Genomic DNA, 56091 nt, shown 5'->3' with positions numbered 1-56091 from the left:
ATCTGGATCGGTCATAGCGTGGGCTCACAACTGCCGGGCCTGGCCTCCATGCCTTTGCCTATCAACGGCCTGCTGTCCGTGGGCGGCGGCAGCGGTTACTGGCGCGATAACGCTGCGCCAACCAAGCGCCGGATCAGACTGTTCTGGTGGGGTGTTGCACCCTTGATTACCGCTTTGTATGGCGCTTTTCCTGGACGCAAACTGGGCATTGTGGGTGACTTGCCGGCAGGCGTGATCTGGCAATGGCGTCGCTGGTGCTTGAACCCGCGCTACGCCATGGGGGTGGAGGGGCAATGGGCAGCCGAAGCTTATGCGGCTGCACGCTATCCCTTGCATGCACTTTATTTTGAAGACGACGAAATGATGTCGCTGGCCAGTGTGCAGTCGCTGGTGGACTGGTACAAAAGTGCGCCTAGCACGCTGGAGCGCGTAGACCCGAGCTGTGTGCCATCCGGACGCATAGGCCATCTGGGGTATTTCAAGGAAGAGATGCGTGAGCTACTGTGGCGGCCCCTGTTGCCTTTGCTGCAAAGCTGGCGTGATGGTGATCGTGGGCCAGGCAAACCCTTGTTCGGGCCGCATGAGTCACCTGTTTGACGGCTTTCATTCCTGACCTTGGGCAACACTGAGAATCATGAGCACAGACCTCCATCCCTTTGATCGTGCCGTAGCCCTGACCGCGACGGGAGTGCCCCATCAGTATCTCGGCGAGACCTCGCCCGAGTACTGGAATATGGTCGGCCCTTATGGCGGGATCACTGCGGCTAGTCTGGTGCGGGCCATTGAGGAGCACCCGCAGTGCCTGGGCGAGCCGCTGTCCATAAACGTTAACTATGCAGCGGCCGTGGGGCAGGGAGCTTTTGAGATTGAAGCCAGACCGGTGCGTACCAACCGCTCGACCCAGCACTGGCTGCTGACCATCACACAGCCCGATGGCGAAGGCCAGCCGCAGATCGTTACCACGGCGACGGCCGTAACGGCGCTACGTCGTCAGACCTGGAGCACTAGCGATATGCCCATGCCTGAAGTCAAGCCCGCTGCAGAGCTGCAGCGTGTGCCGCCTTTGTTCAAGGCATCTGAATGGCTGACTCGCTACGAAATGCGTTTTGCGGATGGAATTTTGCCCATGACGGAAGATGGCGCTGAGCGCGACTCTTTGACCCGCCTGTGGGTGAGAGACAATCCGCCGCGTCCGCTGGATTTCGCATCGCTGGCTGCGGTCTCCGATGTGTTTTTTCCGCGGGTATGGCTGCGTCGTGCCAAGCGCGTGCCAGCGGGCACGGTTTCCATTACGGTTTACTTCCATGCTGGGCGTGAGGAGCTTGCCGAAGTGGGTGATGCGCTACTGCTGGCGCAGGCGCGCGGGCAGGAGTTTCGCAACGGATTTTTTGACCAGACAGCCCAGCTGTGGAGCCCGTCCGGGCGGATGCTGGCGACCAGCCACCAGATTGTTTACTACAAAGAATAGAGTGCTAAGAACGTGTTAACGATCTCCTCGCGCCGCGACAGCGGCTTTGCGGGGTGGGGATGCAAGGCGCAACACCGCAGCAATAGCCATGCTATTGCGAGGATTTGCAACGCCGCAGACCGCCCGCAAAGTCGCTGTCCCGAAGGGTTGGGACTCAATCGGGCGATTTCTGCGCGCTGGGCCTTGCTTGCACCCCGGTGCAAGCGGCGGACCATCGCTTCGAACTCATCCCGATTGAAACCCAACGCGGCTGCGTAGAGATCGTCAACACGTTCTAAAACAGCGATCTGTTCACCATTCACAAGGCAAGACCATGAGCGATATTCAGGACATCCTGGTGCACACCGAAGACGGTGTATGCACCATCACCTTCAACCGCGCAGCGAAGAAGAACTCTTTCACCGAAGCCATGTACGCCCAGATGGCCGATGCATTGGTCGTAGCCAAAACGGATGCTGCTGTGCGCGTGGTGGTGTTTCAGGGCGACATTGCTATCTTCAGCGCAGGCAATGACATTGCGGATTTTCTCAAGCAAATCGAGGCCCCTGGCGGCATGGGGGCTGAGGCACCTGTGTGGCGATTTTTGCAGGAGATCTCGGCCTTTCCCAAGCCTGTGATTGCGGCGGTCTGCGGCCCGGCGGTGGGCATTGGTACGACGCTGCTGCTGCACTGCGACCTGGTCTATGCCGGTGACAACGCCGCGTTTTCTCTGCCTTTCATCAACCTGGGCGTTTGCCCCGAAGCCGCATCCAGTCTGTTGCTGCCTCAGATGCTGGGCTACCACCGTGCTGCCGAGGCCCTGCTGCTGGGCGAGCCCTTCATGGCAGAAGCTGCGCTGGAAGTAGGCTTGGTCAACCGTGTTGTGCCCCCCAACGAGTGCAATGCCGTGGCTCAGGCCCAGGCCAAAAAGCTGGCACGCAAGCCTCTGTCTTCGCTGATTGAGACCAAGCGACTTATGAAGGGCGGTCAGGCCAAGGCGGTGAGCGAGCGCATTGTCGAAGAAGGCGCGGTTTTTGCTCGCATGCTCGGTGAACCCGCAGCTAAGGAAGCGTTGACTGCGTTCATGGAGAAGCGTCATCCCGACTTCAGCAAGTGCTGAAGCCGCAACAGCAAGGTGATGCCGCGATGAATGGAGTGTTGATCTCTCGCTGCATCCTGAGCACCGCATTGCTGAACTGAAAATCGCCCGTTATCGGGCGATTTTTTTTGATTTATTTACGCTGAGCGAGGCCTATGTCTTCCACCTATTCCAAGGCATCACTAAACGCTGGAAATGCATCGGAGGTGCACTTTGAGCCTGAATTCATCGCCGGGCTGCGTGAGGTCTTTGAAAAAAGCGTGGCTTTCAATAAAACCATCGGTTTGAAGATTACGGGGATCACGCCTGAGCTGGTGCACGGGCAGCTTGCCATGCGGCCTGATCTGATCGGGCACTCTGCCTATCAACGCATTCATGGCGGAGTCATCAGTGCCGGACTGGACTCCATGGGCGGGCTGGCTGTGATGGCGGCTATTGCAGCCAAGCACATGACCGATACGCCAGTCCAAAGATTGCAGCGCTTTTCCCGGCTGGGCACCATCGATTTGCGTGTGGATTATTTGAGGCCGGGCATCGGCAATGCATTCAGGCTCACAGCCAGAGTGGTGCGGTTGGGGTCGAGGGTGGCGAATACGCAAATGGAATTTCTGTCGGAGCAGGGTGAATTGCTGTCGACGGGAACCGCTGCATATATTGTTTCTTGAAATTATTCAAAAAAGAGAGCTGCTTGCGTTTGCCAGGAGTGGAATTGAGGTCAATAAATGTGCAAGTGAACGCTTGCCCGGGTGCTGCTAGATCTTTCATTGTGTGAGATCAAGCAATGCATGCAAGTAACTGAAACTTGAGAAAGCTTTGCTTACTTTTATTGCGAGATGGCGATAAATGTTGCCACTTCTGCTGAATAGGATAGCTCCTTTCTGACAAGGAGATTCCTGCCATGGCTGTGCAAAACCCATTTTTCGGCAAGCGCGATAGCGATAGTTTTTCTTCACGCAGCTCTGTAACGGGGCTCTCTACACCCAACAATGGCATGGCTTCGGGCACAGGCTCGTTGAACAACTCTGGTCTGGGAGCAGCGTCGCCCAGCACGGTGCGTGCACCTGTGGCTCCGGTAGCGCCCGTCGCTGAAGACACCGGCGGCAGCAAGCTCACGGTAGGCCCCAATATCAAGCTCAAGGGCGTTGAGATCACAGATTGCGACACCCTGGTGGTTGAAGGAACGGTCGAAGCGACCATGAACTCCCGCGTGATCCGGATTGCTGAGCAAGGTGCTTTTTATGGCACGGCTGAAATTGATATTGCAGAGATACACGGCAAGTTTGACGGTACTCTGACCGTGCGCGAGAAGCTGGTGATCTACGGCTCTGGCAAGGTCAGCGGCAAAATTCGCTACGGCAAGGTGGTCATCGAAGAAGGGGGCGAGCTGACAGGTCAGATTGAAGCTGGAACCAGCTCGGGCAAAGCATCGGGCTCTTCGTGGAGCAAGAGCAGTGCAGCCAGCTCTGCGGTGAGCAGCACAGAGGCCGCTGCAGTCGCCTGAGTTTTCCAGCACAGCCCATAAAAAAAGCGACCTTGATAGGTCGCTTTTTTATGTCTGCATCCAGCGTGACTTAACTGTTGCTGGCGGCAGCCTTAGCCTGAATTTTTTCGCGCCAGGCACGGGTCTGCTCGGTGTCAGGCAGGGATTGGGGTTTGCCGGATGCATCGATGGCCACATAGGTCAGGCGCGCTTCCGTCACCTTCACATACTTGCCCTGATCAGAAAAGCGCTCGGCAAACACTTCCACATCCACCGCCACCGAAGTACGGCCCACATGCTGCACGCCCGCGTAGAAGGACAGAATGTCGCCCACGCGCACGGGTTGCTTGAAGATGAATTCATTGACGGCCACCGTCACCATGCGGGTGTGGCTGATGCGCTGAGGCAGTACCGAGCCGGCCAGATCCACCTGCGCCATGACCCAGCCGCCAAAGATATCCCCGTTGGCGTTGACGTCGGCAGGCATGGGCACGACTTTGAGCACCAGCTCCTTATCGGCGGGCAGAGCAACAGTGGGAAGGTCGGGTGAGCGGGGTGGCATGGCAATCAACAATAAAAATAGAAAAGTAGAGCTATTTTCTCTTAAACCTAGGGTTTCTACTATGTAGGTGAAAGAATGTCATTGATGACGGTTTGGGCAAGCAGCTCAAGGATAGCCGGGGCAGGGCGCTTGTGCTGGGTTGAGAGTTATAAGTTTTTTCACGGCAGACATTCGCTCAGGTGCGCTCCTGGGGCTGAGGCAGCGTAAAAATGCCGGGGCAGGCAGAATCCTCGGGTACACCTCTTCATGTCATCGAAATAGAAGCGCTCTTCCGTGGTCCAGGCTGCCAGGAGGGCGACAACATGCCCACATGCGTTCACGGTTATCTGCAACTCCAGAAGAGGCTGCTGTAGCGGCCAACCAGTCCGACGGCGCCACGCTGCGCCGCCTTTTTCCCTATATCTGGCAATACAAATGGCATGCACTGGCGGCGCTGCTGTTCATGATCTGCGCCAAGCTGGCCAATGTGGGTGTGCCGATCTTGCTCAAGCATCTGGTCGATGCGCTGGATATCAAGTCCGGCGATGCCCGCGCCGCACTGGTGGTGCCCGTGGGCTTGCTGCTGGCCTATGGTCTGCTGCGCTTTTCCACCACCATGTTCACCGAGTTGCGCGACCTGGTTTTTTCCAAGGCCACGCAGGGCGCCTCTCGCTCGATAGCGCTGACCACGTTTGAGCATCTGCATGAACTGAGCCTGCGCTTTCACCTGGAGCGCCAGACCGGAGGCATGACCCGCGACATAGAGCGTGGCGTGCGCAGCACCGAATCACTGATCTCGTACTCGCTGTATTCCATCTTGCCCACCTTGATCGAGATGGCGCTGGTGCTGGGCATTCTGGCGGTGAAGTTTGATGTGTGGTTTGCCATCATCACGCTGGCTGCGCTGGCCTTGTACATCACGTTCACCGTCACCGTGACCGAATGGCGTACACGCTTTCGGCGCGAGGCCAATGTGCAGGAGTCTGCAGCCCACACCAAGGCCATTGATTCGCTGCTGAACTACGAAACCGTCAAGTACTTCAACAACGAAAAATTCGAGTCCGCACGATACGACGAAAACCTGGAAAACCTGCGTCGTGTGCGCCTCAAGAGCCAGACCACGCTGTCCATGCTCAACTGCGGCCAGCAACTCATCATTGGTTCGGCCTTGGTGGCGATTCTGTGGCGTGCCACGCAGGGCGTGGTTGATGGGCGCCTCACGCTGGGTGATCTGGTCATGATCAACGCCTTCATGATTCAGCTCTATATTCCGCTGAATTTTCTGGGCGTGATCTACCGCGAGATCAAGCAAAGCCTGACCGATTTGAACCGCATGTTCACGCTCATGGACAAAGAGCGTGAAGTGGCGGATTCACCCGACGCGCAGCCACTGCAGATCAGCAACCCGCCACCCGAAGTTCGGTTTGAGAATGTGCAGTTTGCCTATGACCCGGAGCGCCCCATTCTCAAGAATGTGAGCTTTACCATTCCCGCAGGCAAGACCGTGGCTGTGGTCGGCCCATCGGGCTCGGGCAAGAGCACATTGGCGCGTTTGCTGTTTCGCTTTTATGACGTGCAAAGCGGCCATGTGCGTATTGCGGGCCAAGACATTCGCGATGTCACGCAAAGCAGCGTGCGCCAGGCTGTAGGCATCGTGCCGCAGGACACCGTGCTGTTTAACGATACGGTGGAATACAACATTGCCTATGGTCATCCGGGGGCCAGCCATGAGCAGGTCGTTGCCGCTGCCAAGGCCGCGCGCATTCACGATTTCATTGCTGCAACGCCGCAGGGCTACGAGACCCGTGTGGGCGAGCGTGGCCTCAAGCTTTCGGGCGGTGAAAAGCAGCGTGTGGCAATTGCACGCACCTTGCTCAAGAACCCGCCGATTCTGATCTTTGACGAAGCCACTTCGGCCCTGGACAGTGCCAATGAGCGCGCCATCCAGAACGAGCTGCGCAGCGCTGCACAAGGCAAGACTTCGCTGGTGATTGCACACCGCCTGTCCACCGTGGTGGACGCTCATGAAATTCTGGTCATGGACAGCGGCAGCATCATCGAGTGCGGCACGCACGAAGAATTGCTGGCAGCCGGCGGGCGCTACGCCAGCATGTGGAATATGCAACTCAACCAAGGTGAGTCAGCGGAGATCTCTGTCTGAATACCGCAGACTTTCGCTAAAAATTTCACAGGCCACCTACGGGTGGCATTTTTTTCGACTACGTAGATTTATGTATACATACAACTAGGTGTTTACCCTTTTTATTGCTAGTAAATAGCGGTTTGTTGGTTTTTATGTATACATTTCATTAATCTTCTAAGTGCTAAAAGATGCCACGAGAAATGTCCCCAACCATTGCCCCCGTTCCTGCAGAGCAAGAAAACCAATCTCAGGTCGTGAAGGCGCAGCTACAGCTGCGCGAGATGATTCTTGCGGGAGAAATAGCGGCAGGCGAGCGTATTTCCGAGCCCGCATTGGCCGAGCGTCTGGGCATTTCCCGCACTCCGGTGCGCGCAGCACTGATGCGCCTGGAACAGGAAGGAATGCTCGAAGCCACAGCCGGTGGTCGCGGCTACAAGGTGCGCGTGCTGTCTGAAGCCGATGTGTCCGATGCCATAGAGCTGCGCGGCACACTGGAAGGACTAGCGGCGCGCATGGCTGCCGAGCGCGGAGTGGAGCAGGCGCTGCTGAGCCGTGCCACGCGTTGCCTGGATGCGATTGACCGCGTGCTGGATGCCCAGAACTGGGGCGACGAAGCGTTCTCCGGCTATGTGACTTTGAATTCCGAATTTCACGACATCTTGCTGGAGATGTCGGGCAGCAGCTTCATGCAGCGCGAACTGGAGCGAGTCAAACGTCTGCCATTTGCATCGCCATCGGGTTTTGTCGTGGCCGGCTCCGACTCCCCTCGTGCGCTGCGCAGTCTGATCCTGGCTCAGGAGCAGCACCGCGAAGTGATTGACGCCATCGAGCACCGCGAAGGCGCGCGTGCCGAGGCCCTGATGAAAGAACACTCTCGCATTGCAAGGCGCAATCTGCGCGAAGCCATGCGCTCGCCCGAAACCACGCGCGTTCCCGGCGCGAGGCTGATTCGAGCCAGCCGGTAGAGACCTGCGCGCAAGTGATGCAGCAGCACCGCAAGCGCCGGCCATAGATCAATAAAGACATGGAGATTCCACGATGAGCACCCGAACCCAAACCCCTATCTATCCACGCAATACCTGGTACGTCGCAGCCACTGCAGCCGAAGTCACGGACAAGCCGCTGGGAAGACAGATCTGTGGCGAGCGCATGGTTTTCTACCGCGCGCTGGAAAACAGGATTGCGGCGGTAGAGGACTTCTGCCCGCACCGTGGTGCCCCTTTGTCTTTGGGCCGAGTGTGCGAAGGCAAGCTGGTCTGCGGCTACCACGGTCTGGAGATGGGCTGCGACGGCAAGACCATTGCCATGCCCGGCCAGCGCGTGCGTGGCTTTCCCGCGATCAAGAGCTACCCCGTGGAAGAGCGCTACGGCTTTATCTGGGTCTGGCCGGGTGACAAGGATGCGGCCGATGCAGCGCTGATCCCGAATCTGCAATGGCATGACAACCCCGAGTGGGCCTATGACGGCGGGCTGTTCCACATCAAGGCCGACTACCGCCTGATGATCGACAACCTCATGGACCTGACCCATGAGACCTATGTGCACTCGACCAGCATTGGCCAGACCGAGATTGACGAGACGCCTTGCAAGACCGAAGTCATAGGCGACAGTGAGGTAGTCACCAGCCGCTTCATGGAAAACATCGAGGCGCCTCCGTTTTGGAAAATGGCGCTGCGCAGCAACGCTCTGGCCGACGACGTGCCGGTGGACCGCTGGCAGATCTGCCGTTTCACGCCGCCCAGCCATGTGCTGATCGAAGTGGGTGTGGCCCATGCCGGAAAGGGCGGCTATGACGCGGCGGACGAGCACAAGGTCTACAGCATGGTGGTGGACTTCATCACGCCCGAGACCGATGGCAGCATGTGGTACTTCTGGGGCATGGCACGCAAGTTCAACCCCGGCGATGCATCGGTGACCGAAGCCATCAAGCAGGGCCAGCACAAGATCTTCAGTGAAGACCTGGAGATGCTGGAGCTGCAGCAACGCAATCTGGCCGACTATCCAGAGCGCCAGCTGCTCAAGCTCAATATCGACGCCGGTGGTGTGCAGTCGCGCAAGATCATTGACAAGCTGATTGGCCTGGAGCAACAAGGCCAGCAAGTGATCGCCACAGAGATCTTGCCGGCCTGACAGAGCCGCTCATGGTGCATGTGCTGCACCTGTGGTGCGCGCATGGCCGAGGGCGTGCCGACTCTGATTGAGCCCGCAGGCGTCACTGACCTGCGGGACTGATCCCATAATTTTTCAACTCCTATCCATGCAGCAAGTACTGCGCGGAGGGAGGGATGCGCCTTGCCGAACAGAAAGCAAACGGAGACAAAATGAAACCCCACCAAGGAACGGAGCCTGCGAGCCATACGCAGGCTCGGCTGCATGACCTGCGTGCCGAAATCGATCAACGCCCCATGACGTTTTATCAATGGTCGGTCGTTGGCGTGTGCATGGCGCTCAATATGATCGACGGCTTTGACGTGCTGGTCATGGCATTCACGGCATCAGCCGTGTCTGCGCACTGGAAGCTCAGTGGCTCGGAGCTTGGATTTTTGCTCAGTGCAGGCTTGTTCGGCATGGCTGCAGGTTCGCTGCTCTTGGCCCCCTGGGCTGACAAGCTGGGGCGTCGTCCGCTGATTCTGGCCTGCCTAGCCATTTCGGGTGTGGGCATGATCGCTTCCGCCTGGAGCCAGACCCCTGCTCAACTGGGCTTTCTGCGTGCCATTACCGGCCTGGGCGTGGGCGGCATTCTGGCGTGCAGCAATGTGATTGCCAGCGAATACGCATCGCTGCGCTGGCGCAGTCTGGCAGTCACGCTGCAGTCCACCGGATATGCGCTGGGTGCCAGCATTGGCGGCAGCATTGCCGTGTGGCTGCTGGGTCATCAGGGCTGGCGCTCGGTGTTCATGTTTGGCGGACTCTGCACGCTGGCGGTGATGGTGGTGTGCTGGTTTGCTTTGCCAGAGTCGCTGGACTTTTTGCAAGGCCGTCGCCCCAAGTCGGCCCTGCAGCGTCTGAATGTCTTGCTGCGACGCCTGGGCATGGATGAGCTGAAGTCTTTGCCCGAGCGCAAGAGCCAGTCGGCGGCTGCCAAGCGTGGCCCGTTGCAGCTTTTCTCGGCGGATTTACGTCGCCCCACCTTGCTGGTCTGGCTGTCGTTCTTCATCGTGATGTTTGGTTTTTACTTCGTCATGAGCTGGACGCCCAAGCTGCTGGCTGCAACTGGCCTGACGGCAGAGCAAGGCGTCACCACGGGCGTGCTGCTGAGCCTGGGCGGCATTCTGGGTGCCATGGTGCTGGGTCTGCTGGCTTCGCGCTTTGCCATTCACAAGGCCCTGGCCGTCTTCATGCTCATCACGGCCGCACTGCTGTGCGTGCTGGTGGCTGGCTCCAAGCAGCTGTGGCTGTCGTACAGCCTGGCGTTTTGCATAGGCATGTTCTCCAACGGCTGTGTGGCGGGCCTGTATGCCATTGCTCCCATGGTCTATGGCAGCGATGTGCGGGCCACAGGCGTGGGCTGGGGCATTGGCATTGGCCGCATTGGAGCCATCGTCTCGCCGTTGGTGGCTGGCAGCTTGCTGGATGCCGCCTGGTCGCCCAGCCAGCTTTATGTGGGCTATGGCGTTGCGTTTGTGCTGGCGGCTGTGGTGGTCAGCCTGCACCGCATTGCTCCACCGACCTCTCGGGCATAAGAGCATGGCCTGCGGGTCAGGTATCTGGAGCCTGGATTTTTCTGAAGACAAGAGATTCGCATGACTGAAAACTCCACCATGACTGTGCAGATCGCACGCAAGCAAACCGAAGCGCAGGATATCTGCAGTCTGGAGCTGCGTGCGCTGCCGGGTCAGACGCTGCCTGCCTTCAGCGCCGGTGCCCATATTGATCTGCATTTGCCCGGCGGTCTGGTGCGCCAGTATTCGTTGAGCAATGACAGCGCCGAGCAAGACCGCTATGTCATTGCCGTGCTGCGCGAGGCCGCTTCACGTGGTGGCTCTGCCGCTGTGCATGAGCAATTGCAAGTCGGGCAGCAAATCACCATCAGCACGCCTCGCAACCACTTTGCATTGGAGGCCGGTGCGCAAAAGCACTTGTTGCTGGCAGGCGGGATCGGCATCACGCCCATTCTTGCCATGGGTAGACAGCTGGCGCGCGAGCAAGCCGAGTTTGAGCTGCATTACTGCGCACGCAGCCGCGAGCGCATGGCTTTTGTGGAGGAGATGGCTGCCACCCCTTGGTCGTCACAATTGGCGCTGCATGTGGATGATGCGCAGGGCGGCTCAACACTCGATTTGCAGGCGCTCTTGCAGCCTGTGCGACCCGGTGTCCACCTTTATGTATGTGGCCCCAAGGGCTTTATGGATGCTGTGCTTGGCGCGGCGCGTGCTGCCGGCTGGCCAGAGGCTCAGCTGCATTACGAGTTCTTTGCGGGCGAGGTGGAGCACCGCGAAGATGACGAGAGCTTTGAGGTTGAAGTTGCCAGCACGGGCCAGGTCGTGCGGGTGCAGCCAGATCAAACCGTGGTGAAGGCGCTGGAGAGCATTGGTGTCTGCGTGCAGATGTCTTGCGAGCAAGGCGTTTGCGGCACCTGCCTGACCGGGGTGCTCTCGGGTCAGCCCGATCATCGCGACATGTATTTGACCGAGGAAGAGCAGGCGGCTCATAACCAGTTCTTGCCCTGCTGCTCGCGCTCCAAGTCAGCCCGGCTGGTGCTGGATTTGTGATGCCGGTGCGCTTGCGCCTTGTCCATGCAAACGCATGACGGGCGTGACAGGCCCAAAATACGCTTTTTTGCCCTGTGAGTGCATGGGCGAAGCCTTGCACTGTGTATGCCATGAAGCCTGTCCTGCTCGTTTTGAATCTCCAGGTTCCCGCCCATCTGCAACAGATGGCGCAGACCTTTCCCGACTTTGATGTGATCTACGAGCCCGAGGTCGATCGGGCCGACGCGGCGATTGCCGAGCACGGCGCACGTGTGCAATGCGTGTGTACCGTGGGAGCGACGGGCCTGACGGCAGCGCAGATGCAGCGCATGCCCAAGCTGTCTCTGGTCTGCGCCATGGGTGCGGGTTATGAAAACATTGATGTGGCCTACGCCAAGGCGCATGGCATTGCCGTGGGCAATGGTGCGGGCACCAACGACGAGTGCGTGGCCGACCACGCCATGGGCCTGCTGATCGCTGCGGTGCGCGGCATCGTCAAGCAGGACAAGGCGACGCGCGCGGGCGTCTGGCGCTCAGCCATGCCACTGCCGGCCAATGTCTCGGGCAAGCGTCTGGGCATTGTGGGACTGGGCACCATCGGCGCAAAAATTGCCAAGCGGGCTGCGGCGTTTGACATGCCTATCGGCTATCACAACCGCAAGCCTCGCGAGGGTGTGACACACCAGTATTTTGACGATCTGCTGGCGCTGGCTGCCTGGGCCGATGTGCTGCTGGTGGCCACGCCCGGTGGCGCGGGAACCAAGCATCTGGTCAACGCCGAGGTGTTGAAGGCCTTGGGCGACAAGGGCGTGCTGGTGAATATTGCGCGCGGCTCCGTAGTTGATACCCAGGCGCTGGCTGCCGCCTTGCGCGCCGGTGAACTGGCGGGCGCCGGGCTCGATGTGTACGAAAGCGAGCCACTGCCGCCGCAGGAGCTGATTGATCTTGACTCGGTGGTGCTGACACCCCATGTGGGCGGCTGGTCGCCCGAGGCCGTGCAGAACTCGGTGGATCGGTTTATTGCCAATATGCGCAATCATCTGGACGGCAAGCCGCTGGTGTCGCCCATCTGAAGGAAAGCAATGCATGCTATTGAATTGAAAGCTGTCTGCGCTTGATGCTTAAAGATTTCAGATAACTTCTTTATTGAAATCATTTTGCAATAAGCGCTATCAGCTTCGATATAGATAGCAATGAAAAATCCCCGCGCAGATCGCTCTGGCGGGGATTTTGACTATCTGCGCAGCCATAAAACTGGCGCGGCACAGCTCAGGGGCGCCGAGCAAGAGCCGCCTCGCAGCGAAGGCGCCGTCCCCCTCCCGAAGAGAGAGGGGGAAGCCGCGCAGCGGCTCAGGGGGAGCTTACTTCTGGCTAGCAGCAATGGCCTTCTCGGCTTTGTCCACCAGTTGCGCGCCGATCTGGTTCTTCCACTTGTCGTAGACGGGGCGGGTGGCCTTCACAAAGGCTTCACGCTCGGCTGCGTTAGGGGTGGTGACGGTCACGCCCAGGTTGCCCAGTTCCTTGAGCAAAGGCTTGTCCGCTTCGACCAGACCCTTGCGGGCAATGGCGATTTCTTCCTTGGCAGCATCCAGTGCGGCTTGCTTGACGATGGCCTGGTCGGCGGGTGTCCAGCTGTTCCACACGTCCTTGTTGACGACGAAGATCAGCGGGTCGTTCATGTAGCCCCACATGGTCATGTGCTTCTGGCCCACGGACTGCAGCTTGGCGGCCATGTACACGCTAATGGGGTTCTCCTGGCCGTCCACGGCACCGCTGGCCATGGCGGGCTGGGCATCGGCCCAGCTCATCTGCGTGGGGTTGGCGCCCAGGGCGGTGAAGGTGTCCAGGAACAGGGGCGAGCCCACGACGCGAATTTTCATGCCCTTGAGGTCGGCAGGCGTCTTGATGGCGTGCTTGGAGTTGGAGATTTCGCGGTAGCCGTTTTCACCCCAGGCCAGAGGAACAACGCCGGCTTTTTCCAGGGTCTTGAAGATGTCCTGACCCACTTCACCTTGCACTACGGCATCCACGGCCTTGAAGTTGGGGAACATGAAGGGCATGGAGAACAGGTTCAGCGACTTGACCTGGGGCGACCAGTTGATGGTCGAGCCCACGGCCATGTCGATCACACCCTGGCGCAGCGCGGAGAACTCACGCGTCTGGTCACCTTGGACCAGCGAGGTGCCGGGGTAGAGCTTGATGTTAATGCGGCCCTGGGTGCGCTCGCGCACCTTGTCGGCCCACAGCTCGCCACCCTTGCCCCAGGGGAAGGCCGTGCCCAGCACCAGGGACATGCGGTACTCGCTCTTGTACTTGGTCTGTGCCATGGCCATGGGCGATGCAAAGGCCAGTGCGGCAGCAGTGGCCACGGCGGATGAGAGGAAGGTACGAAGTTTCATGAAATGTCTCCTTTTAGAAAGTCGTTGGTTCATTGAATGAACCTTGAATAAGCCTGATTCAAGTCAGCAGACACCGCGCAAGGGCCACCCCGTCGCGCTGGTGTCGACCCCTCCCAATGAGGGAGGGGAAGCGGCAAAGCCGCTCAGGGGCTAGTAGCCCAGTTTCTCGGGCAGCCAGGTTGCAATGGACGGGAACAGAACCACCAGCAGCATGGCCACGCACATGGCCAGTACCAGCCAGATGACCCAGCGCGTGGTGTGCTCCATGCGCACGCGGGCAATCTTGCTAGCCACCATCAGGTTCACAGCCATGGGCGGCGTGAACTGACCCACCGCCACGGTGAGCGTGAGCACCACGCCAAACCAGACCACATCCCAGTTGAAGTGGTTCATCAGAGGCAGCATCAGCGGCACAAAGATCAGCAGGATGGAGATGCCGTCCAGGAACATGCCCATGACCAGCAGCAGCACGATGAGCAGCGCCAGAATGCCGCGCTCGCCCAGGCCGGAGTTGACGATGGCCGCGGCCACGGGGTCGATGACGCCCAGGGTGGACAGCGAGAAGGCAAAAATGTCTGCCAGCGAGACCACGATCAGGATGACGGCAGACAGCTCACCCGCTTCGCGCAAGATGGTGAACAGGTCACGCACCTTGATCGTGCGGTGCACCACCATGCCCACGAACAGGCCATAAAACACTGCGACTACGGCGGCTTCGGTCGGAGTAAACAGGCCCGCGCGCATGCCGCCCAGAATCACTACGGGAGCAGCCAGGCCCCAGGAGGCCTCCTTGAGGCTTTTCCAGAAAGGCGGGCGGGGCATGGAAGCTTCGAGCTGGCCCATTTTGTGGCGGCGAGCCAGCCATACCGAAGGAATGATCAGAGCCAGACCGGCCAGAATGCCGGGGAACATGCCGGCGGCAAACAGCGCAGGCACGGAGGCTCCGGGAACCAGTACGGAGTAGACGATGAAGGCGACCGAGGGCGGGATCAGAATATCGGTGGCCGCTGCACCCGCGACCACGCTGGCCGAGTAGGCTGACGGATAGCCGGCGCGGTTCATGGCGGCAATCATCACGCCGCCCACAGCGGCGGCTGTGGCGGGGCCGGAGCCGGAGATGCCGCCCATGAACATGGCCACGCAAATGGCCACCAGCGGCAGCATGCCGGGGCCACGGCCCACGATGGAGATGGCAAAGTTGACCAGCCGCAGGGCCACGCCAGAGCGGTCAAAAATCGAGCCCACCAGCACGAACATGGGGATGGCCAGCAGCGGATATTTGCCAAGGCCCGCATAGAAGTTCTGCGGCACGGCCAGCAGGCCAAACCACTGGGCCTCGCCATTGGCCAGCGCAATCGCGGCAGCGCCGGCAAGACCCAGGGCTGCGCCAATGGGCACGCCAATGAACATCAGGCCCAGAAAGGCTACGAACAACAAGGTGGCGATCATGCTGCCTCCTCGTCCTGAGTCTGGAGTGGCTCGTCGGCGAACACTCCTGGCTTGCCCTGGCGGACAAACAGGCCAAGGGCGCGCACGGTCACGAGGGTGGAGACCACGGGCAGCCAGATGGAATACCACCATTGCGGCAGCCCGATGCCGGGAGAGGTTTCCTCATAGCGATAGTCATCCCAGACCACGCGCACGCTGAGCACGGCGATCAGTGCAAACAGCACTGCCACCATCAACGAGCCAAAGCGGGCCAGCGCTTTGCGTCTGGCGGCCGAGCCACTGCCGCAGAAAAACTCGATACGAATATGCTGGTCGCGAGCGACGGCAGAAGAGCCTGCCACCAGGGCCAGAACGATCATCAGAAAGACGGAGATCTCTTCGGTCCAGGCAAAGGAGGAGTTGGTGAAGTAGCGCACCAGCACATTGGCGAAGGTGATCAGGGCGAGAGCCGCCATGATGATCACCGTTAGCCAGTCTTCGATGCGCAGGGAGCGAGGCTCAGCCGGGTGCGTGCCGGAGTCGGCTGCACCATCGGTCTCGGGAGGAGTGGAGGACATGAACGCGGGAAGTCAGAAAAACACACATGGGTCAGGGCCGTTCGCGAGGATGGCGTGATCTGCGCGCACGCAAGGTGAACGCCCTTATGCAGTCCCTCGACCTTCGCGGTGTTGTGCACCGAGATGGGATGGAGCGAGTAAACACACCGGATAGATGTGAGCAAATATTATCAAGCTATCTATGTCGCAGGGCTTACGTCGGGCAGCAGGCATTACCCTAAAGAGCTAGATATTTCACGTGTCCGGATGACCTGTGTTGTACGGCTGTGGTACGCGGCAGCGGATAATGCCAGTCTATGGAAACCAAATGGCTTGAAGATTTCGTCAGCCTTGCTGAAACCCGCAGTTTCAGCCGCTCAGCCCAGTTGCGCCACGTTACGCAGCCGGCATTCTCGCGCCGTATCCAGGCGCTGGAGGCTTGGGCGGGAACTGATCTGGTCGACAGAAGCTCTTACCCGACGCGACTGACGCCAGCAGGCAAGACCATGTACGAGCAGGCGCTCGAGATACTGCAGTCACTGCAGAGCACCCGGACCATGCTGCGTGCGCACGTCAGTGCAGGTAAGGGTATGGTGGGCTTTGCCGTGCCGCATACCCTGGCATTCACTTTTTTCCCGAACTGGGTGTCTGCCGTGCACGAAAAGTTCGGTCCCTTTCGCAGCCGGCTGTTTGCACTCAATGTGCATGATGCCGTGATGCGCCTGGTTGAAGGTGGTTGTGATCTTCTGATTGCCTACTATCACTCATCTCAGCCTTTTCAGCTGGACACTGCGCGCTATGAAATGGTGAGTCTGGGACATGAGGTGCTGGCGCCTTACTCCAAGCCGGACGAAAACGGCAACCCCATCTTTTCTCTGCCGGGCCAACAGGGGCAGCCGCTGCCGTACCTGGGCTATGCAGCGGGAGCGTATCTGGGTCGGGTGACGGAGCTGATTCTCAAGGAGTCGGCCGAGGCCGTGCATCTGGAGCGGGTTTACGAGACTGATATGGCAGAAGGTCTGAAAGCCATGGCTTTGGAAGGCCATGGCGTGGCTTTTCTTCCCTATAGCGCTGTGCGGGGCGAGCTGGAGGCCGGGCGACTGGTGCGAGCCGTACCTGAAGGCATGAAAGCCTTTCAAATGGATATGGAAGTGCGTGCCTATCGCGAAAAGCCCACAGGTGATGCACCTCAAGGGGGGGCTGCAGCGTTGTGGAACTTCCTCAAGGAGCAAGGAGAGACGGCAGCCGTGGACACCAAGGCAGCCTGAGATTTCTGTGTGGTATTTGCAAAAGGGCCTGAGGGCCCTTTTTTATTGGCGCTGGATAAGGTGAGGGTTTTGACTTTTTTCTAAGTAATTACCCTTGTGTTATGCATAGGGTAAATGCTGAATATGCGAGTTGCGCATAAGGCTTTTTGCCATCGGCATTGGATTGATCCCTATCGAAAGCATTAGAGTTCGCAGCTTGTCCTATGACTGACTCTTGTGCATGAATGCGCAAAGGCGCGAATAGTGTGTGCTTGCGTGCTCTCATTTTCTAGGGAAAAGTCCTAGAAATGTTTGCATTGAGCGGACTTGCATCGCTGCACAATGGGGGCATTACATTTGTTGACGTCGCTTGTCTACCCTCATAAAGGGTGAGACGTTGACAGGAGTGACAAGCGTTTTTGGTCCTTACCGATAGGAGATCCATATGAAAAAGCATTTGTTGGCCATCGCCGTTACCGCACTGGCTACGGGTACTGTGTTTGCACAGGCCAATGACACTCTGGCCAAGATCAAGTCTTCGGGCAGCGTCACGTTGGGCGTGCGTGAATCGTCCGGCCTGGGCTACACGCTGGGCAATGGTAAATATGTGGGTTTCCATACCGAAATGGGTGAGAACATCCTCAAGGACATTCAAAAGCAGCTGGGCCTGGCCAAGCTGGACGTCAAGTACCAGCCGCTGACCTCGCAAAACCGTATTCCCCTGGTGCAAAACGGCACTGTGGACATCGAGTGCGGCTCGACCACTAATAACACGGCTCGTCAGAAGGATGCAGCCTTCGCCTTCACCACTTATGTGGAAGAAGTGCGTATCGCTACGCGCACCAACTCTGGCATCAATGGCATCAAGGACCTGAACGGCAAGACGATCGTGACCACGACGGGTACAACGTCGGTGCAGACCCTGCGCAAGAACAAGCGCGCCGATGGCCTGACTTTCAAGGAAGTCATGGGCAAGGATCATGCCGACAGCTTCCTGATGCTGGAAACCGGCCGTGCCGATGCCTTCATCATGGATGGCTCCATTCTGGCGGCCAACATCTCCAAGTCCAAGTCTCCCAAGGACTACCACATCGTGGGTGAAGTGCTGTCGGTGGAACCCATCGCCTGCATGATGCGCAAGGATGATCCAGCCTTCAAGAAGGCTGTGGACGATTCCATCGTGCGTCAGATCAAGGACGGCTCGCTGGCCAAGCTCTACGACAAGTGGTTCATGCAGCCCATTCCTCCCAACAACGTGAAGGTGGGTCTGCCTCTGTCGGCTGCCACCAAGGATGCGTGGGCCAACCCCAATGACAAGCCCATGGAAGCCTACGAAATCAAGTAATCCCGATCTATAGGTGTACCGCCCCTTCTGCCAAGCGGTTAGAAGGGGCTTTTTTGTTGAGAGGGTGAATGCAAGCGTTTGCCCCCATAAACCAAGAATGAAAGAGGTGCTCGTATGAGTTGGGATTGGCAGGTGTTCTGTCAGGACACCATTACCCAAGAGGTCGGGCAGAGTTGTTTTGGCAAGAACGGTGACATCACCTATCTGGACTGGATGATGTCGGCCTGGGGCTGGACGGTGTCGGTGGCTTTGCTGTCACTGCTGATCGCTCTGATCCTGGGCGCAGTAATAGGCACTTTGCGCACCTTGCCTGATCGTCCATGGATCGTGCGTCTGGGCAATGCCTGGGTTGAGTTGTTCAGAAATATTCCGTTGCTGGTCCAGGTGTTCATCTGGTATCACGTGATTCCGGCCATGATCCCATCTATGAAGTCCTTGCCGGGCTTTGTGCTGGTGGTGTTTGCCATTGGATTTTTTACTTCGGCGCGTATTGCCGAGCAGGTGCGCTCCGGTATCCAGGCGCTGCCGCGTGGTCAGCGCCATGCAGGCATGGCCATGGGCTTTACGACCTTCCAGACTTATCGCTATGTGCTGCTGCCCATGGCGTTTCGCATCATCATTCCGCCGCTGACCAGCGAGGCCATGAACGTCTTCAAGAACTCGTCCGTGGCGTTTGCCGTATCGGTGGCAGAGCTGACCATGTTTGCCATGCAGGCGCAGGAAGAAACGGCGCGCGGCGTCGAAATCTATCTGGCAGTCACGGGTCTGTATGTGATTTCTGCCTTCATCATCAACCGCATCATGGCCTCTATCGAGAAGCGTTCTCGCGTGCCCGGCCTGATTGCAGCCAGCGGTGGAGGCCACTGATATGAATCTCAACCTCGACTGGTCGTTTTTCTCGTGGGATCTGTACACCAACTTTGTGGCCAAGGGTCTGATGTTCAGCCTGATGTTGACGGTGATTGCCACGCTGGGCGGCATCCTCTTTGGCACCTTGCTGGCGCTGATGCGTCTGTCGGGCAAGAAGTGGCTGGATCTGCCTGCCACTATCTATGTCAATGGCATGCGCTCCATTCCTCTGGTGATGGTGATTCTGTGGTTCTTTCTGCTGATGCCCATGATCATCGGCAAGCCCATCGGTGCGGAGACTTCGGCCATCATCACCTTTGTGGCGTTTGAAGCGGCCTACTTCTCCGAAATCATGCGCGCCGGCATTCAGTCCATTCCGCGTGGTCAGGTGTTCGCCGGTCAGGCTCTGGGCATGACCTATGGTCAGAACATGCGCCTGGTAGTGCTGCCTCAGGCATTCCGCAACATGCTGCCTGTGCTGCTGACGCAGACCATCATCCTGTTTCAGGACACGTCGCTGGTCTATGCCATTGGCGCCTACGACATGCTCAAGGGCTTCGAGATCGCGGGCAAGAACTACGGTCGCCCCATCGAGTCCTATCTGGCGGCTGCCATGACTTATTTTGTGATCTGCTTTGCGCTGTCCTGGCTCGTCAAGCGTTTGCATAAAAAAATAGCCATCATCCGTTAAGCCGGCTCCCCTCAAGGAATTGCAATGATTGAACTCAAGAACGTTTCCAAGTGGTACGGCAGCTTTCAGGTGCTGTCTGATTGCTCCACCAATATCAATAAGGGGGAGGTGGTAGTGGTTTGTGGCCCTTCGGGCTCTGGCAAGTCCACGCTGATCAAGACCATCAATGCGCTGGAGCCCTTCCAGAAGGGCGAGATCTTTGTGGACGGCACGGCCGTACACGATCCCAAGACCGACCTGCCCAAGCTGCGCAGCCGCGTGGGCATGGTGTTCCAGCACTTTGAACTGTTTCCCCATCTGTCGGTCACGGAGAACCTGACCATCGCGCAGATGAAGGTGCTGGGCCGCAATGCGACCGATGCCAAGGCGCGTGGCCTCAAGATGCTGGACCGCGTGGGCCTGACTGCGCACAAGGACAAGTTCCCCGGCCAGCTCTCCGGAGGTCAGCAGCAGCGCGTGGCCATTGCGCGTGCGCTGTCCATGGACCCCATCGTCATGCTGTTTGACGAACCCACTTCGGCTCTCGACCCCGAAATGGTGGGTGAAGTGCTGGACGTCATGATGGGTCTGGCCCACGAGGGCATGACCATGATGTGCGTGACCCACGAAATGGGTTTTGCGCGCAAGGTGGCCAGCCGTGTGATCTTCATGGATGTGGGCGGCAAGATTCTGGAGGACTGCAGCAAGGACGAGTTCTTCGGACATCCCGAAAATCGCCAGCCGCGTACCAAGGAATTCCTCAACAAGATTCTGCAGCACTGATGCTGTAGGTCATCAAGCCAAAGGCGTTCGAAAGAGCGCCTTTTTTATGCGATAAAACTGACGCGCTCCAAGTCAGAGATGCCAAGCAAGAGCCGCCTCGCAGCGAAGGCATCGTCCCCCTCCGGGGGAAGGTGCGAAGCGCCTCAGGGGGAGTCAAAGATCTTCAGGGGGAATCCTTCATCAGCGTGCTTTGCCCAAACAGGCTTTGAACCAGCTCCACCACCAGCTCGGCTGTCTGATTGCGCAGATCCAGAGCCGGGTTGAGTTCCACGATATCCAGCGATCCAAGACAGCCTGTGTCCGCAATCATTTCCATGCACAGCTGGGCCTCGCGGTAGGTGGGGCCACCGCGTACCGGGGTGCCAGTTCCGGGGGCGATATCGGGGTCAAGAAAGTCCACATCAAAGCTCAGGTGCAGGTGCATGCCATCGCCGCCAGAGCCGAGCAATGTGGCTAGTGCACGGCGCATGACTTCGCGCATGCCCAGCTCATCGATGGCGCGCATGTCGTAAACCTTCAGCCCTAGCTGGCGAATCATGTGTTTTTCACTTTCATCCACACTGCGCAGGCCGATCTGACAGAAAGATGAGGCAGGCAGGGCAGGTGTCGCGCCGGAGAGCAAAGCCAGCTCCACCGGCCCCCGCCCGCACAGGCTTGAGACCGGCATGCCGTGCAGATTGCCTGAGGGAGAACTCTCGGGTGTATTGCAGTCCGAGTGCGCATCCAGCCAGAGCACACGCAGCTGCTTGCCCGTGGCACGGCAATGACGGGCCACGGCGCTGATGGAGCCTGTCGCTAGGGTGTGATCGCCGCCCAACAGGATGGGCAGTCGCTTTTGTTCCAGTACCTGCAGCACTGCGTCATGCGCAATCTGGTTCCAGTTCAGGCATTCGGCCAGATTGCGCAAACCTTGTTCATCGCGTGCGCCGCGCGGGTTGGCGGGACCGGAGAGGTTGCCCAGGTCGCTGACCTGCACGCCAAGCTTTTCAAGCGCGGGGGCCAACTGGGCAACGCGCAGGGCATCGGGCCCCATGGCGGCGCCAAGGCGTGACGCGCCGACATCGGTGGGCAGGCCGATCAGTGTGGCCTGAATGGGGACTTGTGCAGTGCAGGGCATAGGTGTCCTGTTCAGGCAGTTTTGCGGGCCGTCAACTGCAGGACTTGTGCGCTCTGCGCTTGTTTCACCATGGCAAACAGGTCCTTGGGGTTGTCCAGCGTGGGCACCAGTTCAATCTGCGAAAGCAAGCCTGCACTGCGTGCAAGGCTGTGCATGGTGCGCAGGGCAGAGTAGTCCTCCAGGGCAAAGCCCACGGAATCGAACAGTGTGATTTGCCGGGCAGAAGTGCGGCCGGGGGCGAGCTTTTGCACCACGCACCATAGCTCGGTGACGGCAAAACCGCTGGACATTTGCTGCAACTCACCCTCAATGCGGGTCTGCGGCTCGTATTCGACAAACACCTGGGAACGCTGCAAGGCACTGGCATCGAGCTCGGTCTTGCCGGGGCAGTCACCTCCCACCGCATTGATGTGCATGCCCGGCTCCAGCCAGTGCCCGTGAAGAATCGTGGCGCGTCGCTTGTCAGCGGTGACCGTGGTAACGATGTCCGTGCCGGCGACGGCATCTTGAGGGCTGCTGCATATAGTGGCTGTGGCGCAAAACTGGGGCAGAAATGGCTGGAGATTGCGCAGCAGCTTTTGCGATGCTGCGGGGTCGATATCGAACAGGCGCAGCTCGCGCACGCCCAGCATCTCCATGAAGGCCAGTGCCTGAAATTCGCTTTGTGAGCCATTGCCGATCAGTGCCATGCTGCGATTGCCTGAGCGTGCCAGATGGCGTGCGGCCATGGCTGAGGTGGCGGCGGTGCGCAGGGCCGTGGTCAGCGTCAGCTCGCTGACAAAGCGCGGCATGCCGGTGGCGACATCGGCTAGGGCGCCAAAGGCCATGACCGTAGGCAGCCCCTGCTGCGGATTGTGCGGATGACCATTGACGTATTTGAAGGCGTAGTCCTGCGTATCGGCCACCGGCATCAGCTCGATGACTCCGCTGCTGGAGTGGGCGGCGGTGCGGGCGCTTTTGTCAAAGTCCTGCCAGCGGGCAAAGTCGGCCTCTACGGCCTCGGCCAGCAGGCGCAGCATCTGGGGGGCACCGATGCGAGCCACCAGCCGGGCCGCATCGCTGGCGCTGAGAAAATCGGTCTGTAGCCGGGATGCAGACTGGAGTTGAGGAGCAGACATGGGGTTTCCTCCTTGGCCTCATTCTTGAGGATTTCAGTGCTGAGTGCCAGCCTGGAAAGCCTGTAGACATGTCGGCTGCCGCGCTGCATAGCCATGGCGAAGCTGAGGAGCATGGCCTTGGGCGCCGGGGAAGATGGGACAATATCGGCCATGACTCAGACCATCACGATTACCCGTCCCGATGACTGGCACTTGCACGTGCGCGATGGCGATGCCATGCGTTGCGTGGTGCCGCACACCGCCCGCCAGATGGGCCGCGCCATCATCATGCCCAACCTCAAGCCGCCCGTGACCACGGCCGAGATGGCTGCTGACTATCGCGCGCGCATTCTGTCGGCCGTGCCGGCAGGATCGAAGTTTCAGCCCCTGATGACGCTGTACCTGACGGACAATCTGGGCCCCGACGAAATCGTGCGTGCCAAGGCTGCTGGCGTGGTGGCTTGCAAGCTCTACCCCGCAGGTGCCACGACCAACTCCGACCATGGCGTGACCGATCTGCGCAAGATCTACCCCACACTCGAAGCCATGCAACGCGAAGGCCTGGTGCTGCTGGTGCACGGTGAAGTGACTGACCAGAGCATCGACCTGTTTGACCGCGAAGCGGTGTTTATCGAGCAGCAGCTCAAGCCGCTGCGCAAGGACTTCCCCGAGCTGAAGATCGTCATGGAACACGTGACGACCAAGGAGGCCGCTGAATACGTGGCAGCAGCCGACGACTTCCTGGCTGCAACCATCACGCCCCAGCATCTGCTGTTCAACCGCAACGCCATCTTCCTGGGCGGCGTGCGCCCGCACTTCTACTGCTTGCCAGTTCTGAAGCGCGAAACCCACCGCCTGGCCCTGGTGCAAGCGGCCACCAGCGGCAGCCATAAGTTCTTCCTGGGCACGGACAGCGCACCGCACGCGGCACACCTGAAGGAAGCGGCCACCGGTTGCGCCGGCTGCTACAGCGCTCATGCGGCCATCGAGATGTATGCCGAAGTGTTTGACGGCGCGGGCGCGCTGGACAAGCTCGAAGCCTTTGCCGCGTTCAACGGCGCAGACTTCTATGGCCTGCCCCGCAACACCGACACCATCACCCTGGTCAAGGAAAGCTGGACGCCGCCCGTGAGCTTTGAGTACGGCGAAGGGGCCCAGCTCAAGCCACTGCGCTTTGGCGAAGCTCTCCCCTGGAAGATGCTGGATTAAAAATAGGAGCTGTCAGCGCTTGTATTTGCTTGGTTGGCGAATACTTTGTGTCTGAAACCTAGAAGGGAGCGGCGCAAGCAGCTCCTTTTTTTATGGCTCTGAAGGCGCTGATTTTGGGCGGAAGAAAAGCGCTTTCAGGCTCCCCCTCTGATGTGGGCTATTTGTGAGCAGAGGTAAGCCGTGTGTGGCAATACCGCACTTTCTTCCTAAGATGCCGCCATCATTGACCCTTTACAGGCTCATGCTCGTGCGAGCGATGTCTATGCAGATCTCCTTGCCGCAGCACTCAGGAACAACAATATGCAATACCGCCCTCAAGCTCTGGCAGCCAGCCTGATGTTTGCTGCTGCCTCGGCCATGGCCCAGGCTCCCGCTCCTGCGCCTGCCGCAGCACCCGCTGCGAAGACGTTTCCACTTCAGGGCGAATACGCTCAGATCGAAACCCGCAATACCCAAGCCATGGTGGGCTTGCTCTCCGGTGGCACCGCCGAAGACCAGCTTATGGTGGTGGACACCTTGCTCCAGCGGCCCGAAAAATTTCAGCCGCCCGTGCTTTTTGCCGTGTCTCAGTACCTGTTTCAAGCGGGCAAGAAGGATGTCGGAGCCTTCTTGTTTTATGCCGCCCAGTTGCGGGCACGCATGGATGCCAACCTCAGCACAGACCAGAGTGCAGGGCAGGCGGTGGGTATCTTGAGCCAGCGCTATGGCGCGCAGATCAACCAGTACATGCTGCAGGACCTGGACAAGGCCCAGCAGGTGATGGCGCAGGTGCAAGCCTGGGATCTCAAAACGCCCTACGACTATGACCGCCGCTGGATCAGCCTGCATGGCATGGGCGCGTTTCTGGCATCTTCCAGCCCTGATCGTGCTGCCAAGCCGTTGATGGTGGCCGAGGATCAGCGCCAGGCCGTGATCGCCAAGACGCGCAAAGACTACTTTGACGGCTTTCGTGAATCTCTGGACGAGCTGCGCGCCAGCGCTGCGGCCAAGCGATAGGGCTGGATGCAAGCGCTTTTTTTGTTTCGTAACCCTAAAGAGGAGTCATAGTGATAGTTAGAAAAATCGGAGCAGTGATTGCCCTGAGCAGCCTATTGGCCACAGGCGCAAGCGCCAAGGAGCTGGATGAAACTACAGCCAAGGTCCTTGAAGTGGCCGCCATTTTTACCGAGTTTGGCGTGGCCTGTGGCGATGTGTCTGAAAGCGAGGCCAAAGCCAGCAAAGCCAAACAGCGTGAAGCGATGCTGGCGCAAGGCATTGATGCGCGCAGCTATGACAAGGCCTATGAAGCAGCAGGCGCAGACTTCCGCAAAAAGTGGGCAGCCATGTCGAGCGCGGATCAGAAAAAAAGCTGTGCGGATATGAAGAAGAATAGCCAGGAGGCTGCTGCTCAGGGCAAGTTTAAATAAGCGGCGCAGGCTCGTTCGAGGCAGCGCCTGGCATGGGCCATGGTTTTCGGAGTCAATGCGTGGAGAATGTTCTTTGTTATCCACCGTTGAGGAAACTGCATGCCCACTGATGCCCAGCCCCGGATTGCCTTGCTGATTGATGCGGACAATGCGCCCGCTGAAATGATTGATGAGATCTTGACGGAGCTGTCTACTTTCGGTCTCATCAATATCCGCCGTGCCTATGGCAACTGGACCAAGCCCGGTCTGCATGGCTGGCAAAGCAAGCTGCTGGAAAACGCGCTGCGCCCCATGCAGCAGTTTGACTACTCCAAAGGCAAGAATGCGACCGACATGGCCATGACGGTCGATGCCATGGAACTGCTCTACACCGAAAAGCCCGATGCCTTTGGCATTGTTTCTTCGGATGCCGACTTCACGCCCCTGGTCATGCATTTGCGTGCCAAGGGCGCTGCTGTATATGGCTTTGGTGCGGCCCAGACACCCAAGGCCTTTGTGAATGCCTGCTCGCGCTTTTTGTATTTCGATGCGCTCAAGGAACTAGGCGACGGTATTGCCAGCCGCAGCGACAGGCGTGAGCTGGAGGAAGAGCTTGGCGACATGTCGCCTCCCTACCCCGCTGCTGAAGGCAGTGCGGTGACGGTGACTGCAGCCCCGAATGACAAGGTCACCGCTTCAGCAGAGGCTCCTCCCCCGGCACCGGTGCCTACCAATTTGCTGCGCCAGAACACCAAGCTGCTGGCCATGCTTCGCGATGCAGTGAAAGCCACGCAGGATGAGGCCGGGTGGGCGCTGGTGGGCAAGGTGGGAACACACATCGGCAACAAGCTGTCTTTTGATGCGCGTAACTATGGCTATCCGTCGCTGAGCAAGCTGCTGGCGGCGATTCAGGCATTTGAGTTTCGGGATGAGGGAACTTCGCGGGTGGCCGTGCGCGACAAGCGACTGAAGAAAGTACACGCTGCACAAACGACATCGGCAGCCGTGGTGCCGCCAAAATAACGGCATGCAATGTATCAGTCCGCAGCACATTCCAGCCGGAGATGAGCTTGAAGCCATTGACGCCGATCTTTTTGGGCGCATCGACTGGTCACGGCCTTGGCTGCGCTCGCTGACCATCGTCGGAAAGGCAGTGGCAGAGCGCATCTTGCTGGGAGAGCCTGTGCATCAGGCCCTCAATAGCGCGCTGCCCCCGGTCTTGAAGCAAGGGGGCTGGCAATTTTTGCCTCAGGCTGCTTTGCCCTCCGGTATGGCCTACGAGGCATTTATCCATAGCCAGCATTCAATTCCTACGCGCTGCAATCTGCACGATTTTTTCAATGGGCTGATCTGGCTGCATTGGCCTCAGCTCAAGCAGCAGCTCAATGCCATGCAGGCGGCGGAGATCGCGCGCCAGGGCGTGAAAGGGCAGCGTGGGCGTTTGCGCGATGCCATCACGGTTCTGGATGAAAACGGTGGCTTGTTGCTGGCACCACAGTCGCTATGCGATGCTTTGCGAGACAAGCGCTGGCAGGATTTGTTTGTGCACCAGCGTGCGCTATGGGATCAGACATGCTTTTGGCCCATTGGTCATGCCTTGCTGGAAAAGCTGGTGCAGCCACGAAAAAACATGACTGCTCATGTGATCTGCGTGCCGGACAGCTGGAGGGCTGGCGACTATGCATTGGAGCAAATGGACGACTGGCTCAGTGAGCAGCTGCAGACCGCGTCTTGCAATCTGGAGAGCAAGCCCTATCTACCCATTCCCATCTTAGGAATCCCGGGCTGGTGTGACGAAAACCAGAACTTTTCCTTCTATGATGACTCTTTAGTTTTCCGAGCCCCACGTACCGCACAAACGACATAACAATGGGTACTGCCAGAAAGAGACCTGGCTTGACGAGCATTCGCTGCCAACAGACGGAGCCTCAAGGGTCTTGGTCATTTTGTCCCCCGTGTGGAGTACACCCTCGATGAAACGTATTGCCTTATTTTTATTGACCAATATCGCCGTGGTGGCGGTATTGGGCATTGTCGCCAGCTTGCTGGGCGTTAACCGCTATCTCACCTCCAATGGCCTGAATCTGGGCTCGCTGCTGGGCTTTGCCTTCATCATGGGCTTTGGCGGCGCCATCATCTCTCTGCTGATCTCCAAGCCCATGGCCAAGTGGACATCGGGCGTGCAGGTGATCAACGAACCCCGCAATGCCGATGAGGCCTGGATCGTCAACACCGTGCGCGGCTTTGCCGAAAAAGCCGGTATTGGCATGCCTGAAGTCGGCATCTATGAAGGCGAGCCCAATGCTTTTGCGACCGGTGCTTTCAAGAACTCGGCACTGGTAGCCGTTTCCACCGGCTTGCTCGAAGGCATGACCCGTGAAGAAGTCGAGGCCGTGATCGGTCACGAAGTGGCCCACATCGCCAATGGCGACATGGTGACTATGACGCTGATCCAGGGCGTGATGAACACCTTTGTGGTCTTCCTCTCGCGCGTGATCGGCTATGCGGTCGACTCCTTTCTGCGCCGCAACGACGAGCAAAGCTCCGGCCCGGGCATCGGCTACATGATCACCACCGTGGTGCTGGATATCCTGCTGGGCTTTGTCGCCGCCATGATCGTGGCCTGGTTCTCGCGTCAGCGTGAATTCCGTGCCGATGCGGGCGCTGCTCAGCTCATGGGCAATCGTCAGCCTATGGTGAATGCGCTGGCTCGTCTGGGCGGCATGCACCCCGGTGAGCTGCCCAAGAGCGTGGCCGCTATGGGTATTGCCGGTGGCATCGGCAAGCTGTTCTCGACCCACCCTCCCATTGAAGAGCGCATTGCTGCTTTGCAAAATGCCCGCTGAGCCCTGAAGATGTAAACGGCTGCAACCTGCCTTTACGCCTGCTTCACAAGCCCCTGTCAACATCTGGCAGGGGCTTTTGCGTTGTAGCAGCAGTACTTCAGGAGTTTGCAATGTCCTTGATGACTCAAATCATGACACGCCGCTGGCTGCCAGCCTTGTTGCTGGGCAGTGGCGCAAGCTTGCTTGCAGGTTGTGTGGTGGCTCCGGCCTATCCCGCATATTCGGGCTATGGAACAGCGGTGGCAGCGAGTGATGTGTATGCACCCATGGCCCCGCCCCCGTTGGTCAACGAGGTCATTCCGGTGGCTCCATCGCCTGCCTATGTCTGGGTAGGTGGTTCCTGGGGCTGGAGCGGAAATCGCTACCACTGGCACCCTGGTCGCTGGGCCATGCCGCCACGCCCCGGCTATGGCTGGCATGAAGGTGGCTGGAACCATGGGCCTGGAGGCTGGCGTCACAGCGGTGGTCGCTGGGGACCCCGGCGCTGAACTGATCGGTGGCTGGGGCGTAGCCAGCCAGGACGGTGTTTAGCGCACGGTGTAGTTCAACTGGAACATCAGCCCGGCATTGCCCAGAACATTGACCTGGGCCCCCCAGTTCCTGTCGAACTCATAGCCCACGGCAGGAATGGCGGTAACGCCCCAGCCGTGCTTGTTGTTGAATGGAATCTTCTTGTTGTACGGGAACTTGTAGCCGTGAATGACACCGGCGGTGAGCTTGAAGAAAAGACCGGGTGCGCTGTCAAAGGGTCGAAAGCGCCAGCCGTAGTAAGCGTACTGGCTGGGCTGACCGAAGGAGTTGCTGAAATATGCAAAGCCCGCAATCTGCCGCTCATCCAGTGCTTTTTCTGCCTGAAGCAGCCAGACATAGGAGTGCTTTTGCTGGTCCGGCTCAAAGTCGTTTTCCTGCTTGGCGTCCGAGTAGTGCCAGGTGAAAGGGGAATAGCCCAGCGTCCAGCCGGAAAGCGCTGAGGTCGGACTCTGGACTTGGGCATTAGTGGCGGCGTCGCTGGATTGCGCGCTGCTGCAAGGGGCCGCCAATAAGCAGGCGACTCCCAATGAAAGGGAGGCAGCGGTAAGTCGCAGCGTTTTCATGGTGACTCCTAGCGAAACAGCAAGCCCATAGCCTACTGAGATCAAGACTCAGTATTTGTCGGCCTTGGTCTGGAAACTTGTAAAAACTATGACTGCTGGTATGCGCGCCCCATCAAAAGGCGAAACGGCAGCAGCAGACAGACTCCCAGAACCAGCTTGATGCCCAGGTCCCCCAGAGCCCAGGTGATCCAGGGCAGGTCTTCTCCGGCAAAGCCAACGCTCCAGAAAACGGCGGTATCGAGACAGGCCGCCAGCACGGTGGCAATCAACGGCGCACGCCACCACTGGCTGTGGCGCAGCTTGTCGAAGACCGAAATATCCAGCATCTGCGAGCAGGCAAAGGCCAGACCCGAGGCCGCCGCAATGCGCGGTGGTGCCAGCAGAGCCGACATCACCACCGCCACGGCAAAGCCCACCCACGCCACGCGCCGCGCCTGCGCAGGGCCAAAGCGCCGATTCACCAGCTCGCTGACCAGAAATGCAAACGGATAGGTGATGGCACCCCAGGTCAGCCAGTCGTTGATGGCGTACTGAACCAGGATGTTGGAGGTCAGCACCACCACACCCATGGCCAGCACGGCCACCATGAACTGGTGTCTGGAAGCAGGAGTGAAGCTGTTGCTCATAAGGGTGAAACTCTGGAAACTGTTTCGCAGCAGATCAGAGGCAGCAAGCAAGAGCCGCCTCGCGGCGAAGCTGCCGTCCCCCTTGGGGGGAAGGCGCAAAGCGCCTCAGGGGGGAGCCTTTTTACAACGCTCCGCCCGAGCCACGTGCACCCGAGGAAGGCACCTCGACGCCCAGAATGGCCGCCGCCACGGCCTCGCCGACCTTGATGCCGTCCACGCCGGCCGACAGAATGCCGCCTGCATAGCTGGCGCCTTCACCGGCGGGATAAAGCCCCCGTGTGTTCTCGCTCTGGAAGTCTGCACCGCGCCCAATCTTCACGGGCGAAGAGGTACGCGTTTCCACGCCAGTCAGAATGGCATCCTTCATGTCGTAGCCGCGAATCTTCTTGCCAAAGGCGGGCAGGGCTTCGCGCATGGCTTCAATGGCATAAGCGGGCAGAGCCTGGTGCAGATCGCCGAGGTTGATGCCGGGCTTGTACGAGGGCTGCACGCCGCCAAACTCGGTCGATGGCTTGCCGGCCAAAAAGTCTCCCACGAGCTGGCCTGGAGCGCTGTAGTCCTTGCCACCCAGTACATAGGCCTTGGACTCCAGTTGTCGCTGAAAAACAATGCCAGAAAGCGGGTGATGCTCACCTTTTTGTAGTTTCTCGACGCCAAAGGTCTTGCCATCAAACGCCCAAGCAAAGCTTTCGGCATCTTGCGGATAGTCCTCGGGGCTGATGGCGCAGACCATGCCGGCATTGGCATTGCGCTCGGCGCGCGAGTACTGGCTCATGCCGTTGGTCACCACGCGCTCGGGCTCGCTGGTCGCGGCCACCACGGTGCCGCCGGGGCACATGCAAAAGCTGTAGACGGCGCGGCCGTTTTTGGCGTGGTGAACCAGCTTGTAGTCGGCAGCGCCCAGCAGCGGGTGGCCGGCATCCTTGCCCCAGCGGGCACGGTCGATCACGCTTTGCGGGTGCTCGATGCGAAAACCCACGGAGAAGGGCTTGGCCTCCATGGCCACACCGCGTTCGTAGAACATGGTGAAGGTGTCGCGGGCGCTGTGGCCCAGTGCCATCACGGCGTGGCGGGTGGGCAAGGTATAGCTTTCGCCCGTGGCCTGGTTGAGCACCTGCAGGCTGGTCAGCTGGCGCTGGCCGTCTGTTTCTTCAATCTGTACGTCGGTCACGCGCTGCTCAAAGCGAATTTCACCGCCCAGGCGGCGGATTTCCTCGCGGATGCCTTCCACCAGCTTGACCAGCTTGAAGGTGCCGATGTGCGGGTGGGCGGCGTAGAGAATTTCGGGCGGCGCGCCATAGGTGACGAACTCGGTCAGCACCTTGCGGCCCAGATGGCGGGGGTCCTTGATCTGGCTGTAGAGCTTGCCGTCAGAGAAGGTGCCTGCGCCGCCTTCGCCGTACTGCACATTGGACTCAGGGCTTAGCTCACGCTTGCGCCACAGACGCCAGGTGTCCTTGGTGCGCTCGCGCACGGCCTTGCCACGCTCCAGCACTATGGGCTTGAAGCCCATCTGGGCCAGCACCAGGCCGGCAAACATGCCGCAGGGGCCAAAGCCCACGACCACGGGGCGCTCGTCCAGGTCGGCCGGGGCCTGACCCACGGGCTTCCAGCGCATATCAGGCGTGGGGTTGACGTGCGGGTGCTCGGCAAACTGCGTCAGCAGCGCGGCTTCCTGGCTTTCGTCGGCCAAGGTGATATCAACGATATAGACGGCCAGCAGCTCGGCCTTGCGCGCATCAAAGCTGCGCTTGTGCACATTCAGGCTGGCAATGGCTGAGGCTGGAATGCCCAGGCGCTCTGCGGCCAGCTGCGTGAGCTTGTCCGTGGGCTGGTATTCGGTGTGGTTCTCTGGGTGATATTCAATCGCCGAGAGAGGGAGTTTGAGTTCTGCAATTCGGATCATGGCTTGTACCTATCAAGCAAGGGCTTGGATGGTACGGCAAAGCCCTGGACTCTGCGGGGCAGGGGTTGTCTGGGCTGGGGCTGGGGCTGGAGAGAATTAGATATTTCAAAAAATATAGCTGCTTGCGCTTGATAGATATTGATTTCAGATTGATTTATTTCTGAAATCAATGCCTATAAAGCGCCATGTGCTATGTTTTTTAGAATCCGGAAATCGCCAGCCTGGAGTAGCCAATCCCTGCCGCCTTCTCCACGCGGATTTGCGTCGGAATGCGCTCCTTGAGCGCCTCCACATGGCTGATGACGCCAATCATCTTGCCGCTGGCGTTGAGCGCATCGAGTGCGGCCAGTGCCACCTCCAGCGTGTCTGCATCCAGCGTGCCAAAGCCTTCGTCGAGGAACAGCGAGTCAATCGAAGTCTTGCTGCTGACCAGATCAGATAGCGCCAGCGCCAGGGCCAGGCTGACCAGGAATGCTTCGCCGCCCGAGAGCGTGCGCGTGTCGCGTGCCGCATCACCCTGCCAGCTGTCCACGATGTCCAGCTCCAGCTCGCCCGTGGGCTTGCGCCGCAGCAGATAGCGCCCGTGCAGGCGCGTGAGGTGCTGGTTGGCCAGGTGCAGCAAATGATCCAGCGTCAGTCCCTGGGCAAACCGGCGGAACTTGTCGCCCTTGGCAGAGCCAATCAGGCTGTCCAGCCGCTGCCACAGGTCGCTGTCTTTTTCCTGCTCGGCAATCTGGGCCAGCAGTGCCTGCTGACCGGTGCGGCGCTCGTCGTCATCCTTCAGGCGGGCGCGGTGAGCGCCCAGTAGCTCGGCTTGCTGGGCGCGTTCGGCTTCCAGTTGCGTGACCTGTTCGGTAATGGCTTCGGGAGCCTCATCGCTGAGTGCCTGGGCTTGCAGCGCGGCAAGCCGCTGGCGGGCATCGGCCAGCAAGGTGGCTGCGCGCTGCACGGTGCCGTGCAACTGCTCGCTGAGGGACTGCAGCCGCTGCTGTTCGGCATCGGGCAGCAGGGCGCTGGCGTACTGCTCATCGTCCGTAAAAGGGCTGCTGTGCAGCGCCTGCAACCAGCTGTCCTGGGCGTGCTGTGCGCTCAGCTGCAGCTGAGCAAGCATTGCTTGTGCCTGCTGGTGCTGTCCTTGCAGCGTGGCCAGGGACTGAGCCGTTTGCGTGAGCAAGCTGATGCAGGACGGCAGCGTATCGGGCAAGGAGGGTAAGGGGGACGAGGCAGGTGCATCCGGTGCGCCGGCAGGCAAGGCCGGCAGTGCTTCGCAGCGCTGCTGCCAATGCACCGCATCCTGCTGGGCCTGGCTGCACTGGCGCTGCAGTGCGTCTATCTGCTGGCCCAGTGTGTGCATGGCCTCTTGCTGGCGCTGCCATTGCTGCCATTCCTGCTGGCGCATGGCAATCCATTGCTCTGCATGGCTGCTGTCTGGCAGTGCGTAGCCGGCTGCGGCAACAGCGGTCTGCAGTCGGGTCTGCAGTTCGCCCTCTTGCAACTGCAGGGCTTGCAGTGTTTTGCTTGTTTGCGCCTGCTGCTGCTGAAGGTTTTGCAGCGCCTGCCCGGTGCTGGCCTGTGCATGCTCTGCCTGTTGCTGGTTTTGCAAGGCGATCTGACAGGCCTCCTTGGCGCTGTGCAGCAACTGCTCCGCCGCATCGGCCTGAATCAAGGCTTGCTGCAGTTTTTCAATCTGCTGGCGAGCCTGGCCGCAGGCGGTGAGTAAGGCGTCCAGGTCCTGCCAGGCGGCTTCGTCCACGGGTGAGGCCGCTTGCGCGCGCAAGGCGGACCAGCGCGCTTGCCACTGCGACATTTGCTGGGCAAGGGCATCACGCTGCTCTTGCAGGTGCTGTTGCTGGTTGTGGCTGGTGGTCAGCGCGGTACTGACCTGCTCGCCCTGATGCTGGAGCGCCTTTAACTGCGCCTGCACCTGCTGCAAAGCTGCGGCGGTGGCAGACACATTCAGCGCCGCATATTCGCCAATGGCGGGGTGCTCGTGAGACCCGCACAGCGGGCAGGCCTCACCGGGCTGCAGTGCGGCACGGTGTTCCTGCAGGCTTTGGATTAGACGTTCCTGCTGCAGCATGGTTTGCTTGTCAGCCTCTGTGGCCAGAAGTGCCTTGTACTGCTGGCGCAATGCTTCGCGCTCGGTGGTTTGCGCCTGAAGGCGGGCCTCGTTGGAGCTCAAGGCCTGAGCGTTGATTGTCAGTTGCTGCTCAAGAGGCGCGCGCAAGGCGGCGTGCTCCTGCAACTGCTGCCAGTGGTGCAACTGGCGCTCGGCATCTTGCCAGTGCGAGCGCAACTGGCTCAGGCTGCCGTGAAGGCTCAGGTGCTGCTGCAAAGCTTGCTCGGCAGCTCGCAGTTGGGTCTGGGTCTGCGCAACTTGCTGCGCTGCATTGCGGCATTGCTGGGCTTGTGCAGCGCTTTGCTGCTCAAGCTGAAGCGCAGATTGCTGCCACTGATCGAGCAGGCCTTGGGCTTGCGCTGCTTGTTGGTGCAACTGCTGGCTTTGCTGCAGCTGTACGCTCCAGCCGCTGAGGTTTTCTCCCAGCTGTGCGTGGCTGGAGTGGGTCTTCAGCCATGCCGCCAGATCGGACTCTTGAGCTTGAGCCTGCTGCAGCTGCAGCGTTGACTGCTCTAGCACATGGCCCGCCAGACGACTGGCTTGCTGGTGCAGGTGCCAGTGCGTGCCCTGGGCCTGATGCAATTGCTGCTGCAGTTGAGTCAGCAGCGAGGTTTGCGTGCGCTGCTGGCTCAGCGCCTGCTGCCAGCGCTGGTGAATGGGTTGAATGGCCAGAGCAGGGCCGTGGGCTTGCAGTCGCAGCAGCTCAGGAGTGGCATCCTCCAAAGCCTGTTGTGCATGGGCCTGTGCGCTGCATGCAAGCTCCACTTCTTGCGCGGTGTGCAGCATTTGCTTTTGCCACTGCTGTATGGCCTGCAGCTGCTGGTGACGTGTTTGTAGTGCTGACTGCTGTGCTTGCAGCTGATGAATCTGCGTGTTCAGCTCAGCGCGAGTGGCCTCATCCAGCAGTTGCATGCCGTTGGCCTGGGCTTTCTGCTTTTCCAGCGCGTTTTTGGCTTCTTTGGCGCGCTCGAATACGGTTTGCGAGATCTGGCTATAGATATCGGTGCCGGTCAGCTCTTCCAGCAGTTCGGCGCGGTCATTGGCATCGGCGTTGAGAAAGGCCGCAAAGCCGCCCTGGGCCAGCAGCATGGACTTGGTAAAGCGCGCAAAGTCCAGCCCGGTGATTTCGGCAATGCGCCGGGTCTTGTCCTTGAGGTGTGTGGTGAGGATGCGGCCTTCACCGGTGTCCGCATCAATCTGTGCCAGCTCGACCTTGGGCGACTGCAGGGCACCGTCGCTCTTGTCGCGTGCACGGCGCTGGCTCCAGAAGGCGCGGTAGCGCTGGCCTTTGACTTCGAACTCCACCTCGGCCAGGCAGTCGGAGGTGTGGCGCGTCATCAGGTCGTTGCTGCTGCCGGTGACTCCGCCCAGGCGGGGGGTCTCGTGGTAGAGCGCCAGACAGATGGCATCAAGCAGCGTGGACTTGCCCGCGCCGGTGTGGCCGGTAATGGCGAACAGGCCGTTGTCGGCAAAGGGAGGGGCGCTGAAGTCAATGCTCCACTCGCCCTTGAGCGAGTTCAGGTTCTTCAGGCGCAGTTTCAGAATTCTCATGCTGCAGCTCCTTGCTCGTCACTGAGGCTGTGCAGCACCTGCCGGTAGCGCTCGGTCAGCGCGGCTTGCAGCGGCGGCTCCAGGCTTTCCTGTGCCAGGCGGCGTTCGAACACGTCCAGCGGCGATAGTTCATCGAGCGACTCTCGTGCCTCGCTGCCCAGCTGTGCGGTGGCAGTGCCGCGCTGGCGCTTGATGCGCAGAATTTCCACGGGCAGGGACTCGGCCATGGTCTGCACGCGTGCCGTGAGGTCGGCCAGGTAGTCGTCTTCCTGCACAGTTACCTCCAGCCACACCGGCAGGTCGCTGCGGGCTTGGGCAGAGGCAGATTTCAGCAGCTCTGGCATTTGCAACAGCGTGCCGGTGATCGAGGCCATGGGTTGAAACACAGGCACGGGCAGGGCAGTGACGGTCTGCAGACCGTCTGCATTCACATCGACCAGCAGCACCTGCTTGGTCTGCCTAGCTTCGTCAAAACCCAGTGCAATGGGCGAGCCGCTGTAGCGAATGTGCTCCAGCCCGCCGACGAGCTGAGGCTTGTGGATGTGGCCCAGCGCGATATAGCTGGCGGGCGGGAAGGCATTGGTGGGAAAGGCTTCGAGCGCGCCCACATAGATCTCGCGCACCGATTCATTGCTGCTGGCGCCCACGGTGGTCAGGTGGCCGGTGGCGATGATGGGAAGGTGCTGGCCGGTGCTCGCCAGCAACTGTGCCTGCTTTTGCTGGGCGGCGGCATAGACGCGCTGGTAGGTGGCGGCAATGGCGGTCTGCAGCGCCTGCTGCTTGTCTTGTGCGCTTTGAGCGGCCTGGCTTTGCTGCACATCGCGCGGGCGGATAAAGGGCAGGGCGCAGACGATGCAGCCGGGCGTGTTGCCGGAATTGCGCAGCGGCAAGGTGATGACATGCTGCGCATCGCCGCCGGTGGAGCTGATGACCTGCGTTCCCAGATACGAGAGCAGCGCGCGGCTTTCGTCCAGCACGCTGACCGAGTCGTGGTTGCCCGCCAGCAGCAGCAAGGCCACACCGCTATCGTGCAGGCCCACGATGAGCTGGTTGTACAGCTCGCGCGCATAGCTGGGCGGGGCACCAGTGTCGAAGATGTCGCCGGCGATCAGCACGGCGTCCACGGCATGGGCTTGGGTCTGTATCAGCAGCCAGTCGATCAGGGCCTGGTGCTCGGCCTGGCGGCTGTGGCCCATGAAGTGCTGGCCCAGATGCCAGTCGGAGGTGTGGAGGATGCGCATAGGCCGATGTTACGAGGCATAGAGACTCCTGCATCAGAACAAAGCGGCCTGACAGCAGGTGTCAGCGGCGCGCCGTGCGCTTGGCCGTCCAGTAGCCGAACTCTTCCTTGCCCACTTCATAGTCCAGCTCCTGCAGCCTGGCCTGCAGGTTCTCCTGCACATCGGCCACGGCCTTGTTGTAGATGCTGGGGCCGATCTCCTGCAGAAAGAAGTTCAGCAAAGCGCCGGACTGCATATTGCCAATGGGCTCGTCCATGTTCTCGCGGAAATAGCGCTCAATGGAAGTGATGGCCTGCTGCTGCGCGTGCTTGGGGAGTTCTATGCTCATGGTGTGCTTGTTGCTTTTGATGGAGTAGCTCAGATTCTTGCCAGCCTGTTTCGCTGCGTCTTGCTGCGAGTGGACTAGATCGTAGTCTGGGTAGAAGCTGTGTGCTCTTATAAAAAGAGCTTCTAGCGCTTGATAGGTAAGCGCTGCAGCTCGTTTTTACTCAAAGTTTTAAGCCAGGTTGCTTATTGCGCAGGCTCGTCCTGATCGGCCAGAAAACCGCCGCTCTGGTGTGCCCACAGCTTGGCGTAGATGCCGCCCTTGGCCAGCAATTGCTGGTGCGTGCCTTCTTCGACGATATGACCTTCGTTCATCACGATCAGCCGGTCCATGGCGGCGATGGTGGACAGGCGGTGGGCAATGGCGATCACGGTCTTGCCTTCCATCAGCGAATCCAGGCTTTCCTGGATGGCGGCTTCCACCTCGCTGTCCAGCGCGCTGGTGGCTTCGTCCAGCAGCAGGATGGGCGCATCTTTGAGCATCACGCGGGCAATCGCCACGCGCTGGCGCTGGCCGCCCGAGAGCTTGACGCCGCGCTCGCCTACCTGTGCGTCGTAGCCGCTGCGGCCCTTGAGGTCGGTCAGCGCGGCGATGAAGTCGGATGCTTCAGCCTTGTCGGCGGCAGCGCGCATCTCGGCCTCGCTGGCATCAGGGCGGCCATAGAGGATGTTGTCGCGCATGGAGCGGTGCAGCAGCGAGGTGTCCTGCGTCACCATGCCGATGGCGCTGCGCAGACTGTCCTGCGTTACCCCGCGAATATCCTGGCCGTCAATGGTGATGCGACCGCCTTGCACTTCGTGAAAACGCAGCAGCAGATTCACCAGCGTGGACTTGCCCGCGCCAGAGCGACCGATCAGACCGATGCGCTCTCCAGCACGAATGTGCAGGTTCAGGTGGTCGATCACCTTTTTGCCGCCGGCCTTGTAGCCAAAGCTCACGTTCTCAAAGGCAATCGCCCCTTGGGTTACTTGCAGAGGCTTGGCGTCGGGTGCATCGACGATGGTTCGTGGCTTGGTCAGCGTGGTGATGCCGTCCTGGATGGTGCCCACGTTCTCGAACAGGCCCGTCATTTGCCACATCACCCAGTGCGAGTAGCCCATCAGGCGCAGTGCCATGGCAATCACGGCCGCCACCACGCCGGCCGAAGCCTGACCCTGTGTCCACAGATACAGGGCGGTGCCGCCGCTGCCCAGCAGCAGCAGGGCGATCATTAAATGGTTGGTGATCTCGAACAGGCTGACCAGACGCATCTGCGTATAGCCCGTGGCCTTGAAGGCCTCCATGGCATTGCGTGCGTATTCGGCTTCGCGGCGCGTATGGGCAAACAGCTTGACGGTGGCGATATTGGTGTACGCATCGGTCACGCGGCCCGTCATCATGGAGCGTGCATCAGCCTGCTCCTTGCCAATCTTGCCCAGGCGCGGCACAAAGTAGAAACAGGCAGCCGTATAAGCGATGAACCACAGCGCAAACGGAATCATCAGCCGCCACTCAAAGCTGGCCGCCAGAATCAGAATGCCGATCATGTAGACGCCCACGCCCACAAACACATCGACCACCATGAAGACCACTTCGCGCACCGACAGCGCGGTCTGCATGATCTTGGTGGTGATGCGCCCGGCGAACTCGTCCGCATAGAACGACATGCTCTGGCCCAGCATCAGCTTGTGAAACACCCAGCGCAGCCGCATGGGAAAGTTGATGGCCAGTACCTGGTGCATGACGGTGGTGTGCAGGGCCAGCAGCGCCACGCTGCCCAGCAAGATGGCGGTAATACCCAGCACCGTGGCTTGCTGCTCGGCCCAGAAGTTGGCGGGCGAGACCGTGCCAAGCCAATCCACCACGCGGCCCATGATGGCGAAAAGCACCGCCTCATACGCGGCCAGCAGGGCAGAGGTTAGCGTCAGCAACCCAATCCAGCCGCGCATTCCCTGGGTACAGGCCCAGACAAAAGTAAAAAACCCCTTGGGCGGTACCTTGGGCTCTTGGGCTGGATAGGGCGGAACCTGTTTTTCAAAAAATCGGAACAAGATGGAAATACTCCCGGTACATGCGTGTGGCACTTCTGGCACTGATGGTATGGGAGCCGGTTCAGTTGGTGCAAAGTGGCGCAGATGACCGTTTATGCAATGTGCCCTTGAATCCGAAGCTGCCCCTGTCATGTCGAAATCGATCCCATCCCGCCCCGAATCTTCATTGCCTCACGCGCGCTGCACATCCCGCACATCCCGCACATGGATGTGGATATCGGCGCTGCTGTTGACAGCGCTGGCGACGCTCTTGGGTATCAGTGGCTGTGTGATGACTCAGCCGATCAAGGGTGCAAAAAAAGTCAGCCTCCCCTCAGATCTGCAGATATCGCCCCAGCGCCTGCAATCGCATGTGCGCGTGCTCAGCGAGGATCTGGTGGGCCGCAGTTTTGACCAGCCAGAGACCTTGCAAAAAGCCGCTGAATATATTGCTGCAGAGCTGGCAAAGTCTGGCGTAGTGGCTGAACGCCAGCGCTTTGAAGTGGGTGGCCACAGCTATGAAAACCTCATCGCTCGGTTTGGCCCGAAAGATGGCAAGCAGCCCTTGCTAATCATGGGTGCGCATTACGACAGTGCCATGGTGGGTGATGGCTATGTTTCCATAGACCCGCAGGCACCAGCGCGTCGCCACACGCCTGGTGCAGATGACAATGCCAGCGGTGTAGCGGGCCTGCTGGAGCTGGTGCGAGTGCTGTCTGCCAATCCGCCGGCTCAGCCTGTGGAGCTGGTCTTTTACACGCTGGAAGAGCCGCCCAATTTTCGCAGTGACGATATGGGCAGCTATCGACATGCACTGTCCCTTAAGGAACGCAATCAGAACGTGCGGCTGATGCTGTCCGTGGAGATGATTGGCTACTTTAGCGACGAGCCGGGTAGCCAGAGCTATCCACTGGCGCCGCTGAGCTGGATCTACCCAGACAAGGGCAACTTTATCGGCTTGATTGGCGAGCTGAAGAATTTTGCAGAGATGCGCAGCACCAAAAGCTTGATGCGGGGCGCAGCCGATGAGGAAAAACCATTGGATGTGCGTTCACTGAACTCGCCACGCTTTGTGCATGGAGTGGATTTTTCGGATCACCTCAATTACTGGCGGCTGGGCTATCCGGCCATCATGGTCACGGACACCTCTTTCATGCGCAATCCTCACTATCACCAGAGCACGGACACTTGGGACAGGCTGGACTATGCGCGCATGGCACAGGTCGTGCGCATGCTGGCCGCCGTAGCACTGGATAAAGGGTGATGCAGATCAGGCCCGCATGGGCCTGGGCTTGCAACACATCAGCTCAACTTCTTCCAGCTCCACCCGCTGTGATCGAGGTTCGGTGTTTTCCTCCACACATTTCCAGGTCATCAGCACAGGCCCGGCTGACAAGAGCGCAGCCAAGATTGCTCCTTGGGAGTTCAGCAGGGCCACGAGTGGCAGGATGACTGTCTCTGGTCGAACGCTTGGCTCTTGAAATTGATAGCTGCAGTCGATTTCACTTAAAGGGGTGGAGATCAATTTGAATGAAAAAACGCCGCTTGTTTGCGGCGTTTTTTCATCACAGGCAGGTGCGATCAGGCGTTGGGCAAAAAGCCTTCGACGGAGAGATAGCGCTCGCCCGTGTCATAGGCAAAGCCCAGCACCTTTGCGCCTGCAGGCAGCTCGGGCAGTTTCTGGGCAATGGCAGCCAGCGTGGCACCCGAGGAAATACCGACCAGCAGGCCTTCTTCGCGCGCCATGCGGCGGGCGTATTCACGGGCGGGCTCGCCTTCGACCTGGATCACGCCGTCCAGCAGGCTGACATCCAGGTTCCTGGGAATAAAGCCCGCGCCAATCCCTTGAATAGGGTGGGGGGCAGGCTGGCCGCCTGAGATGACGGGCGATGCGGCGGGTTCGACCGCGTAGACCTTGAGATTGGGCCATTGGGCCTTGAGGACCTTGGCGACGCCGCTGAGGTGACCACCTGTGCCTACGCCGGTGATGAAGGCATCCAGGCCATCGGGGAAGTCACGCAGAATTTCCTGAGCCGTTGTGGCAGCGTGGACAGCGACGTTGGCGGGGTTTTCAAACTGCTGGGGAATCCAGGCGCCGGGCGTTTTATCTGCCAGCTCGTGCGCGCGGGCGATGGCGCCCTTCATGCCTTTTTCTTTGGGCGTCAGGTCAAACGATGCACCATAGGCCAGCATCAGGCGGCGGCGCTCGATGCTCATGCTCTCGGGCATGACCAGAATCAGCTTGTAGCCCTTGACGGCGGCCACCAGTGCCAGGCCCACGCCGGTGTTGCCGCTGGTGGGCTCAATGATGACGCCGCCGGGCTTCAGGGCACCGGATTTTTCTGCCTCTTCCACCATGGCCAGTGCAATGCGGTCCTTGATGGAGCCACCGGGGTTGCCACGCTCAGACTTGATCCAGACATGGGTGTTGTCGCCGAACAAACGGTTGACGTGGATGACGGGCGTGTTGCCAATGGTTTGCAGAACGTTGTCGAACTTCATGAAGTCTCCAAGGTGAAAAGGGCAAATCCGCCCGAAACCTGCATTGTGGCGCAGTTGATCTGCCTGGCTGGAATATGAATATTCTTGTTGCAAGTCAAGGCGGTGTTGGCATGCTTGCTCTATGCTGGACGCATGGCGAGGCCATGCGCCGATTGCTTTTCAAGGAGGCCCTTTTCTGATGTCTTTCAACATGACTTTGACGCTGCTTGGCCTGTGCTGCGTGTCCCTGCTGGTGGGGTTTTCCTGGCGCGAGCAGCGTTGGGGACCATGGGTGATGTTGGTGTCGGTGGTCAGCCTGCTTTCGCTCATGAGCTATGCCATCCTCAACTTGCTGACTTGAAGCTAGGTCATGCTGGCGATCTCTTGGGGGAAGCACCTCCGAGGTTGCCAAATGCTATGGAGTCTGCAGCGATTTGCTGCGCATCAGCGGCGCTTTCCACAACTCTGCCAGTAGCAGGCCGGTGATGGTCATGATGCCGCCCACTGCGTGATAGGCGGCCAGTGGCTCGTGCAGCGACCATGCAGCGATCAGTGCGGTGAACACCGGGATCAGATTGAAAAACATGCTGGAGCGGCCGGGGCCAAGCGTCTGCACGGCCTTCATCCATAGTAGTGGTGCTGCAATGGAGGCCATGATGCCGGCGAAGCCCACCAGAGGCAGATTGCTGGCATTCAGTCCTGTTTTTGGGGAGAGCAGATACAGCGGAAACTGCGCCACCACGGCCACCAGCACTTGCAGGTACAGCAATTGAATGGTGTTCAGGCGCGGCATGGGCCAGCGTTTGAGCAAGATGTTGTAGACCGCATAGGACAGCATGGCCAGAAACATCATGGCATCGCCCAGGTTCAGTCCCTCCGAAGCCAGAGAGCCCAGCTTGCCCGATGAGACCACCAGAGCGACGCCCACAATAGCCAGCAACGAGCCCCAGACACCGCCGCGCGTCAGCGGCTGGCCCAGCATGAAGACGGCCAGAGCCAGCACCAGCATGGGGGTGAGCGAGCCGATGATGCCCATGTGTGTGGCCGTGGTGTAGTGAGCCGCGTAATAGGCCAGGCTTTGGTAGATGACCATGCCCAGCACGCCCAGCACCAGAATTTTGGGCAGCAGCGGTTTGATCACAGCACGCTGGCGCCAGATGGAGGGCAGCAGAAACGGCGTAAAAATCACTGCGGCCACCACCCAGCGAAAAAAGCCGATCTCGGCGGCGCTGATGCTGTCAGCCGCCAGTTTGCTGACCACGGTGTTGATCGACCAGATCAGCACTGCGCCCAGCGGTAATAAGTACGCACCCATGATGAAACTCCTTGATGGGATCTATCATGCCTTGACGGTTTTGAAGTGCATTGCTGATTTCAGACAAACGATAGCCCCAACCGGACGAAGACCATGCCGAGCTTTGCTGCCACTGCTGAACAGGCCGAAACACGCCATCCGGTCGCCATTCTGGACACCGAAAAAGTGCGTGGTGACTATTACTTTCGATACGACGAATTCGGTGCCCACAGTGAGGCACCGCCGCACAGCCACCGCTGGGGGCATCTGAATTACGCCTCGCATGGCAGCCTGAGCATGGAGGTGCCCACGGGCAACATCCTGTGCCCGCCCCAGCACGGGGTGTGGATTCCGCCCGGCGTGGTGCACAGCTGCTACCTGCGCCATGCGGTGCAATACCGCTCGGTCTATCTGGCACCCGCGCTGTGCGAGGCCCTGCCGCCGCAGCCGGGCTGCATGCCCATCGGCCCTATCATTCGTGCCATCTTGCTGGACTTTGGCATGCGCGGCGTGCAGATTCCGGCCACGGCGGCCGATCTGCGGCTGGCGCAGGTGGTGCACGACCAGCTCTGCGCCACGCCGCTGGAGCTGAGTTTTTTGCCGGTGGCCCGCCATCCGGCGCTGGTGCAGGTGCTGGATGCCATGCGCTCCCAGCCCGACGACCACCGCAGCCTGGCGGACTGGGCGCAGACCGTGCACATGACCGAGCGCACACTGGCCCGCCACTGCCAGGGCGAGCTGGGCATGAGCCTGGGCGAGTGGCGCCAGCGCATGCGCTATCTGCAGGCCATCGATGCGCTGGAGGCTGGGCACACCGTGCAGCAGATCGCTTACGACCTGGGTTACAGCACGCCGTCGGCCTTTATTGCCATGTTTCAGCGCGAATCCGGCCTGCCGCCCGAGCAGTTTCGGCGCGAGTTCTGTGCAAGCTCTTTGTGAACGCGAGATAATGCGCGCCGTGAAGTGGGCTAGACCGCCGCTGGTACAAGTGCCGAAAGGCCGTACTGGAGGAACGTCCGGACTGCATAGGGCGGCGTAGCAGCTAACAGCTGTCCACCGTGAGGTGAGGATCAGAGCAACAGAGACGAGTCTGGCAGGAGTGCCGCAAGGCAGACCAACCAGGGTGAAACGGGCAATCTCTACGCGCAGCAATACCAAGTAGGCACACGTTGACGGGGCCCCCGGAGTGTGCGGGTAGGTAGCACCGAGCTGTCAGGCGACTGGCAGCCAAGATTAATGGCGGTCACATGGCGGGCAACCGTTGTGCACAGAATCCGGCTTATCGGCGCACTTCACACTTATTCCATGAAAAAGAGCTTCCAGCGCTGGAAGCTCTTTTTTTTTGATGATGCTTGCTGGGGAAGTATGAAAAAAGGAGCGAATAGCGCTTGTCCCTTATCGACTTCAGATATAAATCGACCTGAAGTGAAGGATTCACAAGCGCTGCTAGCTCCTTTTATTGATACAGATGGTGGGTAGCCAGCCGCTTTGGAAGCTTAGAAGCGCTCCCAGGGCATCAGATAGCGCCACTGGCCTTCGGGCACCTTGGCCAGCGAGACACGGCCGACGCGCAGGCGGCGCATGCTGGTGACTTGCAGACCGATGGCCGCGCACATCTTCTCGATCTCTTCAGGCGCAATGCCCTTGAGTGCAAAGCGCAGATGGCCTTCGTTTTGCCAGCTGACATGGCAGGGCGGCATGCGGCGGTGGCCGTTGCCACCGGGGATGGGCAGGCCTTCGTAGAGGATGTCCAGGCCGTCTTCGACCATCTGGCCTTCCACGCCGACGATGATTTCCTGCTCCAGCCACTGGCCTTCTTCGCCCAGCTTGCGCGCAATGCGCTTGTCCTGGGTGTAGATGATGAGACCGCTGGCCGGCACGGGAATCGTCAGAAACGATTCCAGATTCTTGAAGTGATGGTCGAGCACCAGCTGCGGCATGGGCGTGTCGAGCTGGGCCTTGGTGTCCTGACTCAGCAGCGAATGCGCGCTGCGCACCCGGCCATAGGCGCGGCCCTGGGTCATGCCCGCAGGCTTGTTCATGAGGATGGTGACGGGCGGCAGGGCCTCGGGCTTGGCGTCCTTGCACAGCGTCACGACCTGGTCGGCGCGCACACGGGTTTCGGGCACTTGCACGACTTTGCCGTCCACCTGCACGTTGCCCGCAACGATATGGAGTTCGGCCTCGCGGCGCGAGCATTGTTCTTGCTCCGCCACGCGCTTGGCGAGGCGGATGCTTTCTTGTTCAGGCAGAGATTCAGACATGGCGAGAGCTTAATGCTCCCGCCATTTCCTAGTTGTCCACAGGTCTAGCTGCGCAGTGGCTGCGGCTTAGCGCCCCAGGCACAGTTTCTGGATGCGCTCCACATGGGCCAGCAGCGATTGCTGGGCCACCGGCCACAGCGCCTTGGGCGTGTCGGCATAGACCATGGCGACCCAGTCCTCAATGCTGCCGTCGGGCAGGGTGCGCATGGCCTCGTGCACCTTGGCTTCGCGTGCCAGGCGGTGACTCTTGAGCTTGGCAATCTGCTGGCGGGCAAAGCCCAGCACATAGCCATGGGCTGGAAGTATGTGGCGCACGCCATGCTCGGCACAGAGCGCGCTGAGTTTGTCCAGCGAGTCCAGGTAATCGATCATGTTGCCGTCGGGCGGGCTGATGACGGTGGTGCTGCCGTTGAGGATGTGGTCGCCGCTGAACAGCAGCGCATCTTCTTCCAGCAAGAAGCACAGGTGGTTGGCCGCATGGCCGGGTGTGAAGATGGCTAGCAGGGTATGGCTGGTTTCGCCGTCTGGCCCTTGTCCTGTAACGGCTATGCGCTCTCCATCTTGTAGCGTGACGTCCGGTTTGAAGCGGCTATGGGCGCGTGCCGTGGGGGCGGAGGGCATTCCCATGATGGGCGGCTTGTCATGGCCAGACTCCACCACCAGTGCCTGCAGCGGCGCAGCTCCGGGCGAGTGGTCGGGGTGGGAGTGGGTGCAGACGATGAAGCGGATATCGCCGCCCGTGGTGTCATGCAGGCGCTGCAGATGCTCGGGCTCGTTGGGGCCGGGGTCGATGACGATGTAGCCGCTGCTGGCATCACCCACCAGATAGGTGTTGGTGCCGGGGCCGCTCATCATGCCGGGGTTGGGGGCCGTCAGGCGCAGCAGATTCTTGCGCAGCGGCACGGCTTTTTCAGACTGCCAGTCCAGGTGGTGAATGCCGTGGCCGTCAGGCAGCACCATTTCCAGCTCGCCATAGGCCATGTCGGTTTCGGCGTGGCGGGTGTCCTGACCTTTGAGGTAGCCACCGCGCGGGCAGGCATGCCACAGCGGCTTTTCGCTGTGCAGGGCGTTGATGACTTCCTGCGTATTGGCGAAGGCCGAGAGGCGCTGCAGCGTGCGCTGGGTAGGAAAAAGAATGAACAGTTTTTTCTCGTCAAAGCGCTGCAGGGCGTCTTGGGGCGAAATCCAGGTGGGTTCGAACTGCTCGGTTTCGTCGGCCACGGGGACTTGCCCTTGCGGCATGCGGGCCACGAAAAAGGGTACGTTGAAGCGTTTGGGCAAATCCAGCGGAGCGGTCCAGTGCGTCAGGTACCAGAGCTGATCGACGGCCAGCGTCCAGCCGCGTTCGCGGCACTGTGCATAGAGCGATGCCTGGCGGTCAAGCAGCGCCACATCGGCAGGAGAGACGGGCTGGTCATTCCTGTCATAGGCCAACAAGATACCCAATTCTTCAAAAGTCTCGCGGATGGCGGCCAGCGCCTGCGTGATGCGCTCTGTCCCGGCGATCTCGGCCATGGAGGGGCGAATTTGAGCCAGCGCGTGGTTGGCAGGGTCTGCATCCTCTGCCTCCAGACCTCCGCCGGGGAAGACATAGGCATTGGCAAAAATGCCTTGATCGGCACGCCTTGTCATCAGCACTTCAAATCCGCTGCCGTCGGCACAGTCGCGCAGGAGCAGCAAAGTGGCTGCATCACGAGCTGGTACGGGAGGGCGCTGGGGCTGGAGAAGTTGGCTGGGGCGGGGCGGTTGGGGTGAGGTCATGGACGCACATTATGCGAAGGCGCTGCGCGTGCACATGTCATGCCTGGACTAGATGGGCGCTGCGGGAGCCAGTAATCGGGGAAAGCACTGAGATCAAACTGCGCGGAATAGCTTGCATTTGATTATTTTAAATAACAATAATGAAGCAAAGGAATGGTTATGAGTCATAAAGAAATTGCCGTTGAATTGCGTGGCGATGCGCAGCAGGTCGCTGTCATCCGCCTGATGCGCTCTGCCAAGCGCAATGCCTTGTCCGATGGGCTGGTGCTGGGTCTGCGCGATGTATTCATGAATCTGCCCGCCAGCGTGCGTGCCGCCGTGGTGGATGGTGATGGCCCGCATTTCTGCGCCGGTCTGGATCTGAGCGAACTCAGCGAGCGTGACGCGGCCCAGGGCGTGCTGCACTCGCGCATGTGGCATGAGGCGCTGCGCCAGGTGCAGTTTGGTGCTGTCCCTGTGGTGGCTGCCTTGCATGGTGCGGTGGTGGGCGGAGGGCTGGAGCTGGCCAGTGCCTGCCATATTCGCGTGGCAGACAGCAGCACTTTCTATGCCCTGCCCGAGGGCTCTCGGGGCATTTTTGTGGGCGGCGGTGGCTCGGTGCGCATCCCGCGCCTGATTGGCGCTGCCCGCATGGCCGACATGATGTTCACCGGTCGCGTGTACAAGGCCGAAGAAGGCGAGCGCATTGGTCTGTCGCAATACCTGGTGCCCGAAGGTCAGGCGCTGGACAAGGCGGTGGAGCTGGCGCTGCGCATTGCCGAGAATGCACCCATGACGAATTACGCACTCATGCACGCTTTGCCGCGTATTGCCGATCAGCCTGCCGATCAGGGGTTGATGACGGAAGCGCTGATGGCCGCAGTGGCGCAGAGCGCACCGGAGGCCAAGTTCCGCTTGCAGGAGTTTTTGGCAGGTCGTGCCGCCAAGGTCAGCCAAGACTGACCGGGCATCATCAAGAAAAAGCGGCGGAGACAAAGACAATGCAGGAGACAAGCACAGCCATGCAGGCCATCAGCCAGATCGAAGAAGGCGCTCAGCCTCGTTATCGGGAGCTGGAGTTTGGCGTGCGCAGCATCTGGGTTCGTGAGGCGGGGGATGGCACTTTTCATGTGCGCTCCGATCAGGAGCTGGCCGCTTATGCGCTGCGCATGACCGACAGACTGTTGCACTGGGCGCAGGCCACGCCGCAGCAGACTTTTATCGCTCAACGCAAGCGGCTGGCTGATGGCAGCACAGGTGACTGGGAGCACATCAGCTACGCCCAGATGCTGGCGGCTGCGCGCAGCATTGCACAAGCACTGCTGGATAGAAACCTCTCGGCAGAGCGCCCTGTTGTCATCCTCAGCGAGAACAGCCTTGATCACGCCATGCTGGCCATGGGCTGCCTGTATGCGGGCGTGCCCTATTGCTCGGTCTCTACCGCCTATTCGCTGGTCAGCACGGACTACGCCAAGCTGCGTCATGTGGTCGATACGCTGACCCCCGGCTTGATCTTTGCCAGCGATGCTGCGCGTTATGGCAAAGCTGCGCGTGCTGTGCAGGCCGAGGGCTGTGAGCTGGTGTACCACAAGGCGACGGATGAGGCACAGCCTTGCACTTTGTGGGCTGATTTGCTGGCGACAAAGGCCACAGCCGCAGCCGATACCGCCATGCAGGCCACGGGGCCGGACACCATCACCAAGTTCTTGTTCACCTCGGGCTCGACCAAGCTGCCCAAGGCTGTGATCAACACCCATGGCATGTGGTGCGCCAACCAGCAGCAGATTGCCCAGACCATGCCCGATATGGTCAAGGGCCCGCCGGTTCTGGTGGACTGGCTGCCCTGGAGTCACACCTTTGGCGGCAACAAGAACATTGGCCTGGCGCTGTATCACGGTGGCTCGGTCTATATCGACGATGGCAAGCCTACGGCCGCAGGCATTGGCGAGACACTGCGCAATCTGCGCGAGATCTCGCCCACGGTGTACTTCAATGTGCCAACGGGATTTGAATACATTGCCCGCGCCATGGAAAGCGATGCGCAGTTGCGCAGCAGCCTGCTCAAGCGCGTCAAGATGTTTTTCTATGCGGGCGCCTCTTTGGCGCAGCCGGTCTGGGACAGCCTGCATCGCACACAGGAAGCCGAGTGCGGCGAGCGAATTGTGATGGGCACGGGCCTGGGCATGACCGAGTCTTCGCCCTCGGCACTGTTCATCAACCGCCCCGATGTGCGCTCTGGCGATCTGGGCGTGCCCGTACCGGGGCTGGAGCTCAAGCTGGTGCCTGTCGATGGCAAGCTGGAGGTACGCTATCGGGGCCCCAATGTCACGCCCGGCTACTGGCGTGCACCGGAAGCCACGGCCGAGGCGTTTGATGAGCAAGGCTTCTTTCGCACCGGCGATGCCGTGCAGTGGCGCGACCCTCAGGATCGTAATCAGGGCCTGCGCTTCGATGGACGCATTGCCGAAGACTTCAAGCTGGCCACCGGCACCTTTGTCAATGTGGGGCCGCTGCGCGCCAAGATCATTCATGCGGGTGCTCCGTATATCCAGGACGTAGTGTTGACGGGGCTGGACCGCAAGGAAGTAGGCGCCATCATTTTTGGCACGCCGGCCTGCGTTGCACTCAGCGGGCTAGGCACCGATGCCAGCCTGGAGCAAGTGATGCACAGCGCGCCTGTGCAGCAGCACTTGCAAAACGTGCTCAACCAGCTGGCGCAGACAGCTACCGGCAGCGCCACCCGCATTGCGCGTGCCGTGGCTGCCATCAAGCCACCGTCTCTGGACTTGGGCGAGGTGACGGACAAAGGCTCCATCAATCAGCGTGCCGTTCTTCAGCATCGCGCGGATGTGGTGAGCGGCCTGTATGACGAAACGCTGGCGCTGATTCTGAAGCCCGGTGTTTGAATAAAAAACAAGCCAAATCGTGTCTAAGCCCAATGTTGGAAAGCGTAACTAGCTTCTAAAAGGATAGTGAGATGCAAGTTCAGAATCAGATTGCCATCGTGACCGGGGGAGCTTCGGGTCTTGGTGAGGCTACGGCACGGGCACTGGCTGCAGCCGGTGCCAAAGTCGCGGTGCTGGACCGCCAGGTCGACAAAGCCAAAGTGGTTGCGGCCGAGATTGGCGGCCTGGCACTGGAGTGCGATATCTGCGATGCAAACAGCGTCACGGCGGCGCTGGATGCCATTCGTGAGCAGTGGGGCGCGGATGCACGAATTTTGATGAATGTGGCGGGTATTGGCACGGCCAAGCGCGTGATCGGCCGTGATGGCGAGCCCGCGCCATTGGAAGACTTCGAGCGCGTGATTCGCGTCAACCTGATTGGCAGCTACAACATGACGCGCCTGTTTGCCGCACGCTGCGCCAAGCTCGATGGCCTGGAAGATGGTGCACGTGGCGTGATTCTCTACACCGCATCAGTGGCCGCTTTTGACGGACAGGTGGGGCAGCAGGCTTACAGCGCATCCAAGGGCGGACTGGTCGGCATGACACTGCCCATGGCGCGAGACCTGGCACAGCATGGCATTCGCGTTTGCACCGTGGCGCCGGGCTTGTTTGCCACGCCGCTGATGCAGGAGTTGCCCGAGCCCGTGCAGCAGTCTCTGGCGGCTTCCATTCCTTTCCCGTCGCGGTTGGGTAAACCTTCGGAGTTTGCGAATCTGGCTGTGCATATCGTGCACAACGACCACCTCAACGGCGAAGTGATACGCCTTGATGGTGCGCTGCGCATGGCACCGAGATAGAGATTTCCTCTGGGGCGCTGTGCGCCTTCCCTCAAGGGAGATCACAGCTTGGCTGCGCGGCGGCATTTGCTGGCTGTTCCTTTGATAGGCTGTGGCTGCATTTAACCAACAGGGCCGGAGAGCCCGTATTTTTAACAGGAGACAAACATGCAAGATCGTCGCAATTTCGTCAAAAGCCTCAGCGCTGGCGCAGCGCTGGCTGCATTCGGCGGTATCGCCAGCCGCAGTGCTTATGCGCAGGGCGGTGGCCCGCTGGAGCAGGTGCGCATTCTGTACGGCTTCCCCGCAGGCAGTGCCGGGGACTCGGTAGCGCGTCGTGTGGCAGAAAAGCTGGGTGGCACCAGCTACAGCAAGAATATGGGTGTGGTGGAAAACAAGCCCGGAGCTGGAGGCCGTATTGCGTTGGAGAACCTGCGCACGGCGGCTGGGGACGGTTCGGTCATTGTGCTTTCCCAGGTGTCGGCCTTCTCCATCTATCCGCACATCTATAGCAAGCTGACCTATCAGGCCAAGGATTTCGAGCCGATCTCCATCGGCGCCATCATGCACCACGGCCTGGCAGTCGGCCCTGCCGTGCCGGCCGAGGTCAAGACGCTCAAGGACTTTCTGGCCTGGTGCAAGAACAACCCCGACAAGGCCAGCTTTGGTAGCCCCGGTGCGGGCACCCAGCCACACTTGATCGGCTCGCTGCTCAGCCTGCGCTCGGGCATCAAACTCAGCCATGTTCCCTATCGCGGCACGGCGCCTGCGGTGTCCGATCTCGCCGGTGGCCAGATTGCAGCCGTCATGGGTCCCAGCGGTGACTTCCTAAGCTACTACAAGGCGGGCAAGCTGCGTGTACTGGCAACCAGCGGTCCGCAACGCAACCCCTATCTGCCCAATGTGCCCACGTTTGCCGAGCAGGGCTTTGCCGACCTGACTGCCGAAGAGTGGTTTGGCTTTTATGCCAACGCCAAGACGCCGCTTGATGTGCGTCAGCGCGCCCATGCAGCGATCACGGCAGCGCTCAAGAGCGATGCACTCAAGGAAAGCGTGGGCGTGGTCGGCTTGATTGCCACCAGCTCCACGCCGGAAGAGATGGCTCGCTCGCAGCAGGCTGAGTTCGAGCGCTGGGGGCCGCTGGTCAAGCAGATTGGGTTTACGGCGGATACCTGATCGCACCCCCTGAGCCGCTTTGCGGCTTTCCCCTCTCTCGCTTTGCGGGAGGGGGACGATGCCCTCGCTGCGGGGCGGCCCTTGCTTGGCATCTCTGGCATGGGGCGCTTTTAGCGCACATGGAAGCGCTATTTCGAGATTTTCATTTGCTGCGATGCAGCCGGTTTTGTATGTCCTATCTGCCCACCAGCGCCGATAACGCGTTTCTTCTTTTTAATGTGCTCAAGGCTGATGAGCAGTTGCAGCGATTGCCTGTTCATGCGGCAACGGATCAGGCGCTGATGCAGCAGGTGCTGGAGGAGGCAGGCAAATGGGTGGGCGATGTGGTGGCACCGTTGTCGCGCGAAGGCGATGAAGTGGGTGTGCAGTTTGCGGCGGGCAAGGTCACTACGCCACCGGGTTTCGCCAGTGCCTATCAGGACTTCTGGCAGGCGGGCTGGCCCGCGCTGGCCTGTGCTGAGGAGGATGGTGGGCAGGGTCTGCCTTGGGTGCTGGAGGGGGTGCTGTATGAGTGGCTGAGCGCTGCCAACCATGGCTGGACCATGGCTCCCGGTTTGCTGCATGGCGCTTATGAATGCCTCAAGCACCATGGCAGCGAAGCGCTCAAAGCTGCCTATCTGCCCAAGGTGGCCAGTGGCGAGTGGCTGGCCACCATGTGTCTGACGGAAGCCCATGCCGGCAGTGACCTGGGGCTGGTACGCACACAGGCTGTCCTGGCTGGAGAGTCCGAGCTGGGTGAGCGTTTTGAAGTCAGTGGCAGCAAGATTTTTATCTCGGGCGGCGAGCATGATCTGACCGAGAACATCGTGCACCTCGTGCTGGCGCGGCTGCCTGGGGCTCCCGCTGGTCCTAAGGGCTTGTCGCTGTTTCTGGTTCCCAAGGTTTTGCCAGACGGTGCGCTCAATGCCGTGGTCTGTGAACGCATTGAGGAAAAAATGGGCTTGCATGGCAGCCCTACCTGCGTGATGCGTTTTGATGCGGCTGCCGGCTGGTTGATTGGCCAGCCTGGCGCGGGACTGAATGCCATGTTTGTCATGATGAATGCGGCGCGTCTGCACGTGGCGCTGCAAGGCATAGGCTTGCTGGATGCTGCATGGCAAAAAGCCCATGCCTATGCGCTGGAGCGCCGCCAGATGCGTGCGCCAGGGGCTGTGCCTGCTTCGCGTGGCGCTGGCGATGCGGCCGATCTGATCATCGAGCACCCGGCTGTTCGCCGCACACTGGATCTGCAGCGTGCCTGGGTGGATGGTGGGCGCGTGCTGGCCTATCAGACCGGCATCTATCTCGATGTGGCGCGCCATGCCGAAAGCGCAGCCGAGCGAGAGCAGGCTCAGCAATGGTGCAGCTTGATTACGCCCGTTCTCAAGGCCGCCTGGACGCAGCAGGCGTTTGAAGGTGCCAGCGCCTGTCTGCAGGTGTTTGGCGGCCACGGCTATATCCGCGAGTGGGGCATTGAGCAGATCGTGCGCGACTCGCGTGTGGCCATGATTTACGAGGGCACGAACGAAATTCAGGCCATTGACCTGCTGGTGCGCAAAGTCTTGCCAGATGGTGGTCAGGCCATGGGGCAGTGGCTGCTGTCGCTGCGCAAGACGCTGGACGCTGGCCGTGCGCTGGATGCCGAAGTGCTGCGTTGCCTGGCGCAGCTGCGCTACTTCACCACCGTGCTGGCGCAGGCTTGCAAGGAAGATGACACCCTGGCCTGGCGTGTGGCTGATGACTATCTGCGCTGTGTTGCCGTGGTGCTGCTGGGCTGGGCCTGGGCGCGCATCGCCGCGACAGAGGGCGCAGAGGCAGAGCGCTGGCAGGGCGCTTGCAAGCAGGTGATGCAACGCGTGCTGCCGGAAATGGACTGGCGGCTGGGTCTGATGAAGGCGCAGTGGGCGCAGGCTTCGGTTGTACATGGCAACCAGCTGTTTACACCCGCGCATTGAGTCTGTATGGCTGCAAGATGTGGGCGAAACCGGCAAAATTGCCATCTTTTCGCTGCAATTCTGAATTGATCTTTGCCATTGACGTTGACACCGACCATGCCCGCTCAAAAGACTGTTGAATCCGCCTCTAAACCCGCTCGTGTGTTGCGCGCCTCCCGCGCTCAGAAGGCAGCTCCGGAGAAAGAAGCAGGAGCGGAGGTGTTTGCGGTGGATGAGGTCAATGCCAGCTTTCTGGAGTCTTTGCTGGGCTACAACGCACGCCGAGCCTCGCTGGCATTGGTGGATGTTTTCGTGCGCAGCATGGAGCGTTTTGAGCTCAAGATCGTTGAGTTTTCTGTGCTCTCGCTGGTAGGAGGCAACCCGGGCATCACCTCGCGTCAGCTGTGCCAGCAGCTGGCTGTGCTGCCGCCCAATATGGTGGGCATGATCGATGCGCTGAGCAAGCGCGGCTTTCTGGAGCGTCGCCCCCACCCGCACGATGGACGTGCCTCGGGGCTTTATCTGACCGCTGAAGGCCGTGTGCTGGTTGATACCGCCGAACCCGAAATCAAGCGCAGCGAAGAGCAGTCGCTGGTGCACCTGAGCGCAGCCGAGCAGCTCCAGCTGATGGAGCTGCTGCAAAAACTGTATCGCAGATAGGCCGTTGACGATCTCTTCTAGGCATCTGCATAGGAGATCGTGAACCTGCACTGAAGCCCCGGCATGGCGCGATAATGTGATCCATCATGCAGATTCGCTTTACCAAGATGCAAGGCGCGGGCAATGACTTTGTCGTGCTCGATGAGACCCAGGGCCGTCTAGGCCTGAGTACGGCCCAATACCGCTATCTGGCCAATCGCCACTTTGGCGTGGGGGCCGACCAGATACTGAGCGTGCGCCCGGCACCTGCAGAAGACGTGGATTTTGAATATGTCATCCACAATGCCGATGGGGGAGAGGTTGAGCAATGCGGTAACGGTGCGCGCTGCTTTGCCCGCTATGTGCGTGACAAGGGCTTGACTCACAAGAGCGTGATCCGGGTACAGACCCTCTCCGGCATCATTGCCCCTGAAATTCATGACGACGGCCGCGTGACCGTGGACATGGGGGCGCCCCAGCTTGATCCGGCCAAGGTGCCGTTCATTACCCAAGGTCTGCAGCCTCAAACTTTGGGTTTGGCACAAAAATGGCCTCTAGACCTTGATGAGCATGGGCAGTCAGCTACAGTCTGGATAGCGCCAGTTTCCATGGGCAACCCGCATGCCGTGCAATGGGTGGATGATGTGGAGACGGCAAAAGTGGCCGAGCATGGACCGCTGATTGAGCAACATGCACGTTTTCCACAGCGCGTGAATGCAGGCTTCATGCAGATCATGCACAGGGGCGAGGTCAAACTGCGCGTTTACGAGCGTGGCTCTGGCGAGACCTTGGCCTGTGGCACAGGTGCTTGCGCCGCCGTGGTAGCCGGCATTGGCTGGGGCTTGTTGGACAGCCGCGTGGACGTCCGCACCCGAGGGGGCTTGCTTACCATTGAATGGGCGGGTCAGGCGCAAGACCGTGTGCGCATGACCGGCCCCGCCGAATTTGTTTTTGAAGGCCAGATCGACATCCCTGATACCTTATGAACAGCTTGACCGACACCGCCCTGACCGAAGAGTCGATTGCCGACTATCTCCAGCAAACCCCCGAGTTCTTTGAGCGTCATGCCGAAATGCTGACCGGAGTGCGTTTGGTCAGTGGCCACGGCCCTCGTGCCGTGAGCCTGCAGGAGCGCCAAGCCGAGATGCTGCGCGAGAAGATCAAGGGTCTGGAGCACCGCATCATGGATATGGTGCGCCATGGAAGCGAGAACGCATCCATTGCCAACAAGATTCACCAGTGGACCCATGCGCTGGTCAAGGTGCAGGACCTGCGCGAACTGCCTCATGCACTGACGGCCAGCCTGCAGCATATTTTTGATGTGCCACAGGTGGCGCTGCGCTTGTGGGATGTGGCAGGTGCACATAGCGGAACGGTCTACACCATGGGAGTCAGCGATGATGCCAAGGCATTTGCATCGTCACTGACCATGCCTTTTTGTGGCCCCAATATGGGCTTTGAGCCCGTTACTTGGCTATCCAATCCCAACGCCGTGCAGTCGGTGGCATTGCTGACACTGCACGATGGAGCCATGGACAGCACGACCAATGCCTTTGGCATGCTGGTGCTGGGATCGCCCGACCCCATGCGCTTTGATGCAACCATGGGCACAGAGTTTTTGACGCGCATTTCAGAACTGGCCAGTGCAGCGCTATC

The 56091-nt window shown here is 59.9% G+C and carries 52 protein-coding genes and 1 other RNA gene (2 of these 53 only partly in view); 36 read left to right on the top strand and 17 right to left on the bottom strand.

The window, feature by feature from the left end; translation table 11 throughout:
• The 5 genes from AC2I9W_RS07020 to AC2I9W_RS07000 form a co-directional block, all read left to right on the top strand.
• Positions 1-597: the 3' portion of an alpha/beta hydrolase family protein gene (locus tag AC2I9W_RS07020; protein WP_486409283.1), read on the top strand. Its footprint begins 342 nt before the window's first position; the window shows 597 of its 939 coding nt (coding positions 343-939); the start codon falls outside the window, past its left edge; its stop codon occupies positions 595-597.
• A 37-nt stretch (positions 598-634) separates the two neighbouring features.
• A complete protein-coding gene (locus AC2I9W_RS07015) occupies positions 635-1468 on the top strand; it encodes an acyl-CoA thioesterase (protein ID WP_486409282.1) in 834 nt (277 codons plus the stop codon).
• A gap of 313 nt (positions 1469-1781) precedes the next feature.
• Complete coding sequence (locus AC2I9W_RS07010; RefSeq protein ID WP_486409281.1) at positions 1782-2567, top strand: enoyl-CoA hydratase; 786 nt, start codon at positions 1782-1784, stop codon at positions 2565-2567.
• Positions 2568-2701: 134 nt separating this feature from the next.
• Positions 2702-3211 carry a thioesterase family protein gene (locus tag AC2I9W_RS07005; protein ID WP_486409280.1) on the top strand — a complete coding sequence of 170 codons (510 nt, stop codon included), beginning with the start codon at positions 2702-2704 and terminating at the stop codon, positions 3209-3211.
• Positions 3212-3444: 233 nt separating this feature from the next.
• The gene (locus tag AC2I9W_RS07000; RefSeq protein WP_486409279.1) at positions 3445-4047 is read left to right on the top strand and encodes a bactofilin family protein; all 603 of its coding nucleotides are present in this window, start codon (positions 3445-3447) and stop codon (positions 4045-4047) included.
• A 70-nt stretch (positions 4048-4117) separates the two neighbouring features.
• Here the strand turns inward: AC2I9W_RS07000 and AC2I9W_RS06995 are convergent, their stop codons facing one another.
• Complete coding sequence (locus AC2I9W_RS06995) at positions 4118-4588, bottom strand: acyl-CoA thioesterase (RefSeq protein ID WP_158393688.1); 471 nt, start codon at positions 4586-4588, stop codon at positions 4118-4120.
• A 310-nt stretch (positions 4589-4898) separates the two neighbouring features.
• Here AC2I9W_RS06995 and AC2I9W_RS06990 point away from each other — a divergent pair, with 310 nt between their 5' ends.
• The 6 genes from AC2I9W_RS06990 to AC2I9W_RS06965 all read left to right on the top strand — a co-directional run bounded on the left by AC2I9W_RS06990 (position 4899) and on the right by AC2I9W_RS06965 (position 12474).
• Entirely contained in the window at positions 4899-6728 is a 1830-nt protein-coding gene (locus AC2I9W_RS06990; protein ID WP_486409278.1) for an ABCB family ABC transporter ATP-binding protein/permease, read from the top strand.
• A gap of 182 nt (positions 6729-6910) precedes the next feature.
• The gene (locus AC2I9W_RS06985) at positions 6911-7675 is read left to right on the top strand and encodes a GntR family transcriptional regulator (protein WP_486409277.1); all 765 of its coding nucleotides are present in this window, start codon (positions 6911-6913) and stop codon (positions 7673-7675) included.
• A 73-nt stretch (positions 7676-7748) separates the two neighbouring features.
• A complete protein-coding gene (locus AC2I9W_RS06980) occupies positions 7749-8840 on the top strand; it encodes a Rieske 2Fe-2S domain-containing protein (RefSeq protein ID WP_486409276.1) in 1092 nt (363 codons plus the stop codon).
• 191 nt (positions 8841-9031) lie between these two features.
• Positions 9032-10393, top strand: coding sequence for an MFS transporter (locus tag AC2I9W_RS06975; protein ID WP_158393679.1), 1362 nt, complete (start codon positions 9032-9034; stop codon positions 10391-10393).
• A gap of 60 nt (positions 10394-10453) precedes the next feature.
• Positions 10454-11422, top strand: a complete 969-nt coding sequence (locus AC2I9W_RS06970; RefSeq protein WP_486409275.1) for a PDR/VanB family oxidoreductase — start codon at positions 10454-10456, stop codon at positions 11420-11422.
• Positions 11423-11532: 110 nt separating this feature from the next.
• The gene (locus AC2I9W_RS06965; protein ID WP_486409274.1) at positions 11533-12474 is read left to right on the top strand and encodes a 2-hydroxyacid dehydrogenase; all 942 of its coding nucleotides are present in this window, start codon (positions 11533-11535) and stop codon (positions 12472-12474) included.
• A 288-nt stretch (positions 12475-12762) separates the two neighbouring features.
• Here the strand turns inward: AC2I9W_RS06965 and AC2I9W_RS06960 are convergent, their stop codons facing one another.
• From AC2I9W_RS06960 to AC2I9W_RS06950, 3 genes are all read right to left on the bottom strand, one after another.
• Positions 12763-13800 carry a DctP family TRAP transporter solute-binding subunit gene (locus AC2I9W_RS06960; protein ID WP_486409273.1) on the bottom strand — a complete coding sequence of 346 codons (1038 nt, stop codon included), beginning with the start codon at positions 13798-13800 and terminating at the stop codon, positions 12763-12765.
• Positions 13801-13950: 150 nt separating this feature from the next.
• Entirely contained in the window at positions 13951-15249 is a 1299-nt protein-coding gene (locus tag AC2I9W_RS06955) for a TRAP transporter large permease (protein WP_486409272.1), read from the bottom strand.
• On the bottom strand, positions 15246-15806 hold the full coding sequence (locus AC2I9W_RS06950) for a TRAP transporter small permease (RefSeq protein WP_486409271.1): 561 nt from the start codon (positions 15804-15806) through the stop codon (positions 15246-15248). Before AC2I9W_RS06950 ends, AC2I9W_RS06955 begins: the two co-directional genes overlap by 4 nt.
• Positions 15807-16102: 296 nt before the next feature.
• Here AC2I9W_RS06950 and AC2I9W_RS06945 point away from each other — a divergent pair, with 296 nt between their 5' ends.
• The 5 genes from AC2I9W_RS06945 (at position 16103) to AC2I9W_RS06925 (ending at position 20679) form a co-directional block, all read left to right on the top strand.
• A complete protein-coding gene (locus tag AC2I9W_RS06945; RefSeq protein ID WP_486409270.1) occupies positions 16103-17053 on the top strand; it encodes a LysR family transcriptional regulator in 951 nt (316 codons plus the stop codon).
• A gap of 424 nt (positions 17054-17477) precedes the next feature.
• Positions 17478-18377: a transporter substrate-binding domain-containing protein gene (locus AC2I9W_RS06940; protein WP_158393663.1), complete on the top strand. Its 900-nt coding sequence runs from the start codon at positions 17478-17480 to the stop codon at positions 18375-18377.
• Positions 18378-18491: 114 nt separating this feature from the next.
• Positions 18492-19244 carry an amino acid ABC transporter permease gene (locus AC2I9W_RS06935; protein ID WP_486409269.1) on the top strand — a complete coding sequence of 251 codons (753 nt, stop codon included), beginning with the start codon at positions 18492-18494 and terminating at the stop codon, positions 19242-19244.
• A gap of 1 nt (position 19245) precedes the next feature.
• A complete protein-coding gene (locus tag AC2I9W_RS06930) occupies positions 19246-19917 on the top strand; it encodes an amino acid ABC transporter permease (RefSeq protein WP_158393659.1) in 672 nt (223 codons plus the stop codon).
• A 24-nt stretch (positions 19918-19941) separates the two neighbouring features.
• The gene (locus AC2I9W_RS06925; protein WP_486409268.1) at positions 19942-20679 is read left to right on the top strand and encodes an amino acid ABC transporter ATP-binding protein; all 738 of its coding nucleotides are present in this window, start codon (positions 19942-19944) and stop codon (positions 20677-20679) included.
• Between the two features lie 163 nt (positions 20680-20842).
• On the opposite strand, the gene rocF is transcribed toward AC2I9W_RS06925, so the two are convergent.
• Positions 20843-21796 carry an arginase gene (rocF, locus tag AC2I9W_RS06920; RefSeq protein ID WP_486409267.1) on the bottom strand — a complete coding sequence of 318 codons (954 nt, stop codon included), beginning with the start codon at positions 21794-21796 and terminating at the stop codon, positions 20843-20845.
• An 11-nt stretch (positions 21797-21807) separates the two neighbouring features.
• Complete coding sequence (locus AC2I9W_RS06915) at positions 21808-22914, bottom strand: ornithine cyclodeaminase (protein WP_486409266.1); 1107 nt, start codon at positions 22912-22914, stop codon at positions 21808-21810.
• A 141-nt stretch (positions 22915-23055) separates the two neighbouring features.
• Between AC2I9W_RS06915 and pyrC the strand changes: the two genes are divergently transcribed.
• The 7 genes from pyrC to AC2I9W_RS06880 all read left to right on the top strand — a co-directional run bounded on the left by pyrC (position 23056) and on the right by AC2I9W_RS06880 (position 28821).
• Complete coding sequence (gene pyrC / locus AC2I9W_RS06910) at positions 23056-24102, top strand: dihydroorotase (protein WP_486409307.1); 1047 nt, start codon at positions 23056-23058, stop codon at positions 24100-24102.
• Between the two features lie 300 nt (positions 24103-24402).
• Positions 24403-25098, top strand: a complete 696-nt coding sequence (locus AC2I9W_RS06905; RefSeq protein WP_486409265.1) for a hypothetical protein — start codon at positions 24403-24405, stop codon at positions 25096-25098.
• Between the two features lie 50 nt (positions 25099-25148).
• A complete protein-coding gene (locus tag AC2I9W_RS06900; protein WP_486409264.1) occupies positions 25149-25508 on the top strand; it encodes a hypothetical protein in 360 nt (119 codons plus the stop codon).
• Positions 25509-25607: 99 nt separating this feature from the next.
• Positions 25608-26510: an NYN domain-containing protein gene (locus AC2I9W_RS06895; protein WP_486409263.1), complete on the top strand. Its 903-nt coding sequence runs from the start codon at positions 25608-25610 to the stop codon at positions 26508-26510.
• Positions 26511-26514: 4 nt separating this feature from the next.
• The gene (locus AC2I9W_RS06890; RefSeq protein WP_486409262.1) at positions 26515-27354 is read left to right on the top strand and encodes a DUF3025 domain-containing protein; all 840 of its coding nucleotides are present in this window, start codon (positions 26515-26517) and stop codon (positions 27352-27354) included.
• Between the two features lie 106 nt (positions 27355-27460).
• Positions 27461-28333: a protease HtpX gene (gene htpX / locus AC2I9W_RS06885; RefSeq protein WP_486409261.1), complete on the top strand. Its 873-nt coding sequence runs from the start codon at positions 27461-27463 to the stop codon at positions 28331-28333.
• Between the two features lie 110 nt (positions 28334-28443).
• The gene (locus tag AC2I9W_RS06880; RefSeq protein ID WP_486409260.1) at positions 28444-28821 is read left to right on the top strand and encodes a hypothetical protein; all 378 of its coding nucleotides are present in this window, start codon (positions 28444-28446) and stop codon (positions 28819-28821) included.
• Between the two features lie 39 nt (positions 28822-28860).
• Here AC2I9W_RS06880 and AC2I9W_RS06875 read toward each other — a convergent pair whose 3' ends face one another.
• The 7 genes from AC2I9W_RS06875 to AC2I9W_RS06845 form a co-directional block, all read right to left on the bottom strand.
• On the bottom strand, positions 28861-29427 hold the full coding sequence (locus AC2I9W_RS06875; protein ID WP_486409259.1) for a hypothetical protein: 567 nt from the start codon (positions 29425-29427) through the stop codon (positions 28861-28863).
• Between the two features lie 86 nt (positions 29428-29513).
• Positions 29514-30053, bottom strand: coding sequence for a VUT family protein (locus AC2I9W_RS06870; protein ID WP_486409258.1), 540 nt, complete (start codon positions 30051-30053; stop codon positions 29514-29516).
• A 121-nt stretch (positions 30054-30174) separates the two neighbouring features.
• Positions 30175-31959 carry an NAD(P)/FAD-dependent oxidoreductase gene (locus tag AC2I9W_RS06865; RefSeq protein WP_486409257.1) on the bottom strand — a complete coding sequence of 595 codons (1785 nt, stop codon included), beginning with the start codon at positions 31957-31959 and terminating at the stop codon, positions 30175-30177.
• 199 nt (positions 31960-32158) lie between these two features.
• Positions 32159-35629: an AAA family ATPase gene (locus tag AC2I9W_RS06860; RefSeq protein WP_486409256.1), complete on the bottom strand. Its 3471-nt coding sequence runs from the start codon at positions 35627-35629 to the stop codon at positions 32159-32161.
• Positions 35626-36870 (bottom strand): exonuclease subunit SbcD, encoded by a 1245-nt coding sequence (gene sbcD, locus AC2I9W_RS06855; protein WP_486409255.1) that lies wholly within the window; start codon positions 36868-36870, stop codon positions 35626-35628. Before sbcD ends, AC2I9W_RS06860 begins: the two co-directional genes overlap by 4 nt.
• Before the next feature lie 61 nt (positions 36871-36931).
• Positions 36932-37198, bottom strand: coding sequence for a DUF2164 domain-containing protein (locus AC2I9W_RS06850; protein WP_486409254.1), 267 nt, complete (start codon positions 37196-37198; stop codon positions 36932-36934).
• 182 nt (positions 37199-37380) lie between these two features.
• Positions 37381-39225 carry an ABC transporter ATP-binding protein gene (locus AC2I9W_RS06845; RefSeq protein ID WP_486409253.1) on the bottom strand — a complete coding sequence of 615 codons (1845 nt, stop codon included), beginning with the start codon at positions 39223-39225 and terminating at the stop codon, positions 37381-37383.
• Between the two features lie 271 nt (positions 39226-39496).
• Here AC2I9W_RS06845 and AC2I9W_RS06840 point away from each other — a divergent pair, with 271 nt between their 5' ends.
• Positions 39497-40468, top strand: coding sequence for a M28 family peptidase (locus AC2I9W_RS06840; protein WP_486409252.1), 972 nt, complete (start codon positions 39497-39499; stop codon positions 40466-40468).
• A 317-nt stretch (positions 40469-40785) separates the two neighbouring features.
• Here AC2I9W_RS06840 and cysK read toward each other — a convergent pair whose 3' ends face one another.
• On the bottom strand, positions 40786-41706 hold the full coding sequence (gene cysK / locus AC2I9W_RS06835) for a cysteine synthase A (protein ID WP_486409251.1): 921 nt from the start codon (positions 41704-41706) through the stop codon (positions 40786-40788).
• Between the two features lie 178 nt (positions 41707-41884).
• Here cysK and AC2I9W_RS06830 point away from each other — a divergent pair, with 178 nt between their 5' ends.
• Entirely contained in the window at positions 41885-42046 is a 162-nt protein-coding gene (locus AC2I9W_RS06830) for a hypothetical protein (RefSeq protein ID WP_486409250.1), read from the top strand.
• A gap of 54 nt (positions 42047-42100) precedes the next feature.
• Here AC2I9W_RS06830 and AC2I9W_RS06825 read toward each other — a convergent pair whose 3' ends face one another.
• Positions 42101-43000 (bottom strand): DMT family transporter, encoded by a 900-nt coding sequence (locus AC2I9W_RS06825; RefSeq protein WP_486409249.1) that lies wholly within the window; start codon positions 42998-43000, stop codon positions 42101-42103.
• Between the two features lie 93 nt (positions 43001-43093).
• On the opposite strand from AC2I9W_RS06825, the gene AC2I9W_RS06820 reads away from it, so the two are divergent.
• From AC2I9W_RS06820 to AC2I9W_RS06810, 3 genes are all read left to right on the top strand, one after another.
• Positions 43094-43918, top strand: a complete 825-nt coding sequence (locus AC2I9W_RS06820; protein WP_486409248.1) for an AraC family transcriptional regulator — start codon at positions 43094-43096, stop codon at positions 43916-43918.
• Between the two features lie 21 nt (positions 43919-43939).
• Positions 43940-44277: RNase P RNA component class A (rnpB, locus tag AC2I9W_RS06815), an RNA gene on the top strand.
• A gap of 7 nt (positions 44278-44284) precedes the next feature.
• Complete coding sequence (locus AC2I9W_RS06810) at positions 44285-44458, top strand: hypothetical protein (protein WP_486409247.1); 174 nt, start codon at positions 44285-44287, stop codon at positions 44456-44458.
• Between the two features lie 17 nt (positions 44459-44475).
• Here the strand turns inward: AC2I9W_RS06810 and AC2I9W_RS06805 are convergent, their stop codons facing one another.
• Together AC2I9W_RS06805 and AC2I9W_RS06800 are read right to left on the bottom strand one after the other, a co-directional pair.
• Positions 44476-45243: a S4 domain-containing protein gene (locus AC2I9W_RS06805; RefSeq protein ID WP_486409246.1), complete on the bottom strand. Its 768-nt coding sequence runs from the start codon at positions 45241-45243 to the stop codon at positions 44476-44478.
• A 66-nt stretch (positions 45244-45309) separates the two neighbouring features.
• Positions 45310-47004, bottom strand: a complete 1695-nt coding sequence (locus AC2I9W_RS06800) for an MBL fold metallo-hydrolase (RefSeq protein ID WP_486409245.1) — start codon at positions 47002-47004, stop codon at positions 45310-45312.
• A 159-nt stretch (positions 47005-47163) separates the two neighbouring features.
• On the opposite strand from AC2I9W_RS06800, the gene AC2I9W_RS06795 reads away from it, so the two are divergent.
• From AC2I9W_RS06795 to AC2I9W_RS06760, 8 genes are all read left to right on the top strand, one after another.
• Positions 47164-47946, top strand: coding sequence for a crotonase/enoyl-CoA hydratase family protein (locus tag AC2I9W_RS06795; RefSeq protein WP_486409244.1), 783 nt, complete (start codon positions 47164-47166; stop codon positions 47944-47946).
• 38 nt (positions 47947-47984) lie between these two features.
• Complete coding sequence (locus AC2I9W_RS06790; protein WP_486409243.1) at positions 47985-49889, top strand: feruloyl-CoA synthase; 1905 nt, start codon at positions 47985-47987, stop codon at positions 49887-49889.
• A gap of 71 nt (positions 49890-49960) precedes the next feature.
• Entirely contained in the window at positions 49961-50728 is a 768-nt protein-coding gene (locus AC2I9W_RS06785; protein ID WP_486409242.1) for an SDR family NAD(P)-dependent oxidoreductase, read from the top strand.
• A gap of 147 nt (positions 50729-50875) precedes the next feature.
• Positions 50876-51883, top strand: a complete 1008-nt coding sequence (locus AC2I9W_RS06780; RefSeq protein ID WP_486409241.1) for a Bug family tripartite tricarboxylate transporter substrate binding protein — start codon at positions 50876-50878, stop codon at positions 51881-51883.
• A gap of 170 nt (positions 51884-52053) precedes the next feature.
• Entirely contained in the window at positions 52054-53817 is a 1764-nt protein-coding gene (locus AC2I9W_RS06775) for an acyl-CoA dehydrogenase family protein (RefSeq protein ID WP_486409240.1), read from the top strand.
• Positions 53818-53913: 96 nt separating this feature from the next.
• Positions 53914-54456 carry a MarR family winged helix-turn-helix transcriptional regulator gene (locus tag AC2I9W_RS06770; protein WP_486409239.1) on the top strand — a complete coding sequence of 181 codons (543 nt, stop codon included), beginning with the start codon at positions 53914-53916 and terminating at the stop codon, positions 54454-54456.
• 86 nt (positions 54457-54542) lie between these two features.
• The gene (gene dapF, locus AC2I9W_RS06765; RefSeq protein WP_486409238.1) at positions 54543-55421 is read left to right on the top strand and encodes a diaminopimelate epimerase; all 879 of its coding nucleotides are present in this window, start codon (positions 54543-54545) and stop codon (positions 55419-55421) included.
• Positions 55418-56091 carry the 5' portion of a DUF484 family protein gene (locus AC2I9W_RS06760; RefSeq protein WP_486409237.1) on the top strand. The gene runs 40 nt beyond the window's last position, so the window shows 674 of its 714 coding nt (coding positions 1-674); it begins with the start codon at positions 55418-55420; the stop codon falls past the right edge of the window. Before dapF ends, AC2I9W_RS06760 begins: the two co-directional genes overlap by 4 nt.

The sequence above is a fragment of the Comamonas sp. FUJ_7 genome (genome assembly GCF_057369555.1).
The sequence above is the reverse complement of the archived record's forward strand: the minus strand, read 5'-3'. Positions and strand labels throughout refer to the sequence as shown.

What these genes read in the sequence shown, in the direction of transcription:
- AC2I9W_RS07015 (WP_486409282.1), top strand. Translation starts at nt 635, where the DNA reads ATGAGCACAGACCTCCATCCCTTTGATCGTGCCGTAGCCCTGACCGCG.
- AC2I9W_RS07010 (WP_486409281.1), top strand. Translation starts at nt 1,782, where the DNA reads ATGAGCGATATTCAGGACATCCTGGTGCACACCGAAGACGGTGTATGC.
- AC2I9W_RS07005 (WP_486409280.1), top strand. Translation starts at nt 2,702, where the DNA reads ATGTCTTCCACCTATTCCAAGGCATCACTAAACGCTGGAAATGCATCG.
- AC2I9W_RS07000 (WP_486409279.1), top strand. Translation starts at nt 3,445, where the DNA reads ATGGCTGTGCAAAACCCATTTTTCGGCAAGCGCGATAGCGATAGTTTT.
- AC2I9W_RS06995 (WP_158393688.1), bottom strand. Translation starts at nt 4,588, where the DNA reads ATGCCACCCCGCTCACCCGACCTTCCCACTGTTGCTCTGCCCGCCGAT.
- AC2I9W_RS06990 (WP_486409278.1), top strand. Translation starts at nt 4,899, where the DNA reads ATGCGTTCACGGTTATCTGCAACTCCAGAAGAGGCTGCTGTAGCGGCC.
- AC2I9W_RS06985 (WP_486409277.1), top strand. Translation starts at nt 6,911, where the DNA reads ATGTCCCCAACCATTGCCCCCGTTCCTGCAGAGCAAGAAAACCAATCT.
- AC2I9W_RS06980 (WP_486409276.1), top strand. Translation starts at nt 7,749, where the DNA reads ATGAGCACCCGAACCCAAACCCCTATCTATCCACGCAATACCTGGTAC.
- AC2I9W_RS06975 (WP_158393679.1), top strand. Translation starts at nt 9,032, where the DNA reads ATGAAACCCCACCAAGGAACGGAGCCTGCGAGCCATACGCAGGCTCGG.
- AC2I9W_RS06970 (WP_486409275.1), top strand. Translation starts at nt 10,454, where the DNA reads ATGACTGAAAACTCCACCATGACTGTGCAGATCGCACGCAAGCAAACC.
- AC2I9W_RS06965 (WP_486409274.1), top strand. Translation starts at nt 11,533, where the DNA reads ATGAAGCCTGTCCTGCTCGTTTTGAATCTCCAGGTTCCCGCCCATCTG.
- AC2I9W_RS06960 (WP_486409273.1), bottom strand. Translation starts at nt 13,800, where the DNA reads ATGAAACTTCGTACCTTCCTCTCATCCGCCGTGGCCACTGCTGCCGCA.
- AC2I9W_RS06955 (WP_486409272.1), bottom strand. Translation starts at nt 15,249, where the DNA reads ATGATCGCCACCTTGTTGTTCGTAGCCTTTCTGGGCCTGATGTTCATT.
- AC2I9W_RS06950 (WP_486409271.1), bottom strand. Translation starts at nt 15,806, where the DNA reads ATGTCCTCCACTCCTCCCGAGACCGATGGTGCAGCCGACTCCGGCACG.
- AC2I9W_RS06945 (WP_486409270.1), top strand. Translation starts at nt 16,103, where the DNA reads ATGGAAACCAAATGGCTTGAAGATTTCGTCAGCCTTGCTGAAACCCGC.
- AC2I9W_RS06940 (WP_158393663.1), top strand. Translation starts at nt 17,478, where the DNA reads ATGAAAAAGCATTTGTTGGCCATCGCCGTTACCGCACTGGCTACGGGT.
- AC2I9W_RS06935 (WP_486409269.1), top strand. Translation starts at nt 18,492, where the DNA reads ATGAGTTGGGATTGGCAGGTGTTCTGTCAGGACACCATTACCCAAGAG.
- AC2I9W_RS06930 (WP_158393659.1), top strand. Translation starts at nt 19,246, where the DNA reads ATGAATCTCAACCTCGACTGGTCGTTTTTCTCGTGGGATCTGTACACC.
- AC2I9W_RS06925 (WP_486409268.1), top strand. Translation starts at nt 19,942, where the DNA reads ATGATTGAACTCAAGAACGTTTCCAAGTGGTACGGCAGCTTTCAGGTG.
- rocF (WP_486409267.1), bottom strand. Translation starts at nt 21,796, where the DNA reads ATGCCCTGCACTGCACAAGTCCCCATTCAGGCCACACTGATCGGCCTG.
- AC2I9W_RS06915 (WP_486409266.1), bottom strand. Translation starts at nt 22,914, where the DNA reads ATGTCTGCTCCTCAACTCCAGTCTGCATCCCGGCTACAGACCGATTTT.
- AC2I9W_RS06905 (WP_486409265.1), top strand. Translation starts at nt 24,403, where the DNA reads ATGCAATACCGCCCTCAAGCTCTGGCAGCCAGCCTGATGTTTGCTGCT.
- AC2I9W_RS06895 (WP_486409263.1), top strand. Translation starts at nt 25,608, where the DNA reads ATGCCCACTGATGCCCAGCCCCGGATTGCCTTGCTGATTGATGCGGAC.
- AC2I9W_RS06890 (WP_486409262.1), top strand. Translation starts at nt 26,515, where the DNA reads ATGCAATGTATCAGTCCGCAGCACATTCCAGCCGGAGATGAGCTTGAA.
- htpX (WP_486409261.1), top strand. Translation starts at nt 27,461, where the DNA reads ATGAAACGTATTGCCTTATTTTTATTGACCAATATCGCCGTGGTGGCG.
- AC2I9W_RS06880 (WP_486409260.1), top strand. Translation starts at nt 28,444, where the DNA reads ATGTCCTTGATGACTCAAATCATGACACGCCGCTGGCTGCCAGCCTTG.
- AC2I9W_RS06875 (WP_486409259.1), bottom strand. Translation starts at nt 29,427, where the DNA reads ATGAAAACGCTGCGACTTACCGCTGCCTCCCTTTCATTGGGAGTCGCC.
- AC2I9W_RS06870 (WP_486409258.1), bottom strand. Translation starts at nt 30,053, where the DNA reads ATGAGCAACAGCTTCACTCCTGCTTCCAGACACCAGTTCATGGTGGCC.
- AC2I9W_RS06865 (WP_486409257.1), bottom strand. Translation starts at nt 31,959, where the DNA reads ATGATCCGAATTGCAGAACTCAAACTCCCTCTCTCGGCGATTGAATAT.
- AC2I9W_RS06860 (WP_486409256.1), bottom strand. Translation starts at nt 35,629, where the DNA reads ATGAGAATTCTGAAACTGCGCCTGAAGAACCTGAACTCGCTCAAGGGC.
- sbcD (WP_486409255.1), bottom strand. Translation starts at nt 36,870, where the DNA reads ATGCGCATCCTCCACACCTCCGACTGGCATCTGGGCCAGCACTTCATG.
- AC2I9W_RS06850 (WP_486409254.1), bottom strand. Translation starts at nt 37,198, where the DNA reads ATGAGCATAGAACTCCCCAAGCACGCGCAGCAGCAGGCCATCACTTCC.
- AC2I9W_RS06840 (WP_486409252.1), top strand. Translation starts at nt 39,497, where the DNA reads ATGACTCAGCCGATCAAGGGTGCAAAAAAAGTCAGCCTCCCCTCAGAT.
- cysK (WP_486409251.1), bottom strand. Translation starts at nt 41,706, where the DNA reads ATGAAGTTCGACAACGTTCTGCAAACCATTGGCAACACGCCCGTCATC.
- AC2I9W_RS06830 (WP_486409250.1), top strand. Translation starts at nt 41,885, where the DNA reads ATGTCTTTCAACATGACTTTGACGCTGCTTGGCCTGTGCTGCGTGTCC.
- AC2I9W_RS06825 (WP_486409249.1), bottom strand. Translation starts at nt 43,000, where the DNA reads ATGGGTGCGTACTTATTACCGCTGGGCGCAGTGCTGATCTGGTCGATC.
- AC2I9W_RS06820 (WP_486409248.1), top strand. Translation starts at nt 43,094, where the DNA reads ATGCCGAGCTTTGCTGCCACTGCTGAACAGGCCGAAACACGCCATCCG.
- AC2I9W_RS06810 (WP_486409247.1), top strand. Translation starts at nt 44,285, where the DNA reads ATGAAAAAGAGCTTCCAGCGCTGGAAGCTCTTTTTTTTTGATGATGCT.
- AC2I9W_RS06805 (WP_486409246.1), bottom strand. Translation starts at nt 45,243, where the DNA reads ATGTCTGAATCTCTGCCTGAACAAGAAAGCATCCGCCTCGCCAAGCGC.
- AC2I9W_RS06800 (WP_486409245.1), bottom strand. Translation starts at nt 47,004, where the DNA reads ATGACCTCACCCCAACCGCCCCGCCCCAGCCAACTTCTCCAGCCCCAG.
- AC2I9W_RS06795 (WP_486409244.1), top strand. Translation starts at nt 47,164, where the DNA reads ATGAGTCATAAAGAAATTGCCGTTGAATTGCGTGGCGATGCGCAGCAG.
- AC2I9W_RS06790 (WP_486409243.1), top strand. Translation starts at nt 47,985, where the DNA reads ATGCAGGAGACAAGCACAGCCATGCAGGCCATCAGCCAGATCGAAGAA.
- AC2I9W_RS06785 (WP_486409242.1), top strand. Translation starts at nt 49,961, where the DNA reads ATGCAAGTTCAGAATCAGATTGCCATCGTGACCGGGGGAGCTTCGGGT.
- AC2I9W_RS06780 (WP_486409241.1), top strand. Translation starts at nt 50,876, where the DNA reads ATGCAAGATCGTCGCAATTTCGTCAAAAGCCTCAGCGCTGGCGCAGCG.
- AC2I9W_RS06775 (WP_486409240.1), top strand. Translation starts at nt 52,054, where the DNA reads ATGTCCTATCTGCCCACCAGCGCCGATAACGCGTTTCTTCTTTTTAAT.
- AC2I9W_RS06770 (WP_486409239.1), top strand. Translation starts at nt 53,914, where the DNA reads ATGCCCGCTCAAAAGACTGTTGAATCCGCCTCTAAACCCGCTCGTGTG.
- dapF (WP_486409238.1), top strand. Translation starts at nt 54,543, where the DNA reads ATGCAGATTCGCTTTACCAAGATGCAAGGCGCGGGCAATGACTTTGTC.